The 50,928-nt window shown below is 61.6% G+C and carries 76 protein-coding genes, 2 tRNA genes and 1 pseudogene (1 of these 79 only partly in view); 65 read left to right on the top strand and 14 right to left on the bottom strand.

Annotated elements, in window-relative coordinates; translation table 11 throughout:
- Positions 1 to 45 precede the first annotated feature (45 nt).
- From ACLKOZ_RS16815 to ACLKOZ_RS16830, 4 genes are read right to left on the bottom strand one after another with little or no spacing between them, the layout of a single operon-like run.
- The gene (locus ACLKOZ_RS16815) at positions 46 to 1,758 is read right to left on the bottom strand and encodes a glycoside hydrolase family 13 protein (RefSeq protein ID WP_436476703.1); all 1,713 of its coding nucleotides are present in this window, start codon (positions 1,756 to 1,758) and stop codon (positions 46 to 48) included.
- Positions 1,759 to 1,811: 53 nt separating this feature from the next.
- Positions 1,812 to 2,711 carry a carbohydrate ABC transporter permease gene (locus ACLKOZ_RS16820; protein ID WP_436476705.1) on the bottom strand — a complete coding sequence of 300 codons (900 nt, stop codon included), beginning with the start codon at positions 2,709 to 2,711 and terminating at the stop codon, positions 1,812 to 1,814.
- Positions 2,711 to 3,655, bottom strand: a complete 945-nt coding sequence (locus ACLKOZ_RS16825; RefSeq protein WP_337350813.1) for a carbohydrate ABC transporter permease — start codon at positions 3,653 to 3,655, stop codon at positions 2,711 to 2,713. Before ACLKOZ_RS16825 ends, ACLKOZ_RS16820 begins: the two co-directional genes overlap by 1 nt.
- A gap of 26 nt (positions 3,656 to 3,681) precedes the next feature.
- Positions 3,682 to 5,070, bottom strand: a complete 1,389-nt coding sequence (locus ACLKOZ_RS16830) for an ABC transporter substrate-binding protein (protein ID WP_436476708.1) — start codon at positions 5,068 to 5,070, stop codon at positions 3,682 to 3,684.
- 135 nt (positions 5,071 to 5,205) lie between these two features.
- On the opposite strand from ACLKOZ_RS16830, the gene ACLKOZ_RS16835 reads away from it, so the two are divergent.
- Positions 5,206 to 6,408, top strand: coding sequence for an ROK family protein (locus tag ACLKOZ_RS16835; RefSeq protein ID WP_436476710.1), 1,203 nt, complete (start codon positions 5,206 to 5,208; stop codon positions 6,406 to 6,408).
- Between the two features lie 35 nt (positions 6,409 to 6,443).
- Here ACLKOZ_RS16835 and ACLKOZ_RS16840 read toward each other — a convergent pair whose 3' ends face one another.
- From ACLKOZ_RS16840 to yidC, 3 genes and pseudogenes are all read right to left on the bottom strand, one after another.
- Complete coding sequence (locus tag ACLKOZ_RS16840) at positions 6,444 to 7,100, bottom strand: NAD(P)H-binding protein (RefSeq protein ID WP_436476711.1); 657 nt, start codon at positions 7,098 to 7,100, stop codon at positions 6,444 to 6,446.
- Positions 7,101 to 7,135: 35 nt separating this feature from the next.
- Entirely contained in the window at positions 7,136 to 7,693 is a 558-nt protein-coding gene (locus tag ACLKOZ_RS16845) for a dihydrofolate reductase family protein (RefSeq protein ID WP_337346810.1), read from the bottom strand.
- Positions 7,694 to 7,821: 128 nt separating this feature from the next.
- Positions 7,822 to 8,595 (bottom strand): annotated as a pseudogene (gene yidC / locus ACLKOZ_RS16850) (membrane protein insertase YidC); the annotation flags it as partial.
- A gap of 372 nt (positions 8,596 to 8,967) precedes the next feature.
- On the opposite strand from yidC, the gene ACLKOZ_RS16855 reads away from it, so the two are divergent.
- Together ACLKOZ_RS16855 and ACLKOZ_RS16860 are read left to right on the top strand one after the other, a co-directional pair.
- Positions 8,968 to 9,168, top strand: a complete 201-nt coding sequence (locus tag ACLKOZ_RS16855; RefSeq protein ID WP_436476714.1) for a hypothetical protein — start codon at positions 8,968 to 8,970, stop codon at positions 9,166 to 9,168.
- Positions 9,165 to 10,370 (top strand): tyrosine-type recombinase/integrase, encoded by a 1,206-nt coding sequence (locus ACLKOZ_RS16860; RefSeq protein ID WP_436476716.1) that lies wholly within the window; start codon positions 9,165 to 9,167, stop codon positions 10,368 to 10,370. The genes ACLKOZ_RS16855 and ACLKOZ_RS16860 overlap by 4 nt, the downstream gene beginning before the upstream one ends.
- Before the next feature lie 39 nt (positions 10,371 to 10,409).
- Here the strand turns inward: ACLKOZ_RS16860 and ACLKOZ_RS16865 are convergent, their stop codons facing one another.
- Both ACLKOZ_RS16865 and ACLKOZ_RS16870 read right to left on the bottom strand, forming a co-directional pair.
- Entirely contained in the window at positions 10,410 to 10,712 is a 303-nt protein-coding gene (locus ACLKOZ_RS16865; RefSeq protein WP_436476931.1) for a helix-turn-helix domain-containing protein, read from the bottom strand.
- Positions 10,713 to 11,070: 358 nt separating this feature from the next.
- Positions 11,071 to 11,325, bottom strand: a complete 255-nt coding sequence (locus ACLKOZ_RS16870) for a helix-turn-helix domain-containing protein (RefSeq protein ID WP_436476718.1) — start codon at positions 11,323 to 11,325, stop codon at positions 11,071 to 11,073.
- Positions 11,326 to 11,503: 178 nt separating this feature from the next.
- On the opposite strand from ACLKOZ_RS16870, the gene ACLKOZ_RS16875 reads away from it, so the two are divergent.
- From ACLKOZ_RS16875 to ACLKOZ_RS17115, 49 genes are all read left to right on the top strand, one after another.
- On the top strand, positions 11,504 to 11,752 hold the full coding sequence (locus ACLKOZ_RS16875; RefSeq protein ID WP_436476720.1) for a helix-turn-helix domain-containing protein: 249 nt from the start codon (positions 11,504 to 11,506) through the stop codon (positions 11,750 to 11,752).
- Complete coding sequence (locus tag ACLKOZ_RS16880; protein ID WP_436476722.1) at positions 11,749 to 11,934, top strand: hypothetical protein; 186 nt, start codon at positions 11,749 to 11,751, stop codon at positions 11,932 to 11,934. The genes ACLKOZ_RS16875 and ACLKOZ_RS16880 overlap by 4 nt, the downstream gene beginning before the upstream one ends.
- 107 nt (positions 11,935 to 12,041) lie before the next feature.
- Positions 12,042 to 12,272 (top strand): hypothetical protein, encoded by a 231-nt coding sequence (locus tag ACLKOZ_RS16885; RefSeq protein WP_436476724.1) that lies wholly within the window; start codon positions 12,042 to 12,044, stop codon positions 12,270 to 12,272.
- A 503-nt stretch (positions 12,273 to 12,775) separates the two neighbouring features.
- Positions 12,776 to 13,045, top strand: coding sequence for a hypothetical protein (locus ACLKOZ_RS16890; protein ID WP_436476725.1), 270 nt, complete (start codon positions 12,776 to 12,778; stop codon positions 13,043 to 13,045).
- A complete protein-coding gene (locus ACLKOZ_RS16895; protein ID WP_436476727.1) occupies positions 13,042 to 13,230 on the top strand; it encodes a hypothetical protein in 189 nt (62 codons plus the stop codon). The genes ACLKOZ_RS16890 and ACLKOZ_RS16895 overlap by 4 nt, the downstream gene beginning before the upstream one ends.
- Positions 13,230 to 13,601 carry a hypothetical protein gene (locus ACLKOZ_RS16900; protein WP_436476729.1) on the top strand — a complete coding sequence of 124 codons (372 nt, stop codon included), beginning with the start codon at positions 13,230 to 13,232 and terminating at the stop codon, positions 13,599 to 13,601. Before ACLKOZ_RS16895 ends, ACLKOZ_RS16900 begins: the two co-directional genes overlap by 1 nt.
- Positions 13,598 to 13,879, top strand: a complete 282-nt coding sequence (locus tag ACLKOZ_RS16905) for a hypothetical protein (protein WP_436476731.1) — start codon at positions 13,598 to 13,600, stop codon at positions 13,877 to 13,879. Before ACLKOZ_RS16900 ends, ACLKOZ_RS16905 begins: the two co-directional genes overlap by 4 nt.
- Positions 13,876 to 14,019 carry a hypothetical protein gene (locus ACLKOZ_RS16910; RefSeq protein ID WP_436476732.1) on the top strand — a complete coding sequence of 48 codons (144 nt, stop codon included), beginning with the start codon at positions 13,876 to 13,878 and terminating at the stop codon, positions 14,017 to 14,019. Before ACLKOZ_RS16905 ends, ACLKOZ_RS16910 begins: the two co-directional genes overlap by 4 nt.
- On the top strand, positions 14,016 to 14,210 hold the full coding sequence (locus ACLKOZ_RS16915; RefSeq protein WP_436476734.1) for a hypothetical protein: 195 nt from the start codon (positions 14,016 to 14,018) through the stop codon (positions 14,208 to 14,210). Before ACLKOZ_RS16910 ends, ACLKOZ_RS16915 begins: the two co-directional genes overlap by 4 nt.
- Positions 14,207 to 14,473: a hypothetical protein gene (locus ACLKOZ_RS16920; protein ID WP_436476736.1), complete on the top strand. Its 267-nt coding sequence runs from the start codon at positions 14,207 to 14,209 to the stop codon at positions 14,471 to 14,473. The genes ACLKOZ_RS16915 and ACLKOZ_RS16920 overlap by 4 nt, the downstream gene beginning before the upstream one ends.
- A 123-nt stretch (positions 14,474 to 14,596) precedes the next feature.
- Entirely contained in the window at positions 14,597 to 14,932 is a 336-nt protein-coding gene (locus tag ACLKOZ_RS16925) for a hypothetical protein (RefSeq protein WP_436476738.1), read from the top strand.
- Between the two features lie 17 nt (positions 14,933 to 14,949).
- Positions 14,950 to 15,633, top strand: a complete 684-nt coding sequence (locus tag ACLKOZ_RS16930; RefSeq protein WP_436476740.1) for a hypothetical protein — start codon at positions 14,950 to 14,952, stop codon at positions 15,631 to 15,633.
- The gene (locus tag ACLKOZ_RS16935) at positions 15,630 to 15,869 is read left to right on the top strand and encodes a DUF1660 family phage protein (protein ID WP_436476742.1); all 240 of its coding nucleotides are present in this window, start codon (positions 15,630 to 15,632) and stop codon (positions 15,867 to 15,869) included. Before ACLKOZ_RS16930 ends, ACLKOZ_RS16935 begins: the two co-directional genes overlap by 4 nt.
- Positions 15,866 to 16,174 carry a hypothetical protein gene (locus tag ACLKOZ_RS16940; protein ID WP_436476744.1) on the top strand — a complete coding sequence of 103 codons (309 nt, stop codon included), beginning with the start codon at positions 15,866 to 15,868 and terminating at the stop codon, positions 16,172 to 16,174. Before ACLKOZ_RS16935 ends, ACLKOZ_RS16940 begins: the two co-directional genes overlap by 4 nt.
- A gap of 219 nt (positions 16,175 to 16,393) precedes the next feature.
- Positions 16,394 to 16,597, top strand: coding sequence for a hypothetical protein (locus tag ACLKOZ_RS16945; protein WP_436476746.1), 204 nt, complete (start codon positions 16,394 to 16,396; stop codon positions 16,595 to 16,597).
- Positions 16,594 to 17,520 (top strand): DNA-methyltransferase, encoded by a 927-nt coding sequence (locus tag ACLKOZ_RS16950; RefSeq protein ID WP_436476748.1) that lies wholly within the window; start codon positions 16,594 to 16,596, stop codon positions 17,518 to 17,520. Before ACLKOZ_RS16945 ends, ACLKOZ_RS16950 begins: the two co-directional genes overlap by 4 nt.
- A gap of 199 nt (positions 17,521 to 17,719) precedes the next feature.
- Positions 17,720 to 18,538: a YqaJ viral recombinase family protein gene (locus ACLKOZ_RS16955; protein ID WP_436476750.1), complete on the top strand. Its 819-nt coding sequence runs from the start codon at positions 17,720 to 17,722 to the stop codon at positions 18,536 to 18,538.
- Positions 18,539 to 18,986: 448 nt separating this feature from the next.
- On the top strand, positions 18,987 to 19,556 hold the full coding sequence (locus tag ACLKOZ_RS16960; protein WP_436476751.1) for a hypothetical protein: 570 nt from the start codon (positions 18,987 to 18,989) through the stop codon (positions 19,554 to 19,556).
- Entirely contained in the window at positions 19,553 to 19,792 is a 240-nt protein-coding gene (locus ACLKOZ_RS16965; protein WP_436476753.1) for a hypothetical protein, read from the top strand. The genes ACLKOZ_RS16960 and ACLKOZ_RS16965 overlap by 4 nt, the downstream gene beginning before the upstream one ends.
- Complete coding sequence (locus ACLKOZ_RS16970; protein WP_436476755.1) at positions 19,789 to 19,968, top strand: hypothetical protein; 180 nt, start codon at positions 19,789 to 19,791, stop codon at positions 19,966 to 19,968. Before ACLKOZ_RS16965 ends, ACLKOZ_RS16970 begins: the two co-directional genes overlap by 4 nt.
- Positions 19,969 to 20,412 carry a single-stranded DNA-binding protein gene (locus ACLKOZ_RS16975; RefSeq protein ID WP_436476757.1) on the top strand — a complete coding sequence of 148 codons (444 nt, stop codon included), beginning with the start codon at positions 19,969 to 19,971 and terminating at the stop codon, positions 20,410 to 20,412. It abuts the gene before it with no gap.
- Positions 20,412 to 20,609 (top strand): hypothetical protein, encoded by a 198-nt coding sequence (locus ACLKOZ_RS16980; RefSeq protein WP_436476759.1) that lies wholly within the window; start codon positions 20,412 to 20,414, stop codon positions 20,607 to 20,609. The genes ACLKOZ_RS16975 and ACLKOZ_RS16980 overlap by 1 nt, the downstream gene beginning before the upstream one ends.
- A 159-nt stretch (positions 20,610 to 20,768) precedes the next feature.
- Positions 20,769 to 21,386 carry an RNA ligase family protein gene (locus ACLKOZ_RS16985; RefSeq protein WP_436476761.1) on the top strand — a complete coding sequence of 206 codons (618 nt, stop codon included), beginning with the start codon at positions 20,769 to 20,771 and terminating at the stop codon, positions 21,384 to 21,386.
- A gap of 116 nt (positions 21,387 to 21,502) precedes the next feature.
- Entirely contained in the window at positions 21,503 to 21,799 is a 297-nt protein-coding gene (locus ACLKOZ_RS16990; protein WP_436476763.1) for a DUF4406 domain-containing protein, read from the top strand.
- Between the two features lie 181 nt (positions 21,800 to 21,980).
- The gene (locus ACLKOZ_RS16995; RefSeq protein ID WP_436476765.1) at positions 21,981 to 22,268 is read left to right on the top strand and encodes a hypothetical protein; all 288 of its coding nucleotides are present in this window, start codon (positions 21,981 to 21,983) and stop codon (positions 22,266 to 22,268) included.
- A 187-nt stretch (positions 22,269 to 22,455) separates the two neighbouring features.
- Positions 22,456 to 22,692, top strand: a complete 237-nt coding sequence (locus ACLKOZ_RS17000; RefSeq protein WP_436476767.1) for a hypothetical protein — start codon at positions 22,456 to 22,458, stop codon at positions 22,690 to 22,692.
- A complete protein-coding gene (locus ACLKOZ_RS17005) occupies positions 22,692 to 23,432 on the top strand; it encodes a hypothetical protein (protein ID WP_436476769.1) in 741 nt (246 codons plus the stop codon). Before ACLKOZ_RS17000 ends, ACLKOZ_RS17005 begins: the two co-directional genes overlap by 1 nt.
- The gene (locus ACLKOZ_RS17010) at positions 23,429 to 23,677 is read left to right on the top strand and encodes an FDXHR family putative zinc-binding protein (RefSeq protein ID WP_436476771.1); all 249 of its coding nucleotides are present in this window, start codon (positions 23,429 to 23,431) and stop codon (positions 23,675 to 23,677) included. The genes ACLKOZ_RS17005 and ACLKOZ_RS17010 overlap by 4 nt, the downstream gene beginning before the upstream one ends.
- The gene (locus tag ACLKOZ_RS17015) at positions 23,674 to 24,987 is read left to right on the top strand and encodes a replicative DNA helicase (protein ID WP_436476773.1); all 1,314 of its coding nucleotides are present in this window, start codon (positions 23,674 to 23,676) and stop codon (positions 24,985 to 24,987) included. The genes ACLKOZ_RS17010 and ACLKOZ_RS17015 overlap by 4 nt, the downstream gene beginning before the upstream one ends.
- A gap of 71 nt (positions 24,988 to 25,058) precedes the next feature.
- Positions 25,059 to 25,283, top strand: a complete 225-nt coding sequence (locus ACLKOZ_RS17020) for a hypothetical protein (RefSeq protein WP_436476775.1) — start codon at positions 25,059 to 25,061, stop codon at positions 25,281 to 25,283.
- Complete coding sequence (locus ACLKOZ_RS17025; protein WP_436476777.1) at positions 25,280 to 25,702, top strand: RusA family crossover junction endodeoxyribonuclease; 423 nt, start codon at positions 25,280 to 25,282, stop codon at positions 25,700 to 25,702. The genes ACLKOZ_RS17020 and ACLKOZ_RS17025 overlap by 4 nt, the downstream gene beginning before the upstream one ends.
- Positions 25,695 to 25,925: a DUF2188 domain-containing protein gene (locus ACLKOZ_RS17030; protein WP_436476779.1), complete on the top strand. Its 231-nt coding sequence runs from the start codon at positions 25,695 to 25,697 to the stop codon at positions 25,923 to 25,925. Before ACLKOZ_RS17025 ends, ACLKOZ_RS17030 begins: the two co-directional genes overlap by 8 nt.
- On the top strand, positions 25,922 to 26,542 hold the full coding sequence (locus ACLKOZ_RS17035) for a hypothetical protein (RefSeq protein ID WP_436476781.1): 621 nt from the start codon (positions 25,922 to 25,924) through the stop codon (positions 26,540 to 26,542). Before ACLKOZ_RS17030 ends, ACLKOZ_RS17035 begins: the two co-directional genes overlap by 4 nt.
- Positions 26,543 to 26,803: 261 nt before the next feature.
- Positions 26,804 to 27,043: a hypothetical protein gene (locus ACLKOZ_RS17040; RefSeq protein ID WP_436476783.1), complete on the top strand. Its 240-nt coding sequence runs from the start codon at positions 26,804 to 26,806 to the stop codon at positions 27,041 to 27,043.
- A 153-nt stretch (positions 27,044 to 27,196) separates the two neighbouring features.
- A complete protein-coding gene (locus ACLKOZ_RS17045) occupies positions 27,197 to 27,478 on the top strand; it encodes an HNH endonuclease (protein ID WP_436476785.1) in 282 nt (93 codons plus the stop codon).
- Positions 27,479 to 27,587: 109 nt separating this feature from the next.
- Entirely contained in the window at positions 27,588 to 27,875 is a 288-nt protein-coding gene (locus ACLKOZ_RS17050) for a hypothetical protein (protein WP_436476787.1), read from the top strand.
- The gene (locus tag ACLKOZ_RS17055; RefSeq protein WP_436476789.1) at positions 27,832 to 29,310 is read left to right on the top strand and encodes a hypothetical protein; all 1,479 of its coding nucleotides are present in this window, start codon (positions 27,832 to 27,834) and stop codon (positions 29,308 to 29,310) included. The genes ACLKOZ_RS17050 and ACLKOZ_RS17055 overlap by 44 nt, the downstream gene beginning before the upstream one ends.
- Positions 29,310 to 30,722: a phage portal protein gene (locus ACLKOZ_RS17060; protein WP_436476791.1), complete on the top strand. Its 1,413-nt coding sequence runs from the start codon at positions 29,310 to 29,312 to the stop codon at positions 30,720 to 30,722. Before ACLKOZ_RS17055 ends, ACLKOZ_RS17060 begins: the two co-directional genes overlap by 1 nt.
- Positions 30,700 to 31,362 carry a hypothetical protein gene (locus ACLKOZ_RS17065; RefSeq protein ID WP_436476793.1) on the top strand — a complete coding sequence of 221 codons (663 nt, stop codon included), beginning with the start codon at positions 30,700 to 30,702 and terminating at the stop codon, positions 31,360 to 31,362. The genes ACLKOZ_RS17060 and ACLKOZ_RS17065 overlap by 23 nt, the downstream gene beginning before the upstream one ends.
- Before the next feature lie 81 nt (positions 31,363 to 31,443).
- On the top strand, positions 31,444 to 31,956 hold the full coding sequence (locus ACLKOZ_RS17070) for a hypothetical protein (protein ID WP_436476795.1): 513 nt from the start codon (positions 31,444 to 31,446) through the stop codon (positions 31,954 to 31,956).
- A 3-nt stretch (positions 31,957 to 31,959) separates the two neighbouring features.
- Positions 31,960 to 32,859: a phage major capsid protein gene (locus ACLKOZ_RS17075; protein ID WP_436476797.1), complete on the top strand. Its 900-nt coding sequence runs from the start codon at positions 31,960 to 31,962 to the stop codon at positions 32,857 to 32,859.
- Positions 32,859 to 33,008 (top strand): DUF7302 family protein, encoded by a 150-nt coding sequence (locus ACLKOZ_RS17080; protein ID WP_436476799.1) that lies wholly within the window; start codon positions 32,859 to 32,861, stop codon positions 33,006 to 33,008. Before ACLKOZ_RS17075 ends, ACLKOZ_RS17080 begins: the two co-directional genes overlap by 1 nt.
- Positions 33,009 to 33,023: 15 nt before the next feature.
- On the top strand, positions 33,024 to 33,497 hold the full coding sequence (locus ACLKOZ_RS17085) for a hypothetical protein (protein WP_436476801.1): 474 nt from the start codon (positions 33,024 to 33,026) through the stop codon (positions 33,495 to 33,497).
- Positions 33,494 to 33,898, top strand: coding sequence for a DUF6093 family protein (locus ACLKOZ_RS17090; RefSeq protein WP_436476803.1), 405 nt, complete (start codon positions 33,494 to 33,496; stop codon positions 33,896 to 33,898). Before ACLKOZ_RS17085 ends, ACLKOZ_RS17090 begins: the two co-directional genes overlap by 4 nt.
- Positions 33,895 to 34,278 (top strand): hypothetical protein, encoded by a 384-nt coding sequence (locus ACLKOZ_RS17095; RefSeq protein WP_436476805.1) that lies wholly within the window; start codon positions 33,895 to 33,897, stop codon positions 34,276 to 34,278. Before ACLKOZ_RS17090 ends, ACLKOZ_RS17095 begins: the two co-directional genes overlap by 4 nt.
- Positions 34,275 to 34,682 carry a hypothetical protein gene (locus ACLKOZ_RS17100; protein WP_436476807.1) on the top strand — a complete coding sequence of 136 codons (408 nt, stop codon included), beginning with the start codon at positions 34,275 to 34,277 and terminating at the stop codon, positions 34,680 to 34,682. Before ACLKOZ_RS17095 ends, ACLKOZ_RS17100 begins: the two co-directional genes overlap by 4 nt.
- A 191-nt stretch (positions 34,683 to 34,873) precedes the next feature.
- On the top strand, positions 34,874 to 35,386 hold the full coding sequence (locus ACLKOZ_RS17105) for a hypothetical protein (protein ID WP_436476809.1): 513 nt from the start codon (positions 34,874 to 34,876) through the stop codon (positions 35,384 to 35,386).
- A gap of 97 nt (positions 35,387 to 35,483) precedes the next feature.
- Complete coding sequence (locus tag ACLKOZ_RS17110; RefSeq protein ID WP_436476811.1) at positions 35,484 to 35,702, top strand: hypothetical protein; 219 nt, start codon at positions 35,484 to 35,486, stop codon at positions 35,700 to 35,702.
- Between the two features lie 6 nt (positions 35,703 to 35,708).
- Complete coding sequence (locus ACLKOZ_RS17115; RefSeq protein ID WP_436476813.1) at positions 35,709 to 36,245, top strand: hypothetical protein; 537 nt, start codon at positions 35,709 to 35,711, stop codon at positions 36,243 to 36,245.
- Positions 36,246 to 36,592: 347 nt separating this feature from the next.
- Here ACLKOZ_RS17115 and ACLKOZ_RS17120 read toward each other — a convergent pair whose 3' ends face one another.
- Positions 36,593 to 36,844, bottom strand: coding sequence for a hypothetical protein (locus ACLKOZ_RS17120; protein ID WP_436476815.1), 252 nt, complete (start codon positions 36,842 to 36,844; stop codon positions 36,593 to 36,595).
- 49 nt (positions 36,845 to 36,893) lie between these two features.
- On the opposite strand from ACLKOZ_RS17120, the gene ACLKOZ_RS17125 reads away from it, so the two are divergent.
- The 12 genes from ACLKOZ_RS17125 to ACLKOZ_RS17180 all read left to right on the top strand — a co-directional run bounded on the left by ACLKOZ_RS17125 (position 36,894) and on the right by ACLKOZ_RS17180 (position 49,492).
- A complete protein-coding gene (locus ACLKOZ_RS17125; RefSeq protein ID WP_436476816.1) occupies positions 36,894 to 39,788 on the top strand; it encodes a phage tail tape measure protein in 2,895 nt (964 codons plus the stop codon).
- A gap of 300 nt (positions 39,789 to 40,088) precedes the next feature.
- Complete coding sequence (locus ACLKOZ_RS17130; protein WP_436476818.1) at positions 40,089 to 40,712, top strand: phage distal tail protein; 624 nt, start codon at positions 40,089 to 40,091, stop codon at positions 40,710 to 40,712.
- Positions 40,713 to 40,721: 9 nt separating this feature from the next.
- Complete coding sequence (locus ACLKOZ_RS17135; RefSeq protein ID WP_436476820.1) at positions 40,722 to 41,771, top strand: hypothetical protein; 1,050 nt, start codon at positions 40,722 to 40,724, stop codon at positions 41,769 to 41,771.
- A gap of 113 nt (positions 41,772 to 41,884) precedes the next feature.
- Complete coding sequence (locus ACLKOZ_RS17140) at positions 41,885 to 42,310, top strand: hypothetical protein (protein ID WP_436476822.1); 426 nt, start codon at positions 41,885 to 41,887, stop codon at positions 42,308 to 42,310.
- Positions 42,307 to 42,636: a hypothetical protein gene (locus tag ACLKOZ_RS17145; protein WP_436476824.1), complete on the top strand. Its 330-nt coding sequence runs from the start codon at positions 42,307 to 42,309 to the stop codon at positions 42,634 to 42,636. The genes ACLKOZ_RS17140 and ACLKOZ_RS17145 overlap by 4 nt, the downstream gene beginning before the upstream one ends.
- Positions 42,637 to 42,643: 7 nt before the next feature.
- Positions 42,644 to 43,495, top strand: coding sequence for a hypothetical protein (locus ACLKOZ_RS17150; RefSeq protein ID WP_436476826.1), 852 nt, complete (start codon positions 42,644 to 42,646; stop codon positions 43,493 to 43,495).
- Entirely contained in the window at positions 43,492 to 43,629 is a 138-nt protein-coding gene (locus ACLKOZ_RS17155; RefSeq protein ID WP_436476828.1) for a hypothetical protein, read from the top strand. The genes ACLKOZ_RS17150 and ACLKOZ_RS17155 overlap by 4 nt, the downstream gene beginning before the upstream one ends.
- 7 nt (positions 43,630 to 43,636) lie before the next feature.
- On the top strand, positions 43,637 to 43,837 hold the full coding sequence (locus ACLKOZ_RS17160) for a phage holin (protein ID WP_436476830.1): 201 nt from the start codon (positions 43,637 to 43,639) through the stop codon (positions 43,835 to 43,837).
- Between the two features lie 115 nt (positions 43,838 to 43,952).
- Entirely contained in the window at positions 43,953 to 45,065 is a 1,113-nt protein-coding gene (locus ACLKOZ_RS17165; protein WP_436476832.1) for a hypothetical protein, read from the top strand.
- Between the two features lie 17 nt (positions 45,066 to 45,082).
- A complete protein-coding gene (locus ACLKOZ_RS17170; RefSeq protein WP_436476834.1) occupies positions 45,083 to 45,973 on the top strand; it encodes a tail fiber domain-containing protein in 891 nt (296 codons plus the stop codon).
- A 438-nt stretch (positions 45,974 to 46,411) separates the two neighbouring features.
- A complete protein-coding gene (locus tag ACLKOZ_RS17175) occupies positions 46,412 to 47,587 on the top strand; it encodes a polysaccharide deacetylase family protein (RefSeq protein ID WP_436476933.1) in 1,176 nt (391 codons plus the stop codon).
- Positions 47,588 to 47,596: 9 nt separating this feature from the next.
- The gene (locus tag ACLKOZ_RS17180) at positions 47,597 to 49,492 is read left to right on the top strand and encodes a glycosyl hydrolase family 28-related protein (RefSeq protein ID WP_436476836.1); all 1,896 of its coding nucleotides are present in this window, start codon (positions 47,597 to 47,599) and stop codon (positions 49,490 to 49,492) included.
- Here ACLKOZ_RS17180 and ACLKOZ_RS17185 read toward each other — a convergent pair.
- Positions 49,489 to 49,722 carry a hypothetical protein gene (locus ACLKOZ_RS17185; RefSeq protein WP_436476838.1) on the bottom strand — a complete coding sequence of 78 codons (234 nt, stop codon included), beginning with the start codon at positions 49,720 to 49,722 and terminating at the stop codon, positions 49,489 to 49,491. The genes ACLKOZ_RS17180 and ACLKOZ_RS17185 overlap by 4 nt on opposite strands.
- Positions 49,723 to 49,819: 97 nt before the next feature.
- Here ACLKOZ_RS17185 and ACLKOZ_RS17190 point away from each other — a divergent pair, with 97 nt between their 5' ends.
- Positions 49,820 to 50,077: a hypothetical protein gene (locus ACLKOZ_RS17190; RefSeq protein WP_436476840.1), complete on the top strand. Its 258-nt coding sequence runs from the start codon at positions 49,820 to 49,822 to the stop codon at positions 50,075 to 50,077.
- A gap of 167 nt (positions 50,078 to 50,244) precedes the next feature.
- Here ACLKOZ_RS17190 and ACLKOZ_RS17195 read toward each other — a convergent pair.
- The 3 genes from ACLKOZ_RS17195 to ACLKOZ_RS17205 form a co-directional block, all read right to left on the bottom strand.
- Positions 50,245 to 50,318 (bottom strand) — tRNA-Met (locus ACLKOZ_RS17195).
- 61 nt (positions 50,319 to 50,379) lie between these two features.
- Positions 50,380 to 50,451: transfer RNA gene (locus tag ACLKOZ_RS17200), tRNA-Thr, on the bottom strand.
- A 249-nt stretch (positions 50,452 to 50,700) separates the two neighbouring features.
- Positions 50,701 to 50,928: the 3' portion of a DEAD/DEAH box helicase gene (locus ACLKOZ_RS17205; RefSeq protein WP_337350808.1), read on the bottom strand. It continues 1,965 nt past the right edge of the window; 228 of the gene's 2,193 nt are visible here — the last part of the coding sequence; its start codon lies beyond the right edge, outside the window; its stop codon occupies positions 50,701 to 50,703.

Raw genomic sequence — 50,928 nt, forward strand, 5'->3', positions numbered from 1 at the left:
GGGGCCCGGCCGGGCCCCGCCACCTGTGCTTGCTATGGGGTTAGGTCAGCGCAGCCAGACGGTGCTGTTGGCGCCCAGCTTGCCGTTCTCCAGCGGCGAGCTGCTGACCAGGACAGTTCCTGCAGGGAGTTCGACGGCGGTGTCCCCGAAGTTGGTGACGGACTGCCAGCCGCCGGGCCGACGGAAGTGCAGGACCTCGGGGTTGCCGGTCTCCACCCACTCCAATTCCTCCGCAGCCTGGAGTTCGCGGCGGAGCTTCAGGGCCGTGCGGTACAGCTCCAGGGTGGAGTTCTCGGTGCCGTCCTGCGCCTCCACCGCGTACTTGCCGAACCAGTCCGGCTGCGGCAGGTGTGATCCACCGTCGCCAAAGCCGAAGGAGGTTCCTTCAACCTTCCAGGGAAGCGGCACGCGGCAGCCGTCACGGCCTACCTCAACACCCTTGTTCCGGAAGAAAGAGGGATCCTGGCGTTCGGCGTCGGGAATTTCCGCCACTTCCTGCAGGCCAAGTTCCTCGCCCTGGTAGAGGTAGGCGGATCCGGGGACCGCCAGCATCAGCAGGGTGGCGGCGCGGGCGCGGCGCTCACCGAGCTCGACGTCAAGTTCTTCCTTGGGGCCGCCGGCCAGCAGCCAGTCCTTACCGTCCTGGCCCTTAGCGTGCTTCTTGCCCGCGGACGCCTTCGGCAGGCCGTAGCGCGTGGCGTGCCGTACGACGTCGTGGTTGGAGAAGACCCAGGTGGACGACGCGCCGGTGGCGGCGGCTTCAGCCAGGTTGTGCGTAATGATTTCGCGGAAGTCCTCGGCGTTGAAGTCGGCCTGGAGCAGGTCGAAGTTGAAGGCCTGGCCCAGGCCTTCCGGGCTGGCGTAGCGGGCGCGGCGGGTGGCGTGCACCCAGGCTTCAGCCACGGCGGTGCGCGGCGGGTTGTATTCGTTGAACACCTCGCGCCACTCGACGTAGATGTCGTGCACGTCGTCGCGGTCCCAGAAGGGGTGCGAGCCGTCGTCGAACCCGTCCGTGCCGGTGTTGGCCGCGCTCAGTTCCAGCTTGGAGAGCAGCGGTTCGGTAAGGTCCTTGGTGAGGGCGTGTGCCACGTCCACGCGGAAGCCGTCCACGCCGCGGTCTGACCAGAAGCGCAGGGTCTTGAGGAAGTCGTCGCGGACCTCGCGGCTGGACCAGTTCAGGTCCGGCTGCTCCTTCGCGAAGATGTGCATGTACCACTGGCCGGGGCTTCCGTCCGGTTCGGTGATGCGTTCCCAGGCCGGTCCGCCGAAGACGGAATCCCAGTCCGACGGCGGGAACTCGCCGTTGGGGCCCTTGCCGTCGCGGAAGATGTAGCGGTCGCGGGCAGCGGAACCCTTCGGCGAGGCGAGCGCCTCCTTGAACCATTCGTGCCGGTTCGAGGAGTGGTTCGGGACGATGTCGGCGATCAGCTTGATGCCCGCGGCGTGCAGCGCCTTGGCCATCTCGTCGAAGTCCGCCAAGGTGCCCAGCTTGGGGTCCACGTCGCGGTAGTCGTCCACGTCGTAGCCGCCGTCCGCCAAGGCCGACGGGTAGAACGGGCTGAGCCACACGGCGTCGATCCCCAGTTCCTTCAGGTACGGGACCTTGGCCGTGATGCCCTTGATGTCACCCAGGCCGTCGCCGTTGGAATCGGCGAAGCTGCGCGGGTAGATCTGGTAGACCGCGGCCTGGCGCCACCAGTTGGGATCGGCCAGGCGGTCTGAATCGGACAGGGTTGCCAGAGTGGCAGTGGTGGACAAAGGATGATCCTTTTCTCTTGTGTTGTTGGTTCTTGCTGGCTTTATTGGTCTGGCTATTTCACGGCCCCGCGCATTACTCCGGACAGTACCCACCGTTGGGCCAGGATGTAAACCACCAGGGTGGGGGCCATGGCCATCAGGTAGGACGCGAATGCGAGGCTGTAGTTGGTGTTGAATTCGCCCTGGAAGAGCATCTGGACCACGGGGAGTGTCTGCAGCGCCGGATCGGCGATCATCATCTGCGGCAGCAGGAAGTCGTTCCACGAACCCAGGAAGGCGAAGATGCCTACGGTGGCGTTCATGGGTGCCAGCAACGGGAAGATGATCTTGCGGAACACCTGCCAGGTGGTGGCGCCGTCCATCCGCGCCGATTCTTCCAACTCCACGGGAATGGAACGGACGAAGGCGATGTAGAGCAGCGCGTTGAACGAGATTCCGCCCAGCACGTGCAGGAAAACGACGCCGGCCGGGTTGTCCAGGCCAAGGAGGGCCGTCTGCTTGATCAGGGGCAGGATGATGACCGGGAACGGGATGAACATGGCCGAGAGCAGGTACACAAAGGAGCCGCGGAAGAACCTGTGGTTCCAGTTCCGTGCGATCGCGTAGGCCACCAGCGAGCTGCAGGCCAGCGAGCCGAGCACGCTGAGGACGGTGACGAAGGCCGTGGACATAAAGGCCCGCGGGAAGTTGGTGGCCACGTACGCGGCGGCGAAGTTTTCCCAGTTCATCGGGTTGGGCCAGGCAAGGCCGGTACCCGTGCCGATCTGGTCCGGCGACTTCAGGGCCATGGCCACCGTGAAGTACAGCGGCAGCAGGACCGTCAGGGAGGCCGCCAGCATGAGGGCAGTGAGCCACCAGTTGACTTTGAAGCCTTCGCGGGCCGACCGGCGGTTCCTGCGGGCCGTTGCCTTCGTTGCGTTGGGTGCGGAGCGGATAAGAGTCGATGAAGTCATTAGAGAGATACCCCCCGGCGCTGGATGAGGCGCAGCTGGATGACGGAGATCAGCAAGGTGATCAGGAAGTAGATGACGGCATTGGCCATCTGGTAGGAGTAGTCGCCGCCCGTGAAGCCGGAGAAGATGCGCATGGCCACTGACTGCGTCGCCATGCCTGGGCCGCCGCCGGTAAGGCCCACGATGATCTCGTACGTGCCCAGGAAACCCTTGAAGCCGAGGATCACATTGATCACCAGGTAACCGAGGATAAGGGGCAGCGTGAGGCTAAGGAACTGGCGGAAGCTGCCAGCCCCGTCCAGGTCAGCGGCTTCATAGACTTCCGAAGGTACGCTCTGGAGGCCGGCGAGGTAGATGATGGTAGCCCCGGGCGCCGCCTGCCACACGGTGACCAGCACGATGGCCAGCCAGGCGAGGTTTTCGTTGGCGAGGATGCTGGTGGCCAGCGGCGTGACGCCGAAACGCTCCGCCAGGACCGGAAGGGTGTTCGAGAACAGGTAGTTGAACACAAAGGACACGATCAGGGCAGAGAGCACCATGGGGATGAAGAACACGGTGCGGATGCCGGTGCGCCACTTGATCTTGGCGTTCAGGCCAAGGGCGATGGCCAGTGCCACGACGTTCACCACCACGGTGGTGGTCAGGGCAAAGACGAACGTGAAGATGTACGACTGCAGGACAGCGGGGTCCTTGAAGATGTTGACGTAGTTGGCCAGCCCGATGAACTTCCAGTCTCCGTAGCCGGCGTAATTGGTCAGGCTGAAGAACACGCCCACCAGTGCCGGGAGGGTGATGAAGAAGGCGAACAGTGCCAGGACCGGCACCACCATCCAGTAGTAGGTGGGGTCGATCCGGCGTTTGGTCCGGACGGTTGGCGCTTCGGCTGAGGCTGAGTCGGTGCGCGGGGACGGGGCTGCCTCGGCCGCCAGGGAAGTTGTGGTCACGGTGGCTCCTGGGATCGGGGTGGGCATCAGACCGCTGTCCGTTCGGCGACTCGGCGCCATTCGTCGTCGAGCGCGGAGAGGAACTGGTCGCCGTTCTTGTTGTAGACAAACGACTGAATGTAGTTGTTTACCGGCACTGAGGGCGGGAAGTACGTGACGGCGCCCTGGAAATAGCGGGCTTCCCTGATGGAGTCGTTGAGTCCGCTGATCTGCGGATTCGTCACTGCCGGGGCGTCCTTGAGCGGGGAGAAGGCGGCGTTCTTCTCGTTGTAGGTGTTCACTACGTCCGGCTCCAGCAAGTAGGCGACGAACCGCTGCGCCGCTGCCATGTTCGGGGTGTTCCGCGTAATGGACAGCGCCATATCCACGTTGACCCGTGCCTTGTTCTCCTCCGGGTTGTTGGTGACGGGCAGCGGAAAGGTGCCCAGCCGGATCGCAGGATTGGCGGCCACCAGCTGGGACAGGGCCCACGGACCCTGCAGGTACATGGCTGCTTGTCCCTTGGCGAACGCAGCATTGCCGTCGGCGTAGTTCTTGCTGGCGGCGCCGCCCTGGGAGTAGGACGCCAGCTGCAGCATTTTAGGCATGGCAGGGCCGAAGTTGTTGGTGAATGATTCCGGGGCGGCCGTGCTGATATTGGCGCCAGTGGCATTGAGTTTCGTGAAGAATTCGGCAACGTCCAGTGAGCCGCCGGCTACGTAGTCGAACATGCCCTGCGCAAGGGTCCAGGGGTCCTTGAAGGTCCCGTAAATCGGGGCGACGCCGGCAGCTTTGAAAGTCTCGCAGGCGGCCACGAATTCGTCCCAGGTGGTGGGGACGGCGACGCCGTGGGCCTCGAAGATGTCCCGGTTGTAGATAACTCCGGCGGCAGCAACGGAGAACGGCAGGGCGCTGGTCTCGTTGCCTTTGTACCGGCCCCAGGAGCTGATGAGTTCCTGCATCTCCGGGTTGATGGTGGAGGCTGCGGGGAGGTCGGCGAGGTCGGCGAAGATGCCCTTCTTGACGAAGTCAGCGGTGGCCTGCGCGAAACCGCGGGTCACGACGTCGGGCGGATCGTTCCGCACCAGGCCGGGGACGAAGTTGCCTTCGTTGAAGTCCTGGATCACACGGATGTCCGGGTTCAGCGCTTCGAAGTCCTTGATCACCTGGTTGAAGTAGTCCACCACCTCGGGCTTGTTCTGCATAAAGCGCAGTGTGGTGACGCCGTTTTGCTGGCTGGCGCTGGCGGCGCAGCCGGTCAGGGGAAAGATGGCGGCAGCCCCGGCAAGGCCGGCGGCACGGAGAAGGGAACGCCTGCTCAGCAGTGATGCGGGCACGGCGGCGTTCACAGGGCGGCGGCTGACGCGGCGTTGCGGCGGGGCCGGGGCGAGGGCGGGCAGTGCTTCGGGATGCAGTTCACAGTTGCTCCTTTGCAAAAGGCGAAAGTGGAGGGCTGGGAGAGATGCCAGTGGTCGGCGGCCGTCCGGTCCGACTGGTTCCAGCTATTTATTTGGAATCTAAATTTAGTTCCTCAAGTATTATGTGGTGGAAAGCACAGAGAGGTCAACACCATGTCGGAAATCTCCGCGGCAACGCCCCAACTGCTGCGGCGCGTGAGCGCTGGAGCAGTCCTGGATTACCTGCGCGCCTCAGAAGCCGTAACGGTCACGGACGTCATGGAAGCCACCGGACTCACGCGCGCCACGGCCATTTCGGTGTGTGAGGACCTCATGGAACGGGGCTGGATCCGGGAGCTGGAGAACCAGCGGGCGTTTGGCGGCTACCAGAAGGGCCGGCCGGCACGGCGGTTCGAACTCAACGAACGCGCCGGCTATGTCCTGGGCATGGACGTGGGCATCCGGCAGGCAACGGTGGTGGTGTCCGACCTCCGCGGGAAGGCGCTTGGCAGGGCCAGCCAGCCGTTCGCGGAAGCGGAAATTTCGGCCGAAGAGCGAATCTCGGTGATCGACCGCGCCGCCATGCTGGCGCTGCACAGCGTTGGCGCCTCCCCCGAATCAGTCCTTGCCGTCTGTGCCGGTATTGCGGCCCCGGTGGACCGCAACGGCGACGTGCTGGTGACACAGCACTTTTGGGGACTGTTCGACGTCGGCCTGAAGGCTGCGCTGCGGGACCGGCGGGGATGGACCGTACTGCTCGAGAACGATGCAAACCTTGCCGCCCTCGGCGACCGCTGGCGGGGCGCCGCGGCCGGCGTCGACGACGTAGTGGTCATCCTCGCCAGTGAGCGCTTCGGCTCCGGGGTGATCGACGGCGGGCGGCTGGTGCATGGCCGCGGCGGAGGCGCCGGCGAGCTCGCCTTCCTGGACATGGTGGAGGGAGTGGGAAACACATTCGGCATCGCCTTCCTGGCCAGGGAATGGGCAACCGACGCCCTCGCCGGGAAAGCTGAAACTTCGCTGCGCGAACATGCCGCCGACGGTGCAGAAGCTGCGCACGTCTTCGCTGCCGCCGCCGAAGGCGATGCCGTGGCCCTGAAGATCCTCGAACGACTGGCCGACAGGATGGCCCGGGTGATCGGGGCCGTGGCCACGATCATCAACCCCGAACTGGTGGTCATTGGCGGCGCCGTAGCCAAGTCCGCAGGAGTGCTGCTCGACCCGATCGCCGAACGCCTGAAACAGTACACCGCCACTCCCCCACGCCTGGCGGTCTCCCCGCTGGGCGATTCGATCGTCACCGTGGGCGCTGTACGGTGCGCCCTCGATTACGTGGAGAAGAACACCCTGGACCTGCAGCTTATGGCGCGTGCCTAACCCCACCTGCCACCGGCCTCGGCCTCGGCTACAAGCTAAGCCTGCGGCTCCAGCGCGGCAGCAATTGGCAGGGTGCCGTCGCGGAATTCGATGGTCCGCCCCGCGGTTTCGGGCAGGTCCAGCACGGCAGCGGCCACGCTGGCAGTATTGCTGCGCGAGGTTTCCCTGCCGCCCGCCGCTGGGGGGTTGACGTCGATCCGCCCCGTCCCCGGCTTGTCCGTCAGCGTGCCGGGGCCAAGGATGGTCCAGGCCAGCTGGGTTCCCCGCAAGTACTCGTCCGCCGCCGCCTTCGCTTCTGCGTACGCGAAGAAGCTGTTTTCCGCCGGGACGCCGTGGTCCGGACCCGCGCCCAGGTAGGACACCATCACATACCGTCCGACGCCGGCCTCCGCCGCAGCGTCCATGGACCGGATGGCCGCATCCCGGTCCACAGCGTAAGTCCGTTCGGGATTTCCGCCGCCCGCCCCGGCTGACCAGACCACGGCGTCATGGCCGGCGAGGCACTCGGCGATCGCCGCCGTCGTCGAACTTTCAACATCCAGGACCGACGGCGTTGCCCCCGTTGCCGCCACGTCAGGCGCGTGGTCGGGGTTGCGGATGATCGAGGTGACGCTGTGCCCCTCTTCCGTAAGCAGAGCGGACAGGCGGAGGGCCACTTTGCCGTGGCCACCAATGATTGCGATGCGGGTCATGCCCCCATTCTGCCCTCTCTTGAGCCGGCAACACCTCAGGACAACGTGCGGTAGCGGAGGTAGACCACGCCGTTTCCGAACCTTCGCTCTTCAAGGAGTTCCAGCCGCAGGTTCAGCCCGTCCGGCAGGAACCGCTTGCCGCCGCCTACAACCACTGGGTTGAGGAAGACCTGGCATTCGTCCACCAGTCCGGCGTTGAGCGCGGCAGCGGCCAGCGTGGCGCCGCCGATCCCCAGCCTGCCGTCCGTCCCGGCCTTCAGCTCCCGGACCCCGTCGGGGCTGAACGTGGTCTCGATCCTGGTACGGGCTGTGTCAACCGTTGCCAGCGATGTGGAGTAGACAACCTTGTCTGCCGCCCGCCAGATCCGTGCATAATCCTGGATCACCGGCGGATCCTCGGCGCCGCCCATACCCTCCCAGGCTGACATGACCTCGTACATGCGGCGCCCGAACAGGTAGGTGCCGACTTCACGTTCGAGGTCGTTGATGAAGGCATGGACTTCCTCGTCCGGGGCGCTCCAGTCGAAGTTGCCCTGGCGGTCTGCGACGTAGCCGTCCAAGGATGCAATAGAGGAATAGATGAGCTGGCCCATTCGCCCATTCTGCGCCTGGCGGCATCACTTGGGTAGGCGCTGGCGGGATGCGGCGCCGCCCGCTGCGGTGAGGGGTGAGCTCTCGGCGCTAAGCCCCGGCCTAAGCGCCGAGAGCTCACCCCTCACTTGATGAAAAACTGTTGCACCATGGTCCAGAGATTGGTGGTGGTCCAGTAGATCAGGACGCCGATCGGAAAGAAGATGCCACCCACGGCGAAAACAAGCGGCAGGACATAAAGGATCATCTTCTGCTGGCGCACGAGGGGATTGTCCGTGGACTCGTCAGGCATGTTCCTGGCCAGGGCCCTTCTCTGGGCGATGACCTGTGAGGCAGTCATAGCCAGGATCATCACAAGAGTGAGTGCCGTGACCGCCACCGGGTCGCCGCTGACATGAAGCACAGACGCTGAGAGCGGTGCCCCGAAAATGCTCGACTCGCCGAACTGCAGCACCTGCTCAGGGTTCATTGCTCCGATGCCTTTGGCCTCCCGGGCCGCGGCTGGTATGCCGGCGAGTACTTGGAAGAGCGCGAAGAAGAAGGGCACCTGGATGAGCATCGGCAGGCAAGCGGAGAAGGGGTTGGTCCCATGTTCCTTGTAGAGGGCCATCTGCTCCTGCGCCATCGCCTGCCGGGACAGTTGATCGGTCTTGCCCCTGTACTTGTCCTGCAGCTTCTTCAGTTCCGGCTGCAGGAGCCGCAGCCGGCGCTGGGCGCTGACCTGCCGCAGGAACACGGGAATCAGAGCGGCACGGATAATCAGCACGAGGCCAACGATGGACAAAGTCCACGTCCAACCGCTCACCGCAGGCATGCCGAGAGAGGTCAGGGCGTCGTGGAGTCCAACCATGGTGGCGGAGACAAACCAATTGAACGGAACCATGATTGTTTCAAAGAAGTCCACTGATATCCCCCTCGCCAAGTGCTGCAAAGCTACGGCGAAAAGCCGCGGTTGTCACGGCCTCTCACCGCGGCCAGCATGGCGCCCTGCCGGGAGACAGAAAAACCCCCGGAATCTCGGGGATTCCGGGGGCTTAGCCTGTAGCGGTGGGGAGGCTCGATCTCCCGACCTCACGATTATGAGTCGTGCGGTTGGTATTTAATCCATTCGATGTACTACCAGTCCACCCCTAGAATCCGCGGAATGTAGGGTAAATCCAGCAACTCCCGTCACCCCAGAAACTCCTAGAAACTTCTAGCAATGGCTACAGTAATGGCTATAGTAGATACATGGCATCCAATCGGACGCCAAGCATGGCGAAGATTGGGGCAGTAAATGACTAACCAAGTGATCCCGGCGGAGGCTGTCGAGGCGGCGCATGAGCGGCTTGACGCGATGGGTTCCTACGTCCCACGAAAGTATCTAGCCGCAGCCCTCGAAGCTGCAGCGCCGCACATGCTGGCGGGTGCGTGGCGCGAGGGCCTTGACGCTGGGCGGGGGGTAGAGGTAGTGCGTAACCCCTACGCTGCCCTATGACCCGCGGCAAGGGTGAGGGGTCGATCTACAAGCGCTCCACGGACGGGATGTGGTGTACATCCATAGAGCTCCCACCCGGGCTCGACGGGAAGCGACGCCGCAAAGTCGTGTGCCGGAAGGACAAGGCCGCCGTCGTGACCGAGCTCCGGAAGATCCAAGCCGAGCTTGCGAAACGCGGCAACCTTGAAACCAACTCCGTCACCCTGGAGAAGTGGGCCTCGCACTGGCTAGACCGGATCGCACCCAAAGACATCAAGCCGCGGACGCTCGCCGGATACCGTACAGTCATCGACGGCTACGTGATTCCCGTCCTCGGCAAGAAGACGCTCGGGAAGATCAGCGCCCAAGACGTGCGCCGGCTGCATGACGTCATGGCCGCGACGCCCAAGGACCCCAAGCTGCGGGAGAAGAAGCCCGAGGACTTGCCCGAGGGAACCGTCATGCTGTCCTCAACGTACGTGCTGCTCGCGCACAACGCCCTGTCGGTCATGCTCGGCTCAGCCATGCGTGAAGGGAAGATCCCAGCCAACCCCTGCGACCTCGTCAACCGGCCGCGCAAGAGGGTCACCGAACAGCAAGCCCTCACGCTGCAGCAATCCATGGACCTGCTGCTATTCCTCGGCGGACGGGAGGACCTCGCGCTGTGGGCAACATACCTGCTCACGGGCGCGAGGCGCGGCGAGATCATCGGGCTGGAAGCTGACAGGGTAACCGACGTACTCGACCTGTCCTGGCAGCTACAGCGCATCACCAACATCAAGGACGTCCCCGATGACTTCGAGTACCGGCAAGTGAAGTCCACGCTCTACCTCACCCGGCCGAAGTCATCGTCGGGCTGGCGCATCATCCCGCTAGTCGAACCGTTGAAGTCCATACTCGCGCTCCACATGCAAGACCCGCACGAAGACGGGCTCGTGTTCCACGAAGACGGCCGGCCATGGGACCCCGACCGCGTCACCAAAGCATGGAAGCAGCTCATGCGAGACGCCAACCTGCCCGAAGACGTCGTGCTCCACGGCGCCAGGCACACGACCGTCGACCTGCTCTACGCCGCAAAGGTACCCGAAGACCTAATCCAACAGATCGTCGGACACTCCACACGCGCCATGACAAGGCTCTACAAAACCCGCATGGACACCACTAGGGCCCGGGAAGGTATGGAGTCACTCAGCGCTCTACTAAGGCCGCAGATCGAAGCATAAGAAGGGCCCCGCCAATACGGCGGGGCCCTTTCCTTTGCGTTAGAACTCTGGCAGTTCCAGCCCGAGGATCCTGCTGATTGATTCGACCTCATTAAGGGTGAAGCTGACTTCGTCGCGGAGGCGTTTACCAAGATAACTTCGGCTCACCCCGACAGATTTTGCGAGTGCCTGAGCGGTCACCCGCTGATCCGCCATGGCTATGCGGACACGACTGGAGAACGCCCGGGCAAGAGGGCTTGGAGAGGGCTGCTTACCTGTAGGCACTGGCATAGTGTATGGCCCCTTTGGGTGCATGTGGTTGTCATACGCGCAACCTGCTTCATATGGCCCCCAATGCCCCATATGAAGCGCAGATGCGCTGGCTATGATGCTACTCCATTGCAACCCCCAAGCAACTTTTTAGCTAGTACTTACCAGCGGGTACTGCTCCGTATGAGGCACAATGACGGTGGGTGAAGTCACGCAGCCGGCCAACCCGATGTCGCACCCATGCCTTATGGTGCTGACTAACGAATCTGTATGAGCTGGGGATATATCAATGGAGTTTGAGCGCGTTCTGAATCTTGCCCACGACACACCTACCAGCGCGCTGTGCGCTGCGTGGGGCGAGAGTCCCGAGGACGTGGACGCCCGGAAACGCGCAAGGACCCCGCTCACGATACGCGAGGCGGGGTCCCTGGCTGAACTGCATGGGCTCCGGTTAGAGGACGTCCTGCCCGTTTAGCCGGCGCTCTGCGCGCTGGGCCAGTTCGATCATGGACAGGTCCAGCGCTTTTGCGATCTCCGCGAATACGGGGAGGGGGATGTCGCGGCTACCGGACAGGTAGCGGTGCAGCGTGCTCGTGGGGATACCGGATGCATTGGCCAGGTCCGACTGCTTCCAGTCCTTCGCTGCCATTTCCGCCTTGATCTGCATGGCGATGGCTGATTGGATATCCGCTCCGTAATTTCCCATATGGAAAGAATATGCGCCATTTGGGTAGTTAACAAGTCGCATTGGTGAATCTTGCGCTGGTCTTGAGCATAACCTGTACGCAATATCACATCCCGACTACTTGCCAAGTGCTCACCAAGTACTCAGGTTCCAGCGTGGCGTACTTGCTTTATCCCCGTTTGGGGATTACCTTAGCCATATGGAAACCAATGGCGGGGACATCACCGCAACCACCAACCAGAACATAATCCGGGGAATCGTCGAACTGGCCACCAGCCGAAACGCTGTAGCTCGCAAAGCCGGAATCCCCCTCACCACCTTCAATCGAAAGCTCGACGGACACGCAGACTTCACACTCCGAGAGCTCGGTAAGATCGCAGAATCCCTAGACCGCCAGCTTGCGGACATACTCCCCTCCGAACTACTAGAACCTCGGAGGGTGGCATGAGCGCCAAGCTTGCATACTCCATCCCCGAGGCCGCAGAAGTAGCCTCCACCTCCGTCAGCGTCCTCCGCCGCAAGATCGCCGCACACGACCTGACCGTCCGCTATATCGGAACGAAGCCAGTAATCCTGGCCGAAGAACTCACCGCATGGTTGGCAGCATTGCCGACCGAAGCTTCCAAGTAACACCGCCCGCTGCGCCAAGCGCCCGGCATCCCGCCCGACTCTAGGGCAACAATCACACCTTTACCGTCCTGAGATTCGCTCACAGGCGCAGATATAAGGGGACAGCTATGTCCGAATTTACCGCCACTGGTTACCGCGATCGCATCGTCGGATACGCCGCAGAGCACGGCCATGAAGTAGGGGCCAGCAAGGCTATGCGCCTCGCTGTGAAGCTCTGCAAGCGTCAGGCCCGCATGACGGACCTTGACCTTGAGCGCATCCTCACCCATTCAGATCCCACACCGAAGCAGGCGTTCCGGAACATCGAAGACGCCGAGCGCGAAAGGAACGCACGATGACCGCCACACCATCCCCCCGCCCCACGAACACGCCCACTCACCGCGTTGAGCGTTGCGCCGGCCTCACGGTGTACGTCCCGATCCGGCCGGTGAAGCCATGACCCCGTGCAAGTCGTGCGCCGCAACCACGACGACTCACAAGGCGTGGTGCATGCGTCGCCAGCCATTGAAGCCCGCGAACGCCCATGTTATCCGGGCCGAGTACCTGAGGATGTGCGCATGATCGCCGCGAAAGTTGGCCTCGACCTATCTGCACTCGTTGGGCCAATGGACGCCATTCCCTGTGAGCACGCTTTGCACGATGAACCTGCAAGCGGGCATCACGGACCCGCCACTCATTATGTCCGGAAGCAATGCAAGGGCTGCGAGAAGAAGCCCATCGTATACCCGGCATGCAGAGGCTTCATCGACATGCTGGCGGTCTACGAAGAGTGGGAGTGCCCGAAGTGCGACACGTTCGGGCCAGCCTCAAGCTTCATGACTGTTCTCGGGCCGGTGTCCCAATGATCGCCGCGGCCCTCGAAGACAACGACTGGCACGAGGATGCAGTCTCGACCCTCCTTGCCCTCGCTGACCGTCACGCCCTAATCACGAGCGACGACCTCCGCCGCGAGATGAGGCCGGCACCGCATCCGAACCACTACGGCGCAGCATTTACCGCCGCCCGCGCCTACGGGTATATCGAGCCCATCGGCTACCAAACATCAACAGCACTATCAAGGCACCGCGGAGTCATTCGCACATGGCGCCGCAAGACCGAAGGAGCGTCATGAACGGCATCTTCGCCCTCGTGCTGGCCTTCACTATCGTCGGCAGCTTCACCCTGATCCCCCGCGCTATCCAGCATGACCGGCTCCTCGAAGAACCCGAGGACATCGATTACGACACGCTCGATGCTGAGCGTGACACCCAAGCGGCCGACGATGCCGACGCCGCACGAAAGGAATACGGATTCTAATGACCACCACCCACCGCCACGCCGCCCCGTGGACGTTCCGCCGCTTCCTGGCGATGTTCACGGCACCGCGTCGTCGCTTCATCAAGGTAGACATCCTGACCGGCCGTGAAGCTGTAGCCCGTCACCTGTTCGGGGAAGCCTGCCACTGGTCCACGCTCGACATGCTGGAGTACGACAACACTCCCCGCCTCCGTGGTGGCTGGTTGGCTGAGGCTGACCGGCGTATCGCGGGCGGCCCGAAGATCAGCACGGCCGACGCTGACATTGCCGAATGGTACGGGCTCACACTCACCCAATGGGACGGCATGTCAGCGCTCGCCAAGGTAGACAAGCGCGAAGGCTACGCACAGGCTCGCGGGTTGGCGTCGTGAGCAATCCCGGCGAGCTCTACGACACGGGCATCGCGACAATCGGCGGTCGCGGGCAGCAGGCTACGGTCCCCTACCCGCACGCGCTGCACACCCTCACCCTGACCCGCGAAACTGTCAGCACCCACCCGGACCACTTCACCACCGCAGACGAGGCCATAGAGGCGCGTGTGAGGCGGCTTCAGGAAAACCACACACCGTACACCCGCGACGGTATGACGATCCGCTACACGGACCACGGTGGCGCGAAAGTCACACTCACTTATCAGGAGACGCCATGACCGCGCCGAATACCCGCGAAGATCTAGCCCGGATAGCGCATGATGCCATGTTCCCGGACGGCAACGGGGACATGATGACGTGGCCTCCGTCGCTGTTCACTATTGCCGACGCGATCCTTGCAGAGGGGTATCGGAAATGACCGCCGCCGACTACCAAGCCCTTGCCGCCGACGCAGCCACGGAGACGGCCAGCGTAAAGGCTGCCACGGCTCGTATCGCCTTCGACTACATGGCACCCCTCCCCGACCTGCACATCCGCCACGGACGGTCCTGGGAACCCGCAGCGAGACGATACCGGGACATCGAACCGGAAGAGAAGGAACTGGCATGAGCAGGCGCAAGTACGACCATCTCCGCGTCAGGGTGAATGAAGAGAAGCGCCTCCTGCGCGCCATCAAGCTCTACCCGTCATCGCCGCCGACTGACGACGCGATCTTCGGCGCCATAAGCCCGCAGGTAGCAGCGATCATTGACGAGCGTCACGACCGGGCAGTTGCTCGCCGCTGCTCCAACGGGAACTGCTCCATTGCGTGGGACCCCAAGCGCAGGCAGGCCTTGTACTCCATGGGTCCCGCGGGGTGCTGCGATGAGTAGCGCCCCACCTCCCCCGTTCGACCTCCCCGACTCCACCCCGATCCTTGCGGCGAAACTCCGGACCCTCCAAACCACGGACCCCGCAACATACGCGGCCATCAGGAACACGAAAGTAGAACAGACATGAGCACGACGAAGCGGGACAAATACCCGGAACACATCTACCTCGACTACCCTCCGTTCAATGGCTGGTCGGTCATCATGCGCGGCCACGGCCTGACCCCTGAGCAAGTCGAGGAGCAGGTCAAGGCGTTCGATCCCGGACTGACATCTACCGGCGTCACGGAAGAAGAGCACTTCGGGTACATGCCCCGTGTGAAGAACTGCGGCGACCGGCTGGGCACTAACTGCGACCAGGACGGCGAGTGGCACGGCCACTGGTATGCACTGAAGGCCAACCCTGATCCGTCCACACACTTTACGCTCGCCGCGTACAAGGATGCCGAGGCCTCCCTGTGACGGCGTCTGATCCGCGTGTGGGCGAAATCCAGGCACGACTCGACGCGGCAACACCGGGACCGTGGTTTCGCGAATACGGGGATGTCATCACGGCCCACCCCGACCCTCGGGACATGGAGGAAGGCTACGAAGACCCCCGCCATGCCCGCGTCGTTCGTGCTGCACCACATCTGCCGAAGAAGGACAGGCAGGCAATATCCGATGCCGAGTTCATCGCTGCCGCCCCCGCTGATGTCGCCTACCTCCTTGCCGAGTTGCGGAAGGCCACGAGAGCGGCTCAGACGCTAGGCCAGGTTATCGAGAAGCAATGCCGCGATGTACTTGACGTCACCGGCTTGCACCACCTCATCAACGCGGACGGCGATGGGCACTGGGACGTCGTCTGGATGCGCTTATTTGAGATGCGCGACGAGTTGGCGAGCCTGAAGGAATCGACAATCGGACGCGAGCGACTGCGGGGTGACAGTTGGCGTGATCGGGCGCAGGAGATGGAACTGTCCCGAGATGCTGCGGCGGCCGAGTTGCGGGACCGGGACGAGAAGCTCGCGAAAGTGGAGGCGCTACACACTCGTGCATTCAAGCCAGTAGAGACATGGGCCAAGGGTTACCGGTTCACGGGCGAGCACTGCGCATTTGATGGCGAACACTGGCCATGCGCGACTATCGCCGCTGTTGCTGCTGCGAACGGGGGCGGGGAATGAGGCGGCTGCTTTGCCGAGTGTTTGGCCACGCATGGAAGCACACAATGTCCGTGGGTGATGCCCGCGAGTACCTGTGCACCCGGTGCCGCGAACGGAAGGTCATCGTCAATGGCGTGACGCTCTCCCCGGAAGACTCAGCCGAGAAGAGCGCCGAGATGTGGGAAGGTGCCCGCGCCGTCATGTGGATGCTAGACAACGTTGAACCCGACTACACAACAGGCAGGGATCCCGAATGACCAAGACCATGGCCGAAGTGCTGGCCGAGCACACGTTTACGACTGACGACACGTGCGCTTGCACCTGCGATGAGATGTTCTACGACTGGCGCCGAACCCCGGAGGAAGTCCAGATAGAGCACAGCCTGCACGTCGAGATGGAGCTGCATAACGCGGGGTTTGGGTTGGTGGCCGACGCCGGAGCGAAAGCCTGGGACGAAGCCGTGAACGAGGCTGACCGGCAATGGCAGATCGGGCACGGATCAGCCGCGATCCTCAAAGCTGACAACCCATACCGTGCTGCGGCTCTGAGGGGCGAAGGGTGAGCGGCGTTGTGCAGTTTCCCCGTCGTCTCACGCGGCTAAGTAAGCGCGAGCAATATGAGGCGCTCTTGCCGCTCAAGTCTCCGAGCACATTGGCGGCCGTTATCCGGAAGGTTGGCACTGTGCGACTCACTGCGGACGAACTGGCCGAGACGGATGAGCGTATTGAAGTCATCTACGTAGAGGGAGCGAACGAATGGGAACTACGACTAAGGGGCCATGATGCGCACGACTAAGGCCCAGCGCATCCGGTTCGGTGTCCTCGCTGCACGCCACCAACTGGAACGGGGCAGGCTCACCGACTGGCAGGTCGACTACCTCGAAGGGTGCGAGGCGGTTGGGTGGCTGGTCAGGGACTCACGGCGGGCATACGACCGGGAACGGTTCAACGCACGGTGCCGGGCGTTCATATGGAGGGAAAGATGAGCATTTACTATCAAGATGAGACAATCACGCTGCATCACGGCAAGGCGCAAGAGGTTGCCCGAACTCTCCCCGATGGCTCCGTGGACTGCATCGTAACCTCACCGCCGTACTACATGCTCCGGGACTACGGCAGTGAAGGCCAGTACGGCATTGAGCCCACGCTGGCCGCATATGTCGAGAACATGCGGGAACTGTTCTACGAATTGCGGAGGGTGCTGGCCGACGACGGAACTCTATGGCTGAACCTTGGGGACTCCTACAACAAGATGAAGCAACTCCAAGGCGTGCCGTGGCGTGTGGCGTTTGCGCTGCAGGATGACTGGTGGGTGCTTCGGAATGACATCGTGTGGCACAAGCCCAATGCCATGCCGGAATCCGTGACTGATCGACTCACCTGTCGTTACGAGCACTTCTTCATGTTCTCCAAATCCAGGAACTACCACTTCGACTTGGACCCAATCCGAGAGGAACTGATCTACCCTGACGCCGCAGACGGGTCGCGGGTCTTCGGCGGAAAGAACAAGGCTGGGGATTTGCAGACTGGATCCAGCGCCCGTCGTACCGGCAATACCTATGGCGGCAAGTATGCACCCGAGGACAAGGCGCGGCCAGCTGATGGATCGAGGCACACTGGCGGTCACGCTAAGGGCAAGAATCCCGGCGACATGTGGAGCATTAACACGCAGCCATTCCCAGGCGCTCACTCAGCTGTAATGCCGCAGGAACTCGCACGCCGAGCCATAGTTGCCGGCTGCAAGCCAGACGGGACCGTGCTGGATCCATTCAGCGGATCGGGGACGACAGGACTCGTGGCGCAGAACAACGGCCGCAAGTATGTGGGTATCGACATCAGCGCCGATTACCTAAAACTCTCACTTGAAACTCGGCTACAGAATGCCGCGCTGGACTTCGGGCCCCGCTAATGGACCACGACGCCGCTAAAGAGAACTGGTCGCGGGTGACTAACCGGTACTGCGACTGCCCGGCATGGCGATACAACCCGCGAATCGTCAAGCCGACCAACCCGGAATGCCCGTTGCATGGGACAGCCTCCAACGACTGATAAACAAAAATCAACCACCGCCAGATAGGCGGTTTTTTTATGCCCAAGATTGGGGACAAATGAGCCTGGAAATATTCACCGAACTAGAGCAAGGATCGGACGAGTGGCTTGCCGCACGGTGCGGCATCGTCACGGCATCCGTTGTGGGGCAGCTTGTGACATCACGCCAGCCGACAGCAATCGAAACTGACTGCCCGGAATGTGGCGCACTAACGTCTGATCCTTGCATCGGGAAGCGTTCGCCGGCCCCACTGAAAACACTTCACCCGGCACGCGCAGCAGCGGCCCGCGGACTGGATCGTGTGATCGGCGCCGACCTGAACAGCGACACTGCACGCGGACTGGCCTTGACGCTCGTTGCTGAGCGCATCACCGGCCACGTGGAGCCTATGCAGGTATCCGGCCCGATGTTGCGTGGACAGCTTGATGAGCCCTACGCCCGTGACGCCTACAGCGAGCACCACGCTCCGGCGGACGTGATCGGCTTCATGGTCCGTGACTTCGGCAAGTACAAGCTCGGCTACTCACCGGACGGGCTCGTTGGCGACGACGGAATGATCGAGATCAAGAGCCGCGCCCAGAAGAAGCACCTTGCCACGATCCTGGCTGACGAGGTGCCAGCCGAGAACATGGCCCAGATGCAGGCGGGCTTGCTCGTGAGCGGCCGCGACTGGTGCGACTACGTTTCCTTCTGCTCGGGCATGCCCCTCTGGACGAAGCGCGTAGAGCCGAACGAGAAGTGGTTCGACGCGATTACGGACGCTGCCCTGACCTTTGAAGCGAACGCCGCCGAGATGATCTCCACCTACAACGCGGCCACCGAGAACCTCCCGCCCACCGAACGACTAGACCACTTCGCAGACATCGAGATTTTCTGATGTGGTCGCATCAATTAGGACTGTCCGCGCAAGCCATCTCAGGTAGTGGGCATAACCATCCATGGGACCCGAGCGACCTTCTGCGCTGCGTCAACTACTGCGAGGGGCGAGGCATAAGCACTGCCGTCCTACGGTCGCGGATGTCTGGCCGATCGATCGAATGGGACCGCCTGCTACCCGAGTGGGACAACCTAGTCGAGCTCCTACGCCACGAGATGGACACGCGCACCGATGGGAACGCGCCGCGCACCTACGCCGAGATGAAACGGGTACTCGCTGACGGCATAGCTTGCGCCACCTGTGACTCAACCGGCCGTGGCACCGAATGCGCCAAATGCAAAGGCACTGGCCACCGATCCGGCGGACGATGCCGAGCCAAGCACTGCTACCGAGGCGCCGACTTCTGCATCACCTGCAACGGACGCGGCTACACAACGAAGAAAGCGGAATGAAGATGGAAGACCTTGATATGACCGAGAGCTTGGCACCGAAAAGTGACCAGCTCGACGCGGTAGACCTTGTTGGCGGGCCGCGTACCTTCACCATTGAGAACGTCACCCGCCACAACGCCGAGCAGCCGTTCAACTTCCACCTTGCCGAGTTCCCCCGAGTGTGGCGCCCGGGCAAGTCGATGCGACGAGTCATTGCCGCCGCATGGGGCGGCAAGGCATCCAAGTACATCGGCCAGCGCATCACCCTCTACTGCGATAACTCCGTGGAGTTCGGTGGCGCTGCCGTGGGCGGCTCACGCATCAGCCACATGAGCGGCATCGGGGACAAGCCGCTCAAGGTGCCGCTGCTGATCAAGAAGGGCAGGAGCGCCATATTCACCGTCCAGCCACTCAAGGACGAGCCCAAACCGGCCCCCACCCCCGCCCGTGACTGGAGCAAAGAAGCCGCCGCACTCAAAGGCAACGTCGACGGACTCCGCGCCCTCTACATGGACGCACAAGCAGCCGGGGCAGACCCGGACACACTCGAACACATCAAGAACCAGGCGAAGGAAGTCAGCGAATGAGCGTCGAGCCGGAAACCTTTACCCGAGAGACACACGAATATGGGCGACTGTGGCCCGATGGAACATTCAACAAACTCGGGTGGGAAGACGAAAGGTATGCCCGCCGCCAGTTTGAAGAGCAGTCCTACGAGCTAAAGAACGTGCCCGCGTCACTGCGCCCCATCTTCGGCCGGCGACGAGTAGTGACGACCACCGAAACCTACCCCGCCGAAGCATGCCAGGAGCCGACCGAATGACCGAACCAGTAGTTTCCCTGTCCCTCACCCTGTCCCCGATCCTCAGCGAACACCCGCCCGTCGATCATCGCGGCGTACACCAGTTGCGGATCGGCGCGGTCACATTCGTCAACATCAACCCCGAAACAGCCCGCCAGTGGCTCCCAACAATCCAGCGAATCGCAGAGGAAAAGTAAATGGCAGACATCAAGTTCACCGGCAACCTTGGCCGTGACGCCGAACTGAAGTACACGAAGGCAGGCAGCCCGGTCATGTCCTTCAGTGTCGCGGATTCCAAGTCCCGCAAGACCGAATCTGGCGACTGGGAAACCCTTGCTGAGCAGTGGCTCAACTGCACCATCTGGGGCAGCCTGGCCGAGCACTACGACGGCAAACTCCCCAAAGGCACACGGGTCACCATCTACGGCGAGTTCTACAGCCGCAAGTACGAGAACAAGGACGGCACCCCCGGCGTATCGCTCGACGTCAACGTGAAGGGCGTCGACATCATGCCGTCACGCAAGGGCGGGGGCGGCAGGAGCTCGGACGAGACGGCCGCTGCTACCGGCTCATGGGGCAATACTGCCGGCGGGGATAGCGGTTCATGGGGTAACGGGCCCGACTCAGAGCCGCCGTTCTGATGGCTAAGGCAAGCATCTACTGGAACGCCGGCCGCACCGAGTGGGGCAAGCGAGGCTTCGATAACTTCCTCCTCGGCGCGTCATGGTCGCACTGGGGCAAGTGGCCTGAACGTCAGACGCACTTCTACCTCGGGCTCTGGACGCTGACCATCTACACGGCCAGCAAGGGCGGCAAGACGCGAAAGGATCTCCAATGAAAACCAAGCCCCGAGGCATCCACGCCACGTTCCGCACCGACTGCCATTGCGGGCAGGAGTTGACCGTCACCAACGGCCGACCAGACCCGCACGACTGCCGACCACCCGAACGGCCCGTCACACTCGCTGACATCCGGGCCGCACTTGAAAGGAAATCCAATGCCCATTGAGTTCAAGGAATGGCCTAAGACCCCGCGCCTACTCCGCAACATCACCATCACCGAGAAGATCGACGGCACCAACGCCGCTATCGGTGTTGTGCCCGTTGACACTGGAGAGGTTGACAGCCTCGACCCGAACATCATCGCCTACGTCACCACGGGTGATGTCCGGTACGGCGTCTATGCACAGTCCCGATCAAGGCTCATCACGCCCGGTAAATCCACAGACAACTACGGGTTCGCTGGGTGGGTACAGTCCAACGCGGGTGAGCTCGTTGAACTACTAGGCGAAGGGCTCCACTATGGCGAATGGTGGGGCAACGGCATCCAACGCAAGTATGGAATGGCCGAGAAATGGTTCTCACTGTTCAATACCGCCCGCTATGCCGCGCTTGAAACGGACCTGAACCTGTCAGTTGTCCCGGTGCTTTACGAGGGCCCGAATGACACTGAGGCAGTGACTGCTGCCCTTGAATCCCTGCGCATCAACGGATCGGTTGCTGCGCCTGGATTCATGAACCCCGAGGGCATATGCGTCTATCAGGCAGCGTCCCGGCAAATCTCGAAAGTCACGCTCGACAAGAACGACGCAGGCAAGTGGGAGCCTGCCGCTTAGTTACCCCACCCCGCACCAAACCCCAAGCCGCCCACCGAGGCGGTTTTTTCATGCCCGCGGCGCCCGGACCATCCCCCGGCCGGGCGCCGCGCACCACCCCAGAAAGAAGCACCCCTATGGCGAAGCTCTACATTGCAGGCCCCATGTCTGGCCTGCCCGAATATAACTACCCTGCATTCCACGCCGCAGAAGCCCGACTGAAGGCCGCTGGGTACGAGACGCTAAACCCGGCCAACAATCCCGAGCAGGACTCGTGGGAAGGCTACATGCGGGCAGCCATCGCCCAAGTCGTACAAGCGGACGGGATCGCCTACCTTCCCGGCTCATACAGCAGTCGGGGCGCACGGCTCGAACTACGCCTAGCCGAAGAACTGAGCATGAAAACCGCCCCGCTGGATTCGTGGATCCTATGACCCCCTGCTCCCGCTCGTGCTGCTGGACGCCCTTCTCGTGCGGCACAGACCGCTCCTGCGCCTGCCACTGGGACGAACGGAAGGGTTACGCGCCCACCCTCAAAGGCGGGGCCGATGCGACCTACAACGACCCCACAGCCCGGACAGCCATCTACAACATCGAAAAAGAGAGGAAGGGGCGATGACGTACGTAAGAGGAAAGTCCCAGCCGGCCGCAACCCAAGCCCTGCAATCCGTCATCAGCGACCTGCTGCGCGAACGGGCATCCATGAAGCGGACCATCGCGGCCCTGACAAGCCAAGTCCAGGCACTCAACGCCGTCCCCGTCAACATCAGACGCGCCGAACCAGTATGCGGCACCTACAGCGGCTACCAGAAGCACATCCGCGACAAGGAAATCCCGTGCTACCCATGCAAGGCCGCCCGCGCCGAATACACCCGCAACTACCGCAAGCTCAAGGCCGTCTGATGGCTGGCTACGTGTACCGGGGCAGCCAGCCAAGCATCCCCGAACCCGAACCGGTCTACACGGAACAATGCGGGACTGAAGCCGGATCCTCCAGGCATAGGCGCCGTGGTGAACCCGTCGACGAAGCCTGCAGGCAAGCAGCCGCCGCCGCAGACAAAGCCCGCCGAGCCGCCAAGAAGGCCAGCGCATGACCTACATCTACCGCCGCACCGAAAACATCGAACGTACCCCCATGGCGCCCTACGTTCTGCGTGAACCCGAAGCCCCGCAAATGTTCAAGAAAGTCTTCAAACCCGAACTTTGCGGCACACCATCCGGCTACCAGCAACACCGCAGATTCAAACAAGCACAATGCCCCGACTGCCGGGAAGCATACAACGAATACCAGCGCGGATACCGGGCAGGAGAAAGGATCAGAAGCTGATGGCCCGAATCAGGACAATCAAACCCGACTTTTGGACCGATGGAAACATGGTCAAGCTCTCACCGTTCGCTCGGCTGCTCTACATCGGAATGTGGAACTTCACCCTCTGCGATCACGGACATGTGGCCGATGATGCGATGAAACTGAAGCTTCAAATCCTCCCGATGGACAACATCGACATCGCAGCGCTCCTGGACGAGATCATGGCTCAGGGCCGAGTCGTTAGGATCACTGACGGCGACGGCAGGACATATCTGCTGGTCAAACGCTTCGAGGACCACCAAAAGATCGACCCGCGCTGGAAAACACGATGCCCCGCCTGCGCCCAAATGGACTCACTCACCCTCACCGAAACTCCGGTGAGTTTAGGTGAACTCCCCGTAACTCCCGAACTCTCACCAACTCTCCCCCTAGGAAGGGAAGGGATGGGAAGGGAAAGTAAAAAGACTCCCTCATCACCGGCTACGCCGTCGACGGAGTTTGAAACATTCTGGGCCCAGTACCCGCGCAAGGTTGGCAAGATCGCCGCAGAGAAAGCCTTTATCAAGGCAATGAAGAAAACCACCCTCGATCAGGTCCTTCAAGGCGTAGAGCTTTTGAAGCGCGAAACCGCGGGTAAGGAAATCAACTTCACGCCTCACCCATCCTCCTGGCTCACCGCGGGCCGATGGGATGACGAACCATCCAGCGCGGCCAAACCCGCCGCATCCAGCCCATGGAGTAAGGACTTCTACAAATGAGCAATCCAACGCACCCTAAGTGCGGCAAGAGTTATCCCGGCGGATCGACTGCGGGCCACTGCTCTGGCTGCTGTGAGACGTTCATTGGCCTCTCCTCATTCGAGGCACACAGGCGCGGGGACCATGGCGTAGACCGACGCTGCGAGATCACCGACAAGCACTGGACCGACGCCCGCGGCTACTGGCATGTAGGCGCCAAGCTCACCGAGGAACAGAAGGCCAAGATGTGGGGCGCGGACCAGTGACCACCGAGAACCCAGTGCATGACGTCGTGGCTGAGCAGTCCGTCCTTGGCGCCATGCTGATCAGCCGGGAAGCTATCGCGGACATCGCGGACATGCTCGACGGTGGCGACTTCTACCGGCCAGCGCACGAGACGATCTACCGGACGATCCTGGACGTTCACGCCGCGGGTAGCCCGGTCGATGCGATCACGATCAACGACGCGCTGTCCAAGATGGGAGAGATTACCAGGACGGGCGGAGCGGCCTACACGCACCACCTCGCCACGTCCGTCCCCTCCGCCTCATCCGGGGCCTACTACGCCGAGATCGTCGCCCACTCAGCCACTAGACGTCGGCTCGCTGCGGCGGGCAGGAAGATCCAAGACATCGCATCCAGCGGCGGCGACGTTGACGAACTCGTCGAAGCGTCACGCCGGGAAGTTGACCTAACCTCCCGGGCGACCGGAACCGCCGTCCTGTCTTTCGGGGAAACCATTGACGTCATGCTCGGGACGTTGGATGAGGAGATCAATCACCGGCCCACACCATGGCAGGCCGTCAACCAGATCATCGGGGGACTCAGACCGGGCGCACTGTACGTCGTCGGGGCCCGCCCATCCGTGGGTAAATCCGTCGTCGCCCTCAACCTGGCCTGCGAACTCGCCAAACACGGATCAGTCGCCTTCTCATCCCTCGAAATGTCCAACAACGACGTCCAGATCCGGGCAGTCTCCGCCGACCTCAACCTCGACGTCTCACGGCTCATCGAACGGAACCTAACCCCCGGCGACTGGGCAATGATCAAACGCCGCCGCGCAACATGGCAAGACGTGCCACTCTTCGTCGACGACCGATCCGGCGTCACCATCACCGACATCAAACGGTTCGCCCGATCCGTCAACCGCCGCAAACCACTCGCCGGCATCGTCGTCGACTACCTGCAGCTCATGGCCCAACCCCACGGCGACAAGCGACCCCGTCACGAGTTCGTGGCCGACATGTCCCGACAACTGAAAATCATGGCCATGGACATGCAAATCCCAGTCATCGCACTATCCCAACTCAACCGGGCATCCGAGTCACGCCAAGACAAAATGCCCATGCTCTCCGACCTCCGAGAATCCGGCGCCGTCGAACAAGACGCCGACGTCGTCATCCTCCTCCACCGCGAAATCATGGGCGAAACCCGCGACGACCTATCCATGCTCGTAGCCAAAAACAGGCACGGCGCAACAGGGCTCGCAGAACTAACCTTCTGGGGCCACTACTCCAAAGCCCTCGACCAAGGCATCACCCCACAAGCAGCAGCCCGACAACAGGCCGCCGCATGAACCACAACCACACAGACCACCACGAAGCCCCGGCAAACGCTGGGGCTTACTTGTACTCGAAGGAGGGTGTTATGACCACCAATGAGCAACGGCAGGCCATCGCCAAGTACGAAGACCTAGCCGAGCATGGAACACTCCGCCCGGCTGACAGGCAGGACCTAAAGCACCTACTCACCGTCATTCGCGAGCAGGCAGAAATGATTGACAATGCGCGGGAACTGACCACGGCGGCAGTCAATATCCACGGCAGGCTCAGCCTGCGGGATCTGCTCATGGCGCACCTGGAGCCCAAATGATCCACGCTTTCATCCCGGGAACCCCGATCCCGCAGGGTTCGGTGGACGTGTACCGGGGCCGCATCGTGTCCGTGAAGGCGCCGCTGAGGATGTGGCGGGACAGTATCCGTGCCGCGACGATGGCCAAGCATGAGGGCCCGCCGTTGGATGGGCCGTTGACCGTGAATCTCGTGTTCCAGATCGCACCCCCGCAACGGCCGCGATGGTGGCTGCCGGCCGTCAAACCAGATCTCGATAAGTTGATCCGCGCCACCCTCGACTCACTATCCACCGTGACACGCAAAGGCATCGTCACGCAGCCAGGCGTCATCACCGACGACGCCCGCATAGTCTCCATCACCGCAACCAAGACCTACCACGGCAAACCCGGGCTACTGATCACCATCACCCGAACAGAGGAGGAGAACCCAGATGACTAAACCGTCATTCACCGGAGCCCACGACGCTGCCCCGGAACGCCCGCAGGTCTTCAATACCTTGTACCTTCCCATCGAGCCCAACAGTCGATCGCTGGGCGCCAACACGGATCCAAAGCCATGGCATGTCACCCTCAACTCCGCAACTGAGAAGCAATTCCGCACACACGCCAAAGCAATCCGATACGCAACCAAACTGGCACGGAAAGGGAAGGGGGACGTATGAGCTTGCAAGATAACATCCATGTCCTGACCCGTGAGCATCTCAGCCAGGACAAACACGGGAACCTCCGCACCATCCCCGCGCTGCTTGCCGAACTGCGCTTAGCTGTGACGCCCGGCCGGAACAGCTCAGGCGGCGGTGGTGCTGAGGGTGCGCCCATCCCCATCGACCCGAACGCGCTCGACATGCTCGGGAACATTGAGAACGAAGCCAGGAAAGACTACGCCGAAGCGACCGGCACAGTCTGGCAAGGCGACCTTGAGGCGCTACTGCAGACGTACCCGCACGGGCAGATTAGCGCCGAATGGGAGACCTACCTTGCGCGGGTGACACTCGGCTGGGTTGACACCATCACCGCCTACCTATGGCCCGTCAAGCCGCGCCGCAAGCTCACCGGGAAGGCGTGCCCCGCGTGCAGCCAGTCACTCTACGGCGAAGAAAGGAAGGTCGCACTGTCCCTCGGCTGCTGGGACGACGACGGCAACCTCGCAAAGATCGGAGACTGGGACATCGCATGTGCCGGTTGCGGTGCCGAATGGTCAGGCGATCAAGTGTCATGGCTACTCAAAGCGCTAGACACGCCGGATGCTGCTGTGGCAGAAGTGCTAGAAGTCGGGTAGAGTGAGTGATGGCTGTGGAGACGCAGCTAAACTTTCAGGTCGATCTTCGGATCGGCCTTCTTTGTTTAAAACTTCATAGGGCCCCGCTAACCATCAGTGCGGGGTCAGGTGCCGATGATGGATCCCACCCTTGGAACGGTGGGCGCTCGTTCGACTCGGGCCGACACCACGAGGCGCTCACCTAACCCCCATACGGTGAGCGCCGCACACTTCCCTGCCTTCTGATTCGGGGCAGGGCAGGCACTTCAGCAGGAGGCGCACATGTCAGACGCGACACTCAACGCAGTCCATGACGCCATCGCTGCGCACATCGCAGACGTGAACGAAGACGACCCCGAGTTCCTGACTGAGTGGGCTTTCGTTGCGGCATGCGCAGTCTCAACCAATGCGCGGGCAACGTCGTACTACTACTACGACTCAGACATCCCCGTGCATCACGCGGCCGGCCTGCTGCACCACGGCATCAACCATCTGAACAACCCAGACAGTAGCGACGATTGATGGACGGCAACCAGTGTGATCGCCACCCATCTGCGCGGGCACAGGCGCGGGTGCTGCTGCCTAGCCTCAACGTCCTCTACCTGTGCGGTCACTGCTGCAAGACACTCCCGCTTAGTGGTGACTTCCATATCACTTACGAGGCGGTGACCATCGGTGGCTGAGTCAGAGATACAGAAGCGCAACAGTGCGCTACGCAACAAGCACCGAGCCCGCATCGCAAGGGACAAGCCAGCCTGCCATATCTGCGGCAAGGACATCGACTACACACTGAAGAGTCCAGACCCCTGGTCCTTCGTCCTCGACCACGTCAAGCCCATCAAGCTAGGCGGAGCAGACACCTTGGACAACAAGAAGGCCGCACACCGCGAGTGCAACAGCAAGAAGCGCGCCCGCATGGTCGCACCCATCGTAAGACGGTCAGGCACCCTCAACTGACCCAGGGGGAGGACCCCCCAGGCCCCTCTGAGAAACCCCGCAGGGTATAGGCGTCATCTCTCCCCAGCATTTTTTCCCAAATCCGAGCCTCGGAAGTGAGGTGGTTTCGATGGCCCTGCGTTCTGTGAAGGCTGGAGAAAAACCTCCCGTTCCGGTGAAGCCGAAGACGGTTACTGAGGCTGCGAAGTCGGGCACGACGCGTGAACTTTTGTCTGCGACTCGTGACCGTATCGCGGTTGCTGTCGAGGATCCCAATACGCCGGCCCGTGATCTTGCTGCTTTGTCGAAGCGGCTGATGGAGACGGTGCGGGAGATCGAGGCTATCGACGCCCGCAGCGAGGAGTCTGAGTCTGATGCCGAAGTCGAAGACGGAAAGTTCGACGCCTCGGCTGTCTGAGTTCGCTAAGTCGTTCGTTTTCCCGTCTACGATCCAGAAGACGGTCTGGCCTCGCGTTGAGGCGAAGGGCCGGGAGTTGGGCTTGGGCTTTGACTGGTGGCAGTCGCAGCTTGGGACGGTATGTCTCGGTTATGACGACCGCGGAAAGTATGTTGCCACGGTTGGCGGCGTGGGTCTTTCTATCCCCCGGCAGGTGGGGAAGACGTATTTCGTGCTCGCTATGCTCGTCATACTTTGCGTCCTGTTCCCTGGCTTGCAGGTTGTGTGGACTGCGCACCACTTGCGGACCTCCACTAAGACGTTCACGACACTGCGGGGCATTTGCAGACGCAAGAAGATTAGCCCGCTGATACGTGCGATGCGAGCGGGAAACGGCGAGCAGCAGGTTGAGTTCACTAACGGTTCGATGATTATGTTCGGCGCCAGGTCGCAGGGCTTCGGCCGCGGGTTTGATGAGATTGACGTCGAAGTCTTCGATGAGGCGCAGATCCTCGACACGAAGGCGCTAGAGGATATGATCGCCGCGACTAACCAGGCGCGGAATGAGCATGGCGCACTGCTGTTCTTTATGGGCACTCCTCCGCGCCCATCCGACCCTTCAGAGGCGTTTGAACTCCGCCGGTCGAAGGCGCTCGAAGGTAAGGCGCCTAACGCGATCTGGTTGGAGATCGCGGCCGAGCGCGGATCCGACCCGGACGACCGTTCGCAATGGCCGATCATGAACCCATCATTCCCCCACCGGACTCCTGTCGAGTCCATGGAGCGACTTCGCGAGAACCTTGGCGACGACGATTCGTGGAACCGTGAAGGCCGCGGAATCTGGGACGCGTCAGATTCGTCCCGCGTCATCGACGAAGAGTCCTGGGCGCGGGTCGCGGATCCTGCCTCGATGGCTATTGACCGGCTGACTATCGCGGTTGACGTGGCTCCTGATCGCACGGTTGCTGCTGTTGGGCTTGCTGGTCTGCGCGCTGATGGCACATGGCATGTAGAGCTTGACGATCACCGCCGCGGCACTGACTGGGTCGCTCACTGGGTGAAGGATCGCGCCTCGAAGAACCGGCTGCACTCCGTGGTGGTCGATGAACTTTCTGGCCTGGTGGAGGAACGTCGCGGCCGGCACTTCTTGATCGGCACTGACATTGAAGTGACTCTTGCAGCGTCGGAAGGCCGGGACATGGCAATTGCTTCGGCTAAGTTTTACGACTCTGTTATGGGGGCTTCTCTGCGTCACACGGATCAGCCGCAGGTAAACGTCGCGTTGTCTGTGGCTCGTAAGCGTCCTCTTGGCGCCGGTTGGGCGTGGAACCGTAAGGACGCCGTATCGGACATCACCCCTGTAGTTGCTCTCACTCTTGCTTTGTGGGGCGCTCAAAACGACAACGTAAAGCGTCCATCGCGGCGTACTGGATCTAGGACGGCGGTGGTGCTCTAGTGACTTTCGAGAAGCTGAACGTCCCTGGGCTTACTGACGACGAATTGGTGACGCTGAACCTGTGCGCTGAGGGGTTGGCTAATAAGTCTCCGCGCAACATTTTGCGGTCTTCGCATTATGACGGCAAGCGTGCGGTGCAGCAGATCGGGACTGTAATTCCGCCGCAGTATGCGAATATCGGCCTTGCTCTCGGTTGGGCTGCTAAGGGTGTTGACGGGCTGGCTCGCCGCTGCAACCTGGAGAACATGATCTGGGCTGACGGGGATCTCGATTCCCTCGGCATGCGAGAGCTTGAGGAAAGCAATTTTCTATTCTCGGAGATCTCGCAGGGCCGCACTGACTCTCTGATTCATGGCGTGAACTACCTGATCACCACCAAGGGCGATACGGACGCTGGCGAGCCGGCTGCGCTGGTTCATGCGAAGGACGCGCTGAACGCTTACGGAAACTGGAACACCCGCCGCCGGCGCCTAGATGATCTCCTGTCTGTGACGAGCCGCGAGGATGGCAAGATCACCGGCTTTGTCCTCTACCTCGACAACCTGACGATCAGCGCTAACAAGGTTGACGGCTTGTGGCAGGTTGTCCGCTCAGAACACACTTGGCACGTCCCTGCTGAACCGCTGGTCTACCGCCCCCGTGGTTCTCGCCGGATGGGCAAGTCGCGGATTACCCGCCCGGTTATGGCGCATGTGAGTTCTGCGCTGCGTGCACTGGTTCGCCTTGAGGGCCACATGGATGTCTACACGATTCCGAAGATGATCCTTCTGGGCGCAGACGAGTCGATCTTCAAGAACCCCGATGGCTCAACGAAGACATCCTGGCAGCTTGCCCTTGGACGGTCCTTCGGTATCCCTGACGACGATGACGCCACTGTTCCCCGCGCTGACGTGAAGCAGTTCGATGCGCAGTCACCTGAGCCGCACTTGGCGCAGTTGAATGCGCTTGCGAAGTTGATGGCGCGTGAGACGGATCTTCCTGATTCGGACTTTGCGCTGACGGATATGGCGAACCCGACGAGCGGCGATTCTTACGCTGCGTCTCGCGAGAACCTGATTGCTGAGGCTGAGGGCGCTATGGATGACTGGTCCGTGCCGATCCGCCGCACCGTAAACCGGGCCCTGGCTATCCAGAATGGCCTCTCGGAGATCCCTGAAGCTTGGGGCTCCATCGAGGCTAAGTGGCGTTCCCCAATCTACCTCTCCCGGGCGGCTGCGGCTGATGCGGGCGCTAAGCAGATCGGCGCTGTTCCCTGGCTCGCTGAGACTGAGGTGGGGTTGGAGCTCTTGGGTTTGGATGATCAGCAAATCCGGCGTGCTATGGCGGATAAGCGGCGGGCTGCTGGGCGCGCTGTAGTGGCCGCTCTAGCCCCTGCTGTACCGCAGGCTAATGACGACAGCGCTGCAGTCTAAGGCGGCGCTCCAGTTAGTTACTGGGGCAGCCGTGGACGCTGTTGTGTCGGCGCTTGGCAGGCTGTCAGGTTCGCCTGAGCAGCAGCGGGCGGCGTTGTTGGATATTGCGCCTTCGGTTATCGGTCATTACTCGGATGGGTCTTCTGCTTTGGCGGCTGACTTCTACGATGACGAGCGCGAACGTGCCGCACCTCCGAAGCTGTACATTGCTGAGCCTGTGGTCCTGGATCGAACTGAGAAGATCCGCCGCGCTGTCGCCTGGGCATCGGATCCTCTGTTCGTGGGAGAGCCTGAGAAGACCGCCGGGCGCCTCGCTGAGGTTGTGAACTTGGAGACGGCCAGACCGTACCGCGACACGATCCTAACGAACCGCCGCCGGGATCCTTCCGCCGCTGGTTGGCGCCGGGTCACTAACGGCGGCTGCAAACTATGCCGCATGCTGGCTGACCGTGGCGCGGTTTATATCGACACCACGGCAAGGTTCGCAGCTCACGCCTCCTGTAAGTGCACGGCTCAGCCGGTGTTCTCGTCCGACGATTACGGCGACGAGGCGAACGTCATGCAGTACATGGCATCGAAGGCGCGAAGGTCACCCCAGCAGCAGGCAACGCTGCGGGAATACCTGAACGCCAACTACTAAAACTTCCCCTTTGGGATAGGCGCTACGGTCGCGCTTCAAGACCGGTCTAAACGTCCGACGGGACAGAAACGGGGCAATCCGATGAGCGCTACAGAAACCACATCCACCGAGCAGTCGGCCGCGTCAGAAGGTACACAGGCGGCGGACGGCGAAGCCCAAGAGGGGCAGACGTTCACGCAGGCTGACGTTGACCGGATCGTCAAGGAGCGTGCTGAGCGAATTGCGAAGCAGCGCTACCCGGATTATGACGACCTGAAGGCTAAGGCCGGCGGCGCCGCAACTCTGGAGCAGCGTATCGAGGAGATGGAAAAGCGGACGCTGAAGGCCGAAGCGGAAGCGCTGCGAGCCGGGGTAGCCGCTGAGTTTGGTATCAGCACGAAGAGGGGCCCGAAAGGCGAACCTTCCGACGCTGACCTGTTTCTCACCGGAGCCGACGTGGACACTCTCACCGCACAGGCGCAACGCCTCGCGGGCCGGGAGTCAGACCGCAAGAAGCAAGGCAATTTCGCCCCTAAAGAGGGCACCACCACAATCACTGGCGAAGACGACGAAGACCTCCGGGGTTTCGCTCGCAAGCTATTCAATAAGGAGTAAAAAATGGCCGCTGCAACAACCAGCTTGCTGACCATCCCGAAGCAACTGCTTGACCCGTGGGTGAGCAACATCCACAAGGGTTCCACTATCTCTCAGCTTTCGGGTTCTATCCCCATGAAGTTCGGAGCGGGCGAAGCTTTCGTGTTCGATTCCGGCGAAGCTGAGTACGTCGGAGAAGGGGCTAACAAGTCCTCGAACGACATCACGAAGACCACACAGACGGTTGAACCGTTCAAGTTCCAGAAGACCATCCGCTTCACAAACGAAGTTCAGTGGGCCGACGAGGATCACCAGCTCGGCGTCATTCAGGAGATCCTTACTCAGATTCAGCCGGCGCTTTCCCGCGCCCTGGATTACGGCGTGATCCACGGTATCAACCCGAAGACCGGCGCTGTCGTTGCTGGAATGACTCAGACGCTCACCTCCGCTGCGACTGCCGTTGAGTACGCCGCCGCTGACGCTCCCTACGTGTCCACTGACGCCGCTGTTGCTGCGTTGCTGGCTGCCGATGGCGTGCCGAACGGTATTGCTATGGATCCGAAGTTCGCTGCAAAGATCTCCGCGCAGCGCGTCGCGGGCACGGGTCAGAAGCTCTACCCTGATTTCACCTTCTCGAACGAGGCTTCCACGTTCGAGTCCCTGCGTGCGGCTACTTCCAAGACTGTGGGCGCCACCGGCGTTCTCGCTGTTGACACGAAGATCCGCGCCATCGTGGGTGACTTCTCTGCCGTCCGCTGGGGCGTTCAGCGTGCTATCGGTCTGGAGCTCATCGAGTTCGGTGACCCGGACGGTCAGGGCGACCTCAAGCGTAACAACCAGGTTGCTTTCCGCGCCGAGGTTGTTTACGGCTGGGGCATCGCTGAGATCAACCGTAACTTCGCCAAGATCGTTGACCTGGTCTAATGCCTCGTCTGCGGAATGAATTGACGGGCGCTGTTATGTCTGTCGAGGATTCCACTGCCGCTCACCTGGGCGGGGAGTGGGTTCCGGCGGATGAGTCGAAAACCGTTGCCGCGCCCAAGGGCCGCGCAACTCGCAAAACCAGCGAATAACCGAAGGGGGCGGACATGTCCGTAACACCAGCCATGCTAGCGGTTGCTCTTGGGCAGTCCGCCCCCGAGCCGGGTTCTGTCGCTGAGCAGCAGTGGGATATGTGGATTGATGATGCTGAGATGCTCATTGAGGCGCGTCGGGTCCTACTGGGCTTGGAAGCGCCGGACGCCGCGAAGCTGGATTATGTGGTTCGCGAGTCTGTGGTCTCTCATATCAAGCGGCCCGATGATGCCACGCAGGTAACTATTGCGGTTGATGATGGTTCGTCGTCTAAGTCGTACAAGTCCAGTAAGGGCCGAATCGACATCTTGGATGAGTGGTGGGCGTTGCTGGGTTTGGTTGAGTCTAGCGGGGCGTTCTCCATTGACATGGCAGGCCCCGGCTACGGCGTGCACCTGGCTTGGTGTTCGCTGAACTTTGGCGCTACCTACTGTTCCTGTGGCGTGGACATCGCGGGGTATCCGATCTTTGAGGGTGGCGAGCCGTGAGCCTTGCAGATGATGTGCTCGCGGCGCTTCCCGTGTTCAGGGCTGAGGCTGAGTCGCTGATGGTGGATGCCTGCACGATTACCCGCCCGGGCGAGCCAGTAACGGACCCGAATAATGGCAACGTAACCAACACGGCCACAACGGTCTACACGGGTAAGTGCAAGGTTCAGTCGAAGGATTCTGCCACGTCGAACCCTGAGGCTGGCGAGGCGACGTTCACGGTCGTCTCGCGGCAGGTCCACATCCCGGCCAACAGCGCGGACGTGCAAGACGGTGACGTGGTGACTATCACGGCGTCCCGGTTGAATGCGTTCACGGTGGGCAAGCAGTACCGGGTGTCTGGTTTCACGCCTGACACGTTCGACACTGCCGCCCGGTTGCCAGTGAAGGAGATCCTGTGAGTGACGGCAGCGCGGAGTTTCGTCAGCTTGCCGCCAACCTTGGAGATATCGCGGCCGGCGCTTATGACGATGTTGACATGGTCCTCAAGAAGGGCGCCCTGAACGTCAAGAATGAGATGATCGCGGACGTTTCGGCGTCGCCGCACTTCCACGGCATGGCGGGGGCTATCACCTTTGAGCACGAAAACACTAAGGGTCTAATCCGCCGCGTCATCGGACCAGACAAGGCCCGCCGCGGTGGTGCGCTTGGGAATATCTACTACTTCGGCACGAGTCGTGGCGGCGGCTCCGGCGACATTGAGAAGCCGTTGCGGTCTGAGGAACCTCGGCTTATGTCGGCGCTTGATGCGTTGACTGCGAAGTGGGCGGGGAAGATATGACCGGCGACGCACTGGCTACCTCTTTTGAGGCGCTGCTTACCGGGTTCACGGTCTACAAGGGCAAGGTTTCGAGTAGTCCGACGTACCCGCATGTTCTGGTGCTGACGAACTTCCCGACTGTGTCCGAACGGTCCATGGCTCGCACGGCCTCAGCTCGTGCTCTGCGTTCCAGGACTCTCGTTGTGGGGCTCACTCCCGCGTCGGTTCGGATCATCGCTCAGAAGCTAACTGACGCGCTGGAGGGCAAACGCCCCGCTGTGGACGGATGGGCTTTGGGCGCTATTGAGTCCGTGCCGAATGAGCAGCCCATCTATCACGACCGGGACGTGATCCTTCCTGGCACTTCCGACAGCCCGTTCTATCAGACGTTCGACTGGATCCTGACCGGATCCCCCACCCCTTAGGAGGCCGCGTGTTCATCCGCGTGAAAGACAAAGACTCCGGGCATGAGTTCGATGTGCCTGAGACGGATTGGCGGATCGGTGAAGGAATCTTCACACCCGTCAAGGGCGACCGATTCCCCCCAGTGGACCGGCCGCGACCACCGAAGCACAACATTCAGCCCATTCGGGCATCCAAGAAAGAGGAAAGCTAAATGGCTGAAATCCCAGCAACACCGGTTGACGGCAACACGCTCGTCAAGATCGTCAGCGCCATCGCAGATACCGACGCACCGTCTGTAGCTACGGAGCTCAACGCCGTATCTTCGGTGGACATCTCCTGCTACCTGACCGCCGGCGGATGGACCCCGTCCCTGTCCGAGCAGGTCATCACGGACGAGCGTCTTTGCACGACTCAGACGTATGAGCAGAAGGGCCGCTCTCAGCGTGGCCTTGAAGTGCAATACATCGACAACACGAACACCGCGAACGAGACGCTGTACAACAAGGCGAAGGACACGCTGATTCCTGGCGCCGAACTCTTCCTCGTTGTGCGTACGGGGCTGCCGTATGAGACTGCGCTCGCTGCCGGCCAGAAGGTCACCATCTACCCGGTTACCCCTGGCGAGTACAACGAACTGCCGCCCGAGGCTAACTCGGTGTTCAAGATCGGGCAGAAGCAGTTTGTCCGTTCCGGCGTGAAGATCAGCGCCGTTACGGTCGCGTAGCTTCACCCTTGATACCCCTGTTCGCCCGTGTGTTGTGGGACCGCGGGCGAACAGGTCAAGTCCCACTTGTCCCGCTATCAGACTTAGGAGCAACGCCATGGCAAAGACTATTGCCGGAGTGCCGGAATCAATTACCCGCGAGGCCTACCTCGCTATGTTCGATGGGCTGGGAATCGACATTCACCAGACCAAGGAAATCCGGTTCGCGGCTGATGGCATTTACGCCTCAGTGTTCGAGCGAGATGAGCACGGCAACTTCAGGGTCGACGGGGATTCACTCGTCCTCAGTACCATTTTCATTCCGGTAAAGGAGTAGGGCGCAATGGCACTGACAATTAAGCGCCCGGAGACGCGAGTCTCGTTCTGCCTTGATGGCAATCTGAAGGCTGAGCATGAGGCGGCGGAAGCTGAGTTCAATGCGGCCCGTTCTCGGTCCCTCGCAGACGCCCGCCTGAATGACCCGGTCAAGGATCTTGCAAAGAAGGTGAGCGAGATCGAGGAGGCTATGAAGGCTTCGACGGTCGAGTTTATTGTGCGCGGCATGAAGCGCGCTGACTGGAACGACCTTGTCGCCAACCATGCCCCGCGTGAAGGTAACGCCCTGGATAAGTCTTACGGGTTCAACGTCGAGTCTCTGATGACCGTGGCTATTCCCAAGGGTATCGCTGGTGTTGAGAATCGTGCTGGTGAGTCACTGGACTTCGATGTCGCTGCGGAGTGGGAAGCACTCGCGGACGACATGACCGACTCCCAGTATGAGGATTTCATCCTCGCGACTCTTCGCGTGAATAAGGGGCGGAACGAAGTCCCTTTTTCGCTCAGCGCCTTCAGGATGATCCAGGACTCAGATCAGACGTAGAAGCGGCGCACGCTCTAGGCATTTCGTTGAAGCGGTTCCATGGTTGGGAGCCCGCAACAACATATGAGTATGACGATGCTGGGCGGTTGCTGCTATCCCGCCCTGAATCTGAGTGGGACGACGGCGAGCAGACGGTGATGCTTGCGTTGCAGGCTTACCGTGCCGCGCTTTGCCCCCTCTGCGGCGGGCCCATCTCGGTATGCACCGCGCCCGAGAACGAGTCTAAGTTCAAGGGTGGTCTGCCGATCCGCTGCCACGCTACGACGGCGCGCTCAATCGCCATGGAACCTTACCGGGACCAGCCGCACAACTCGGCACTGATGGTCGCGCCGGCGCTCGCGGAGTAGCTACTTCTCGACCGCGGACAGTACGCGCTTGCCGAAGCCAATAGCCGCCAAGAGGATCCCCGCCGCGATGAGGATTATCGAGCCAACGCTAGGGCTCTGCGTCTCTACCAAACCAACCCCGTTGACGTAATTCGTGACGGGGTTGGTGAGGTTGACGATCAGCAGGACAAACCCCAAAGCCAAGACGACGAGTCCAGTCGATATAAGCCGGGTTCCCGGACGCTGCTTGGTCCCCCCAATTTTGTTTGTCATTCCGCGATTGTAGCGGCTTATCCCAGAACTAAATACAGGAGGCCCTTGAATGGCGGATCGGTCAATCAGCATCTCGCTTGAGGCGAGGGTCCAAGGGTTTGTTTCGGGGCTCAAGACTGCCCAGCAGGCTACGAAGGATTTCGGTGACCGGACGGCCGCGTTCGCTCGTGAGAATGAGCAGAACTTGGACCGTGTCGGCAAGGCATCGATGGTCATGGGCGGTGCACTGCTGGCTGGTGTCGGTTTCGCTGTGAAGTCGTTCATGGAATTTGATTCGGCCATGTCTGAGGTGCAGGCCTCAACGCATGAGTCAGCCGCGAACATGGAGCTTCTACGGGAAGCTGCCATCAACGCCGGGGCCGACACAGCATTCTCTGCAAAAGACGCCGCTAAGGGTATTGACGAACTCGCCAAGGCGGGCGTCTCAACCAAGGATGTACTCAACGGCGGGCTGTCGGGTGCACTGTCCTTGGCTGCTGCGGGATCTCTTGACGTCGGAGAGGCTGCGGAAATCGCGGCTTCGGCACTGACTCAGTTCAAGCTCTCAGGTAAGGATATCCCCCACCTCGCGGACCTCCTCGCGGCTGGCGCCGGCAAGGCTCAAGGCTCGGTCCAGGATATGGGGGCGGCTCTGAACCAGGCAGGCCTCGTTGCATCGTCAACTGGCCTGACTATCGAGGAAACCACGGGCTCCCTCGCGGCGTTCGCATCCGCCGGACTGACCGGCTCGGACGCGGGGACGTCCTTCAAGACCATGCTGATGTCAATGAATCCCAATTCCAAAGAGGCTGCGAAGCTGATGGAAGAGTTGGGCATCAAGGCGTACGACGCCGAGGGTTCCTTTATCGGCATGTCCGAATATGCGGGCGTACTTCAGGGTGCGCTGAAGGATATGGGCGACGAGCAGCGCAACGCCACGCTCAAGACCATCTTTGGGTCCGATGCTGTCCGCGCCGCGAATGTCCTGTACGAGCAGGGCGCCGAGGGTATTCAGAAGTGGGAAGACGCGGTCAACGACGCAGGTTATGCGGCTGTTACTGCGTCGATCAAGCAGGATAACCTTGCCGGCGACATTGAGAAGCTCGGCGGCTCACTGGATTCCGTGTTCATCAAGTCTGGGTCAGGTGTTGCCGAGGCGCTCCGGGGGCTCGTGCAGGGCGCTGAGGATATGGTCGATGCTTTCGGCAAGATCCCGACGCCGGTCCTAACCGCTGGTGCTGGCATCGCTGGTATCGCTGGTGCTGCGCTCGTACTCGGCGGCGGGCTCATGACGGCACTGCCCAAGGTTATCGAGTTCAAGGACTCCTTTGACGCCCTCGCGGACAAGTCCCCTCGGGCTGCTGCTGGAATCGGCAAGGTAGCTAAAGCTGCTGGCCTAGCCGCAGCCGCAATGGTCGCATTGCAGGTTGTCAGTGCCGTCTTCACGGAGAAGGAAATCACTTCTGCCGAGGAGTACGGGCAGGCGCTACTGAAGGTCAACAAGGCCGCGAGCACGACAGACACTAGCGGGCTCGACTCCCTGTTTACGACATGGGATAAGTTCGCTGGAGAGGGCCCGGATATCCGGGATCTCGCTGGGGCGGTCAAGGAAATCACGAACCCGCACATTCCCGCCGGTATTCAGGACACCCTTGACGGGATGTTCGCGTGGACCGGGTCAGCGAAGAACGACCTCGGTCAGGTACGGGATCGCTTCAAGGGACTCGGCGACGAGATGGGAAACCTGGCTAAGAATGGCGCGGCGGACGCTGCGGCCAAGACATTCCAGGCGCTCACTCGGGAGTTCGAAGCAAACGGCAAGGGCGCGAAGGAAGCGCTTGAAGCCGTTCCCGGCTACAAGGACGCGCTGATGGGTCTGGGTAATCAGGCCGGCGTGACACTGACTGAGCAGGATCTTCTTGACTTCGCGATGGGCAAAGTTCCAGGGTCAATGGGCGCCGCAGAGAAAGCTGTCGCGGATGCCGGCGCCGCTTCCGAACGTGCCGCTGCTCAAACGGAGGCGATCACTAAGGGACTTGAGGAAGTCGGCCTCGCTGCTGACGGTTCGGTCGTCGATATTGAGGCGTTTACTACGTCGCTATTCAATGCTGGGCTTTTGTCCCTGTCGGCTTCTGATGCCGCGATTGGATACCAGTCCGCCATCGACAAGATGACTGAGTCTGTGACCAAGAATGGCACGACTCTTGATATCAACACCGAGGCGGGCCGCGCCAACCAGTCGGCGTTCAACGGCATTGCAAGTTCGGCAATGACAGCGATGGAAGCGACGGCGGCGGAAACTCTCGCCACTGAGGGTTCAGCGGCGGCTCAGGCTAAGTTGCAGGGTGCTCTTCGGACGAGCTACGACGACCTGATCCGCGCCGCTGGCCAGCTTGGTATCACTGGTGACGAAGCGGACACGATGGCCCGTAAGGCGCTGGGCATTCCGAAGAACGTCAATATCGATGCAGCCATCCAGGATCACGCCTCAGGCACTCTGGAAGGTATCAAGGGCAAAGCTGAGGCGCTCCATGGAAAGCGCGTGGACATCTACATCAACACGCACGAGTCGATCACCAAGTACCTGACGGAGAAGGGCGCGTCTGACCTAGCTGCGGCACAGGACGGGCGCGCCGCCGGTGGGGCCATCTACGGATCTGGACCTAAGGGCGTAGACAAGGATATGTACAGACTCGCCCGCGGCGAGCATGTCCTGACGGATGAGGATGTAGACGCAATGGGCGGGCAGTCTGCCGTCTACGCCTTCCGGAATCAACTCCACAGTGGCGGCGCAAAGGCAGGCATTCAATATGCGCCGGCATCTGCCCCGGCTCGACAGTCGCCTTCCTCGGGGGCCGGCTATGTGGGCGGGACGGTCAACGCCAACTTCACCATCAATCAGGTTGACGATCCTATCGGGACTTCCCACTCAGTGGCCCGCCGGATGTCAGCGCTTGCAGTCTAGAGGAAGGTGGCTGGGATGCCTTATCCAAGTCCCGTAACGTATCCCAGCCCATCCCTCTACCCAGGCCTTGGTTCCGACACGTTCGATCCGCTGTGGATCGCCCTCGGCGAGCTCGTGTTGGGCACGGTGGATCCTATTGGCGTCCGGTTCACAGTCGATAAGTTCGACGGCTGGGGATCGCCAGCGTCATCGGCTCAGCTAACGCAGCGAGCTCGCGGCCATGGGGCGACGTCATCCGAGGGGTTCTATCGCCCACGGGTTATGACCATTGAGGGCCTAATAATGGCGCCCGCCCCTGGGATGCTCGCGGATGCCGCAGACGCGCTGTCTTTGGCGGTCGAGTTGGGTCAGTTCCAGATGCTCGTATCTGAGCAGGGCCGGGTCCGTAACGCCATGGCCCAGCGTCAGGATGAAGTGATCGTCACCTATTTGACGGACACTAAAGCCCGCTTCTCCATCCAGGTAGCGGCGAAGGATCCCCGTAAGTTCGGTGACCTTGTCACCGTCTCTACCCGCCTGCCGTTCAGTGAGGGCGGCCTGACTTTCCCGGTAACGTTCCCGATCACGTTTACGGGAACGTCGGGCACTGGTGTTTTGCGGATCAATAACCCTGGCAACACGCAGGCTCCGGTGTGGTTGCGGATTGATGGGCCTATCCCGGCTGGTGGTTGGACTGTGACGCATGTGGGCAAGAAGCAGTCGCTCACGTTCGCTACTTCTTTGGCCTTGTCCGCGGGCGAGTTTGTGACGGTGGACATGGACCGGCGTGAGGTTCTGGCTCAGGGTCAGGCGCCACGTTCGGGCTATGTGACTTCCCGCGGCTGGTTCTCCCTCGACCCTGGCGACAACGATATTGCGTTTTCGTCCGCGAACTATTCCGCCACAGCAAACCTGACCGTGACCACCAAGCCTTCCTGGTCTTAGGAGACTGACATGACGATTACTTTTCTACAGGCTGATGGTGTTGAGCTCTCAGCTCAGCGTTTCCGGCAGGGTCAGGCTGCGACTCATGGTGGCGGTTCCGGCCGTCGTCTTGGTGGGCGTTCGGGGTTCCGCGTGGACACCCCATCGAACGTCCTGACGGCGACTTCTACAACATGGACTTTGGGCCCGTGTGCGGCGATGATCGACCCGGCCGCGTCCACGCATCAGGGCATGTATGGCTGGTCCTCTGACGCGAACGAGACGGGCTCTGTAACCGCCGCTGATGCGACGTACGCCCGCAAGGACATCGTCTACATCCAGGTCAACGACTCGTCCGCTGGTGACGGTTCTGGTGCACTCACGGCTGAGGTTGAGTATCTGGCCGGAACTGCCGCAGCTTCCCCAGTGGCGCCGGCACTCCCGGCCCGGTCCTTCCTCGTGGGCACGATCACCGTCCCGGTCTCGGGCGGCGGCTCGCCCACGGTGGTCCTGAACCCTGACAAGTATGTTGTGGCTGGCGGGCGGCTCCCTATCGAGTCTCAGGCCAAACGTGACGCACTCACCCCGTACCTTGGTCTGGAGATTCTCCGCACGGACCTTACGCAGGTTGGGTCATCCGGCACGGTTGAGCGGTATAACGGCACTGGCTGGGACCACTTCGGCCATTCGGAGTACACCACGATTTCCAATGGTGTCACAGCGGGCACTGTCAGCCTCGGCGCTTTCACTCAGGTCACCGGCAAGACCACGGACACCGGCTTTATTACGATCGTCGCGAACGGTGGTGTGCGGGCTGATAAGGCCGGGGTCTACACCATTGACGTGGTGCAGAAGATGAGCACCGGCGCTTCGGGCCGGGCGTTCGTGACCATTGAGGATAACGCTGGCGCGTCTTCCAATATCCCGTTCGGGCGGAACAACTTTTCCGGCGGCGAGGATGTCGCATCCATGTCCGTCACCCTTGCCATGACCGCCGGCCAAGTCGTCTACCCGAAGCTGTACCAGACGACAGGGACGGTCAACATCAGCGGCGTTGTCCGGGTCAAGAGGGTTCCGTAAGCGTGCGGCGACAGGGATTACGGCCCCGTCGCCGCACTACCCAAAACCAGCAAGGCCTAACTAGGAGGCATCGCCCGCATGGGTGGATTAACCATACGACCTAGGAGCAGCGCATGAAACCCACCCATCGGTTCCCCCGGATCAATGGACGCCGGGGCGCGTTCCAACTCCTCTTCGGCATCGTCTACGGATGCCTCGCACTCGCGATGTCCAGGAAGTGGCCCACATCCCTCGAATGGATGGGCGAATACATGTCCCATCACGTTCTCGTGGCGTGCTGGGCTATCCCCACCGTCGCCGCTTTCGTGGGCATGTTCCTTCCCCGCCCGAAGGATGCGCTGAGTTTCGCGCTCCTCACCACCGCCCCGATTCTCAACGGCTTCCTGTTCATCATTGGCGCTTTTGTCGCCCCGGAAGTCACGTCCCCTTACGGCCTGATTGTGTACTGGGCGCTCGGAGCCGCGGTCATGGTCGTTTCGGGGATGACGGGCGACAGGGATCGGGACGAACGGAAGGTTGAAGCATGGAAGGCTGGATGATTTTTGCCGCTGCACTGGCGACGGTGGCAGGGTCCTACGGTGCCGCAAGGTACGCGGGCCGCGCATCCGTCAGAGTCAAAGAACTAGACGTTGACGGGCAAGCCTACATCCGGGCTCAGGGTATCAACGAGGAAATCGTCACAGCCCTCCGTGACCAGATTAAAGACCTCAGTGACCGGCTCGGTTCGGTCGAGCGTGAAGTCAAGGAAGTCCGCGAGCATAACAACGCACTGACCCGCTACTGCTACCGCCTCATCGACATCCTCCGCAGCCTCGGCCAGGGCGACAAGATCCCCAGCCCGCCACCAACCGGCATCCACCTTTAGGAGCGTCATGATCAACGTGCAGGACAGATTGTCGGCGTGGATTCCGCATGTGCAGGGCCGGTACATCAATGAGGACGGCGCGTATGGTGCTCAGTGCTGGGATCTCGGGGCGCACTGGTCACGGTTCCTTGGCCTGCCTGTCATCAACACCGGCTATCCGGGCCGTTGGGTGGGCTGGGCTGGGAACATGGTCGACGCGTTCCCGCAGACGGCCGAGATCGCCGCAGCGTACACACTGCATGGCCCCAACGAGAAGGGCCAGCCGGGCGACATTGTCGTATGGGACGACTCCTACTGGTACTACCCGGCTACGCATGTCGCCGTGCTGATCGCGGACAAGGGCAACCAGCTTCAGTGCATGTCGCAGAACAGCACGCCATCCCGCCCGGACAACCCCTACCCCGGCCAATCATCCGGGCCCACGACCATCCAGTCACTTCCTAGGCAGGGCCTACTTGGGTTCATCCGTCCGCGCACAAGCATCAACCTCGCCTCGGCTGGGGCAACCGACATAGAGGAGTACGAAGTGATCACCGAAGCAGACGTCCAGAAAATCGCGGAACGAGTCCGGGACCTTCTCATGACCGACAACAAGGGCGGCAACACCCTTGGCGAACTGATCGCTGAAGAACGCGACCACCACTTACAGGTCATCGAAACCATCGGGAAAGCCACAACTAACCCGATGATCCACCCGGTACAGGCCGAGGGGATCGTGTCGTCCACCGTGGAGCGGGTAAGCGCCAAGCTCGACGGACGCACCATTGACGCCGGGCAGGCGGACGACATCGCGCAGGCCGCAGCCCGGTACAACCAGAAGCACGACGCGGACCTATACAAGGATGGCGAACCGGCGTGACCACCCCACGCCTGGCCCTTGTGTCGTTCACGGCGGGCGCTTCCCTCGCGCTGGCATGGATGACCGCCATTGCCGTCCGGGCCGCGTACACCATCACCCGCGGACACCGCTGGTACCAGATTCGACAACTCTAGGAGAACCGTGAACATCACTAATCCAAAGGTCCGCGCCTACATCTACGGCATCCTCGTGGCGGCTGGTGCTGTGGCACTCGTGTACGGCCTCGTGAACGCCGAACAACTCGGAGTGTGGCTAGCACTTGGCGGCGCAGTCCTTGGCCTGTCCAACGGCCTCGCGCTGGCGAACACGCCCAAGCAGGGCAGGAACGAAGCGGACGTGTAAAGAATCAGCCCAATTCTTCACACGTCACGGTGACATGCAAAGGAACTTGCCACAACCTATACATCTCCCGCGAGATTGTAAGGTTGCGGCCCCAAGCTATAGATAGGCGGCACTGATGCTCTCATGGGTCAGCGTAAATGCGAACACTGGGAGCATCATTGCCGACCTCCCCACGCTCCGGGCTGACGGCTCGTTGAAGGCGACCCTGATGCGTTACGAATCGCAGACGGTCAGCCTGCCGCCGTGGGCTGAGGGTGCGGATGATGCGCCGCCCGTGAACTGGGTCAACGCGACACGTGAGGGTGCCGTGTTCCTTGTGGCGTTGGGTGAGGCTGAGGAGTACGAACCACGAGGCGTCCCACTCTGGGGCGGCATGGTCATTCGTAGGCAGCGGATCCCTGGCGGCGGCGTGAAAATGTCGCTCGTCACGGCTGAGGGGTACATGGACCGCGTCTACGTAGGGGATGCCACTTTCAACACCGGCCAGAATCAGATCGTCAAGAGCCTTACCGAGACGTACGCCAAGACGGGCGCTAAGCGTGGCCTGCCGTTGCGCGTGGAGATCATCGGCGGCAATGGTGAGGTTCGGGACCGCACCTATGAGGACTCGGAGGACAAGACCCTCTACTCGGTGCTGCAGGACCTGTCAGGGATCATTGGCGGGCCTGAGTGGACTATCCGCTGGGAATGGGTGGACACCCAAAAGTTGGGCCTTGTGCTGACCGTCAGTGACCGCATCGGCAAACCACCACCCGCCGGCCTGAACCCTGCCGCACAGTTCTACCTTCCCGGCTCCGTGTCTGATGCCGAACTGGTGGAGGGTTACGGCGCGGACGAGGGCGCAAACGACATTATGGCCGTCTCTTCCGGTGTTGAGGATGCACGCCCGCAGTCGCCGCACCAGACTAACGCTACGGATCAGCGGCCCCGGTTTGAATACCGGTGGACCCCGTCAACGTCTATCAAGGAAGTTGACACGCTCACCGCCCACGCACAACGCGCACTCGCAGCCATGAAGGACGGCTCCCTCGCGCTCACGTTGACGGCGAACCGGGAGGAGGCGCCGAAGCTGGGCCGCGACTGGTTCATCGGGGACGATATCGGGTTCTACATCCAGGCACCAGAGTTCCCCGGCGGGCTCACTGGCACTGCCCGCTGCGTCGGGTGGGAACTCACAGACACCACCATCACCCCACTCATCGACGTAACCAACATTCAGGGGGCATAGTGGGCAGCCAGCCAGGAATGCCGGGCAGTCAGTTCCCCGGCGAAGATGCGCAGGGCCGCGAGATCAAAGACATCAAGCGGGCCATGCAGCAGTTCGCGGCGGCCAACGTCCTAGCAACGGCCGGGATCAGCGCGACCACAGGCGGGGTACTCGTCAACGGCTTTATGCAGTTCAAGCGCGAAGACGGAACCCTCGGCGTACAGGTGGACCCCGCTACGGGGACGTTCACCGTTTACGACGCGCCCGGAACAGCAGAGGTAGCCCGCTTCGGTGAGCTCCTCGAAACAGCCCCGGGCGAGTACGGCGTAGAGGTCGATGTCGGCGGAACATGGGTGCGGCTCGGCGCGCAGGCTGTCACCTGGGATCTCGTCTCGGGCCGTCCCGGTGTTAGTGGCGGCGCAACGATTGACGGCAGCTTCATCACCGGAACAGTCCCCGCAGCGTCGGACTCCGCACGGGCTGAGCAGGCAGACGGGCCCACCCCCGAAGCGTTCGACCGTGTCGTAGGCGGCGTACCGGGGACCTGGTATGAGGTCTACATGCACAGCAACGGCGACTTCGGCCGCGGCTCATCCAGCGCCCGGTACAAGAAGAACGTCCGCGACTTCACCATCACCCCCGAACAGCTCATGCAACTCCGGCCCGTCGTGTACGACCGGAAAGCCGTGAACCCGGAGAACGGTTCCATCGCGGACGACTACACCCCCGCCGTGTCCGTCGATGAGCTCGGCCTGATCGCTGAGGAAGTAGAGCAGGTAGCACCCCAACTGGTCGAGTACTACGACGATGTCGTCGACAACGTCAAATACCATCTGCTCGGCGTCGCGCTCCTGCCCGTCGTCAAGCAGCAGGCCGCGGACATCGCCGCACTGAAACAAGCTGTCCGTGATCTTGGAGGGAACATCTGATGCCACTCAACGACTGGGTAAACGGCGCAATGGGCGGCACGCCACTGGATGCCGACCGACTCAATAGCCGAGACGCACTACTGGAAGCGGCGCTCGTCCAACTCGCCCGCGACCCGTCTCAACTCTTCGGCGGCGCCGTGACAAACAACTCTGACGGGGCGCCCATATCCGCCGTTATCGAATGGCCAGACGGGGCGACGGGGACATACTCAGGGACAGCGTCAACGACATTCCCTGGAGCCATTGACGCCTACTCCATCACCCGAGTGGGCACGCCAACCAGAACCTTCACCCAGCCCGCAGTGACCCGAGACGGTGACGGCCTAGTTACCAACCGCCCGCCGATAGTCAGCACCTAAGGAGCGCACATTGAGCACCGGATTTCTTAGCGTCCCACCCACTATCGCCGGCCCCGCATATAACGGGGCGCAGCGGGCCATGCTTGTAGCGGCATTCAGGGCACGCCGCGGAGGCGTAATAGGCACGTCAGGGAAGCCTGTCGTGGCTCTCCGATTTGACCATGGGATGGTCAACTTCCAGGCGAAGGTACTGCCCCTCCTCCAGGAGTACAGCTTGCCGTGGTCGCTGGCAGTAAACCCCGCAAACATTGGGGACGCGACAAACGCGACCACCTTCTCAGCGATCCAGCAATGGTGCATCGACAATGGTGGCGAAGTCTGGAACCACGGCCGAACCCATAACGACGCGACCGGCAAGGCTCCCATCCGGAGTGAGATAGTCACCAGCTTGCAGGAGTTGCAGGCCGGTTTGCCCGCTCTCGCGATCGAAGGCTGGAACCCGCCCGGCCTTGAGTCTGGCGGGCTTGACGGGTATTCGCCAATGACAACCCTCGAACAGCACTACGGGACCTACGCGGGGCAACTGGTCCTCTCGAATCATGCCGCCGTCTCCGGGTATGCAGTAGGCCTTTACAGGACACTTCCGGGCGATCTGGACATAGGCGCAGTTCATGGGACTGTGGACGCGCAAACCCCCGCAACGATTAGTAGCTGGGTGAGTGGGGCGATCAGTGCGAAGTCCGGGCTGCAACTCCTGCTCCACCCCTCATATGTGGATACGCCCGGATTCATGACGACTGTCGAGTTGGAGGAAGTGTTCGCCAATATCGCAGCCCTGCGTGATGCGGGCTCGCTGGCCGTCCTCACCCCATCCGGCCTCCTCATAGCCAACCCGGGCTCGATGGAGCGAAACGACCAAGCCCGGAATGGGCAGTTCGCGAGTACCTTCAGTAGTTGGAGCAACACGACGGGCTGGTCGGTGGTCACTGAGGGTGGCTTGACCTACGCGACGACAACTACCGGAACACCCATCACGCAGACAATTTCATTCGGGCGCAAAGAGAAGATGCTTGGCGGCGCCCGCGAACTGGTTTACAAGGTCCGTGCCACAACCGGATCCGTCGTTCGTGTCGGCGCGACAGGGACGGGCGTGACTGCCACGAAGGACGTAACACTGTCTGCGTCCGCGAGTTGGTTGGAAGTCCGCCAGCCACTAGTGGTCCCGCTGACTTTCACGGGAAACCTCACCATTGCTGCGGGCCGTGTTTCCGGTGGCGGCGTAGACATCACTGACATCCGTCTCCGGACAATCTAAGGAGCCCCAATGGTTACCCGCAGCAACACATGGCAGGACGCCTACAGTACCGGGCGGGCCACCCTGGATCTTGGCGACGGAATCAAAGTACCGATACCAATCGTGGGCCTCGTTGGTAAGGGCGACCTTGTTCTCAACATCAAGGACCATGGGGCGACCGGCAACGGCAGTGCGGATGACACGTCTGCATTCCAAGCGGTGGCCAACATTGGCGGCATCATCTACGTGCCAGCCGGAACCTATGTCATCAACAGCGTGACGCTGACGAAGGATGCCACCTTCATCTGCCAGCCAGGTGTTACCTTCAAGCGCAAGAATGCAGTGGCAGTGGCAAGCGCCGGCTGGGCTGGTGCGGGCATGTTTGAGGTCGCCTCAGCTGGCCTGACTGTGCAGTTCAGTGACTTCGCCTACGACGGCAACAGCGCTAACCAGACCACCGTCGAGCCAGGCGGAGTGTTCCTCAAAGTTGCACCGCCCGCCGCCGTCACCTCCAGCCCGACGACCATTCACCTGAGCCGTGGCAAGTTTGCCAACGGCACGCTCGGCTACGTCCTGCTTCGCGGCGATGATGTGCAGCGGCGCTACGAGACTATCGCCCACATCAACGACTGCCACTTCACGGACACCGTTTACGGCAAGGGCGCGAGCGATCCCGGGACGCCGTCGGCACTCGGCTACGCTCCGACCTACGTCATGGTCATGGATTACGTGCGGCTTCGCACGCATAACTTCCGGGCCGAGTGGAACTCCACTACCGCGACCGGGCAGTATGCTGCGTGCGCGCTCAATGGAACCTACTGGGGTGGCGTCTACGCCAACTCTGGCGAGTCCTTCATCTACATGCATGGCACGACCTCCATCCGAGGCCTCGGCCGTGCGCTGAAGAAGTTCGACAACGACGCGCTGTTCACGAACAACGCCATCGGCGCCATCGATATGTATGGCAACGCTGACACCCTGTTCATCGAGAGCCTGAATGCCAAGGACTGTCAGTTCGTGCCCGTAAGGGCGAAGGGCAGCCTCAAGAGCTACACCATTCAGACCGCCAGCCTGACGAACAACTGGCGCGGCCTGCAGGTTGGCCCGTCCTCTACGGGCGCTTGTGAGACTGTCGTGAAGGTCGGCTCTGTCGTAATCAACGGCGGCTCCATGCCGCAGATCGAGTTCCTGGGCACGTCCACTACCGACAGGCTCAAGAGCGTCACCATCGACGCGGCGCATATTTCGGGGACGCAGACCAACCCTGAGGGGCTGGCCATAATGGGCACGATCCGGGCCAGGAATGTCATTCGGTTCTCCGGCCGCTCACTATCCGTGAGTGGCGCGCCTGTCCACGGTATCGAGACGCTCGACGTGCAGTTCGTCTACCTGAATGGCATCTCCGTTGATGGGCTCTCAACCTCAACGTCGGGGATCTATAACTCTGGCGGCGACCTATACCAGTTGGAGGGCTTCAACGTCACCGCCACCCTTGGCGCCGGCATCAACGTGACCACGAACCCGAAGAAAGTTGTCATCCGCGATGGGCGGGTTTCGTCCGCCACCGACTACGGGGTGTTCTGCAACACCACTACCTCTGAGTTGCTGGTGCAGAGCGTTGATGTCGATACAGTGTCTGGTCTCAACCGTGCTTTCTATGGCGCGGGCGGGAATGTCTCGTTCATTGGCAACAAGTCGAATGCGACGACCCATCTTCTTGTTGGCGCCGGCACTCGAAAGCGTGAGCGGGACAACTCGTGGAACGCCGCCGAAGCGACCGGCACGGCCGCGCCCACTTCCGGGACTTACAGTGTCGGGGACAAGGTCTACGCCACAGCGCCCATTGCTGGCGGCACTATCGGCTGGGTCTGCACTACTGCAGGCACTCCTGGCACATGGAAGACGTTCGGGGCGATCGCAGCTTAGTTGTTGCGAGCTGGGGCGGGTGCTTCCGCTGGCGGGCGGTATCCGCGCTGGTGCTCCAGTGGGATACCTAGCAGGGTTCGGACTTCCACCAACGCGGCCTCTAAGAGCCGCTCGGCTTCTATCAGGTCTTCGATCTCGTGGGCTTCCGTAAGAATCCTGTACGCGAGGGAGACGTTACTGGCGGCCTTCTTCTTGGACACTATCGGCGTCCAAGCCTGACTGTTTGCCATCACGCACTCCTCATGTATTAGCCCTACTGTTTGACCTGACCACTATAGCGCCCGTCCACTTTCGGTGGGCGGGCGCTTTCGTGGTTAACATGGCCGGGTGGATGATCTGGAGTCGATGCGTAGGGCTGGCGCGGTAACTGCGGCACTGGGACGCGCACCCGGTGGCAAGGTGACACTGCTCGACCCGCGCCCGCTAGTCAAGGTCCGGGTCCTCTACGGCCGCGCCATCGCCTACACGCCGACGCACGTCCTGCACGAGTGGGTCCGCTACGGCGAGTATCACTGCAAGTGGGACCAAACGTGGCAGGTGCATAGGGTGGCGGCTGAGGAGTGGCGTGGGGAAGCGCTGGACTAGGCGTGCCGGTCAGTCGGCGTCTCTGAAAGTCTCTGGAATCCTATGGCTACATTTAGCCCATTGGCTACAGTGATGGCTATAGTTGAGCCACTTTGAGCTACTCCCCAACTACACCCAGACAAGCGAAAACCCGCTAGATCTAGGCGATCTAGCGGGTTTCCAATCTGTAGCGGTGGGGAGGCTCGATCTCCCGACCTCACGATTATGAGTCGTGCGCTCTAACCAACTGAGCTACACCGCCACGAATGAGAAAAACCTGCGCCAAGCCGGTCAAAACCGCCTTGACACAGGCCCTCATCCAGAGCCCCCCACCGGAATCGATCCGGTGACCTCGTTCTTACCAAGAACGCGCTCTACCACTGAGCTAGGGGGGCAACGAGTAAATACTCTACCGGAAGATTTCGCCACCAACAAATCGGCGGCCAGACGCCACCGGATGCACGAAAAAGCGCGTAAATCCGGGCCTGAAAGGCTCGCCAGGGAGCCGATGTCATGCCGCCGGAGCCTGCCGGCGAAACCGGTGTGACGAAGCGAACAGGCGGCGTCCACCGTCGTGCGTTAAATGCCGATGGGCCGGCTCGAAGGCCGGCCCATCGTCAGTAAAGTGTCAGACTAGCTGACGCTTACCACTTGCCCTTGCGGTTGAAGTCGCGCTGTCCGCCTTCATTGCCGTGGCGGGGCTTGCGTGAGCCGTCGCCGTGGCCGCCGAAGCGGGAGTCGCTGGCCTGGCCGCGGGTGGAGCCGGTGTCGGCACCAACGGAACGCTCGCTGTAGGAACGGCCACCACGGTCAGCGGAGGACCGCTCGCCGTCGCTCTTGCGGAATTCCTTCTTGAACCCGCCGTTGCCCTT

The sequence above is a fragment of the Arthrobacter sp. R4 genome, from assembly GCF_051365025.1.
In the GTDB taxonomy this organism is placed as follows: domain Bacteria; phylum Actinomycetota; class Actinomycetes; order Actinomycetales; family Micrococcaceae; genus Arthrobacter.

What these genes read in the sequence shown, in the direction of transcription:
- ACLKOZ_RS16820 (WP_436476705.1), bottom strand. Translation starts at nt 2,711, where the DNA reads ATGACTTCATCGACTCTTATCCGCTCCGCACCCAACGCAACGAAGGCA.
- ACLKOZ_RS16835 (WP_436476710.1), top strand. Translation starts at nt 5,206, where the DNA reads ATGTCGGAAATCTCCGCGGCAACGCCCCAACTGCTGCGGCGCGTGAGC.
- ACLKOZ_RS16840 (WP_436476711.1), bottom strand. Translation starts at nt 7,100, where the DNA reads ATGACCCGCATCGCAATCATTGGTGGCCACGGCAAAGTGGCCCTCCGC.
- ACLKOZ_RS16845 (WP_337346810.1), bottom strand. Translation starts at nt 7,693, where the DNA reads ATGGGCCAGCTCATCTATTCCTCTATTGCATCCTTGGACGGCTACGTC.
- ACLKOZ_RS16855 (WP_436476714.1), top strand. Translation starts at nt 8,968, where the DNA reads ATGACTAACCAAGTGATCCCGGCGGAGGCTGTCGAGGCGGCGCATGAG.
- ACLKOZ_RS16860 (WP_436476716.1), top strand. Translation starts at nt 9,165, where the DNA reads ATGACCCGCGGCAAGGGTGAGGGGTCGATCTACAAGCGCTCCACGGAC.
- ACLKOZ_RS16865 (WP_436476931.1), bottom strand. Translation starts at nt 10,712, where the DNA reads ATGGGGCATTGGGGGCCATATGAAGCAGGTTGCGCGTATGACAACCAC.
- ACLKOZ_RS16870 (WP_436476718.1), bottom strand. Translation starts at nt 11,325, where the DNA reads ATGGGAAATTACGGAGCGGATATCCAATCAGCCATCGCCATGCAGATC.
- ACLKOZ_RS16875 (WP_436476720.1), top strand. Translation starts at nt 11,504, where the DNA reads ATGGAAACCAATGGCGGGGACATCACCGCAACCACCAACCAGAACATA.
- ACLKOZ_RS16880 (WP_436476722.1), top strand. Translation starts at nt 11,749, where the DNA reads ATGAGCGCCAAGCTTGCATACTCCATCCCCGAGGCCGCAGAAGTAGCC.
- ACLKOZ_RS16885 (WP_436476724.1), top strand. Translation starts at nt 12,042, where the DNA reads ATGTCCGAATTTACCGCCACTGGTTACCGCGATCGCATCGTCGGATAC.
- ACLKOZ_RS16890 (WP_436476725.1), top strand. Translation starts at nt 12,776, where the DNA reads ATGATCGCCGCGGCCCTCGAAGACAACGACTGGCACGAGGATGCAGTC.
- ACLKOZ_RS16895 (WP_436476727.1), top strand. Translation starts at nt 13,042, where the DNA reads ATGAACGGCATCTTCGCCCTCGTGCTGGCCTTCACTATCGTCGGCAGC.
- ACLKOZ_RS16900 (WP_436476729.1), top strand. Translation starts at nt 13,230, where the DNA reads ATGACCACCACCCACCGCCACGCCGCCCCGTGGACGTTCCGCCGCTTC.
- ACLKOZ_RS16910 (WP_436476732.1), top strand. Translation starts at nt 13,876, where the DNA reads ATGACCGCGCCGAATACCCGCGAAGATCTAGCCCGGATAGCGCATGAT.
- ACLKOZ_RS16915 (WP_436476734.1), top strand. Translation starts at nt 14,016, where the DNA reads ATGACCGCCGCCGACTACCAAGCCCTTGCCGCCGACGCAGCCACGGAG.
- ACLKOZ_RS16920 (WP_436476736.1), top strand. Translation starts at nt 14,207, where the DNA reads ATGAGCAGGCGCAAGTACGACCATCTCCGCGTCAGGGTGAATGAAGAG.
- ACLKOZ_RS16925 (WP_436476738.1), top strand. Translation starts at nt 14,597, where the DNA reads ATGAGCACGACGAAGCGGGACAAATACCCGGAACACATCTACCTCGAC.
- ACLKOZ_RS16935 (WP_436476742.1), top strand. Translation starts at nt 15,630, where the DNA reads ATGAGGCGGCTGCTTTGCCGAGTGTTTGGCCACGCATGGAAGCACACA.
- ACLKOZ_RS16940 (WP_436476744.1), top strand. Translation starts at nt 15,866, where the DNA reads ATGACCAAGACCATGGCCGAAGTGCTGGCCGAGCACACGTTTACGACT.
- ACLKOZ_RS16945 (WP_436476746.1), top strand. Translation starts at nt 16,394, where the DNA reads ATGCGCACGACTAAGGCCCAGCGCATCCGGTTCGGTGTCCTCGCTGCA.
- ACLKOZ_RS16950 (WP_436476748.1), top strand. Translation starts at nt 16,594, where the DNA reads ATGAGCATTTACTATCAAGATGAGACAATCACGCTGCATCACGGCAAG.
- ACLKOZ_RS16955 (WP_436476750.1), top strand. Translation starts at nt 17,720, where the DNA reads ATGAGCCTGGAAATATTCACCGAACTAGAGCAAGGATCGGACGAGTGG.
- ACLKOZ_RS16960 (WP_436476751.1), top strand. Translation starts at nt 18,987, where the DNA reads ATGAAGATGGAAGACCTTGATATGACCGAGAGCTTGGCACCGAAAAGT.
- ACLKOZ_RS16965 (WP_436476753.1), top strand. Translation starts at nt 19,553, where the DNA reads ATGAGCGTCGAGCCGGAAACCTTTACCCGAGAGACACACGAATATGGG.
- ACLKOZ_RS16970 (WP_436476755.1), top strand. Translation starts at nt 19,789, where the DNA reads ATGACCGAACCAGTAGTTTCCCTGTCCCTCACCCTGTCCCCGATCCTC.
- ACLKOZ_RS16975 (WP_436476757.1), top strand. Translation starts at nt 19,969, where the DNA reads ATGGCAGACATCAAGTTCACCGGCAACCTTGGCCGTGACGCCGAACTG.
- ACLKOZ_RS16980 (WP_436476759.1), top strand. Translation starts at nt 20,412, where the DNA reads ATGGCTAAGGCAAGCATCTACTGGAACGCCGGCCGCACCGAGTGGGGC.
- ACLKOZ_RS16985 (WP_436476761.1), top strand. Translation starts at nt 20,769, where the DNA reads ATGCCCATTGAGTTCAAGGAATGGCCTAAGACCCCGCGCCTACTCCGC.
- ACLKOZ_RS16990 (WP_436476763.1), top strand. Translation starts at nt 21,503, where the DNA reads ATGGCGAAGCTCTACATTGCAGGCCCCATGTCTGGCCTGCCCGAATAT.
- ACLKOZ_RS16995 (WP_436476765.1), top strand. Translation starts at nt 21,981, where the DNA reads ATGACGTACGTAAGAGGAAAGTCCCAGCCGGCCGCAACCCAAGCCCTG.
- ACLKOZ_RS17000 (WP_436476767.1), top strand. Translation starts at nt 22,456, where the DNA reads ATGACCTACATCTACCGCCGCACCGAAAACATCGAACGTACCCCCATG.
- ACLKOZ_RS17005 (WP_436476769.1), top strand. Translation starts at nt 22,692, where the DNA reads ATGGCCCGAATCAGGACAATCAAACCCGACTTTTGGACCGATGGAAAC.
- ACLKOZ_RS17010 (WP_436476771.1), top strand. Translation starts at nt 23,429, where the DNA reads ATGAGCAATCCAACGCACCCTAAGTGCGGCAAGAGTTATCCCGGCGGA.
- ACLKOZ_RS17020 (WP_436476775.1), top strand. Translation starts at nt 25,059, where the DNA reads ATGACCACCAATGAGCAACGGCAGGCCATCGCCAAGTACGAAGACCTA.
- ACLKOZ_RS17025 (WP_436476777.1), top strand. Translation starts at nt 25,280, where the DNA reads ATGATCCACGCTTTCATCCCGGGAACCCCGATCCCGCAGGGTTCGGTG.
- ACLKOZ_RS17030 (WP_436476779.1), top strand. Translation starts at nt 25,695, where the DNA reads ATGACTAAACCGTCATTCACCGGAGCCCACGACGCTGCCCCGGAACGC.
- ACLKOZ_RS17035 (WP_436476781.1), top strand. Translation starts at nt 25,922, where the DNA reads ATGAGCTTGCAAGATAACATCCATGTCCTGACCCGTGAGCATCTCAGC.
- ACLKOZ_RS17040 (WP_436476783.1), top strand. Translation starts at nt 26,804, where the DNA reads ATGTCAGACGCGACACTCAACGCAGTCCATGACGCCATCGCTGCGCAC.
- ACLKOZ_RS17050 (WP_436476787.1), top strand. Translation starts at nt 27,588, where the DNA reads ATGGCCCTGCGTTCTGTGAAGGCTGGAGAAAAACCTCCCGTTCCGGTG.
- ACLKOZ_RS17055 (WP_436476789.1), top strand. Translation starts at nt 27,832, where the DNA reads ATGCCGAAGTCGAAGACGGAAAGTTCGACGCCTCGGCTGTCTGAGTTC.
- ACLKOZ_RS17065 (WP_436476793.1), top strand. Translation starts at nt 30,700, where the DNA reads ATGACGACAGCGCTGCAGTCTAAGGCGGCGCTCCAGTTAGTTACTGGG.
- ACLKOZ_RS17070 (WP_436476795.1), top strand. Translation starts at nt 31,444, where the DNA reads ATGAGCGCTACAGAAACCACATCCACCGAGCAGTCGGCCGCGTCAGAA.
- ACLKOZ_RS17075 (WP_436476797.1), top strand. Translation starts at nt 31,960, where the DNA reads ATGGCCGCTGCAACAACCAGCTTGCTGACCATCCCGAAGCAACTGCTT.
- ACLKOZ_RS17080 (WP_436476799.1), top strand. Translation starts at nt 32,859, where the DNA reads ATGCCTCGTCTGCGGAATGAATTGACGGGCGCTGTTATGTCTGTCGAG.
- ACLKOZ_RS17085 (WP_436476801.1), top strand. Translation starts at nt 33,024, where the DNA reads ATGTCCGTAACACCAGCCATGCTAGCGGTTGCTCTTGGGCAGTCCGCC.
- ACLKOZ_RS17100 (WP_436476807.1), top strand. Translation starts at nt 34,275, where the DNA reads ATGACCGGCGACGCACTGGCTACCTCTTTTGAGGCGCTGCTTACCGGG.
- ACLKOZ_RS17105 (WP_436476809.1), top strand. Translation starts at nt 34,874, where the DNA reads ATGGCTGAAATCCCAGCAACACCGGTTGACGGCAACACGCTCGTCAAG.
- ACLKOZ_RS17110 (WP_436476811.1), top strand. Translation starts at nt 35,484, where the DNA reads ATGGCAAAGACTATTGCCGGAGTGCCGGAATCAATTACCCGCGAGGCC.
- ACLKOZ_RS17115 (WP_436476813.1), top strand. Translation starts at nt 35,709, where the DNA reads ATGGCACTGACAATTAAGCGCCCGGAGACGCGAGTCTCGTTCTGCCTT.
- ACLKOZ_RS17120 (WP_436476815.1), bottom strand. Translation starts at nt 36,844, where the DNA reads ATGACAAACAAAATTGGGGGGACCAAGCAGCGTCCGGGAACCCGGCTT.
- ACLKOZ_RS17125 (WP_436476816.1), top strand. Translation starts at nt 36,894, where the DNA reads ATGGCGGATCGGTCAATCAGCATCTCGCTTGAGGCGAGGGTCCAAGGG.
- ACLKOZ_RS17130 (WP_436476818.1), top strand. Translation starts at nt 40,089, where the DNA reads ATGCTCGCGGATGCCGCAGACGCGCTGTCTTTGGCGGTCGAGTTGGGT.
- ACLKOZ_RS17135 (WP_436476820.1), top strand. Translation starts at nt 40,722, where the DNA reads ATGACGATTACTTTTCTACAGGCTGATGGTGTTGAGCTCTCAGCTCAG.
- ACLKOZ_RS17140 (WP_436476822.1), top strand. Translation starts at nt 41,885, where the DNA reads ATGAAACCCACCCATCGGTTCCCCCGGATCAATGGACGCCGGGGCGCG.
- ACLKOZ_RS17145 (WP_436476824.1), top strand. Translation starts at nt 42,307, where the DNA reads ATGATTTTTGCCGCTGCACTGGCGACGGTGGCAGGGTCCTACGGTGCC.
- ACLKOZ_RS17150 (WP_436476826.1), top strand. Translation starts at nt 42,644, where the DNA reads ATGATCAACGTGCAGGACAGATTGTCGGCGTGGATTCCGCATGTGCAG.
- ACLKOZ_RS17165 (WP_436476832.1), top strand. Translation starts at nt 43,953, where the DNA reads ATGCTCTCATGGGTCAGCGTAAATGCGAACACTGGGAGCATCATTGCC.
- ACLKOZ_RS17170 (WP_436476834.1), top strand. Translation starts at nt 45,083, where the DNA reads ATGCCGGGCAGTCAGTTCCCCGGCGAAGATGCGCAGGGCCGCGAGATC.
- ACLKOZ_RS17175 (WP_436476933.1), top strand. Translation starts at nt 46,412, where the DNA reads ATGCTTGTAGCGGCATTCAGGGCACGCCGCGGAGGCGTAATAGGCACG.
- ACLKOZ_RS17180 (WP_436476836.1), top strand. Translation starts at nt 47,597, where the DNA reads ATGGTTACCCGCAGCAACACATGGCAGGACGCCTACAGTACCGGGCGG.
- ACLKOZ_RS17185 (WP_436476838.1), bottom strand. Translation starts at nt 49,722, where the DNA reads ATGGCAAACAGTCAGGCTTGGACGCCGATAGTGTCCAAGAAGAAGGCC.